Raw genomic sequence first — 55180 nt, 5'->3', positions numbered from 1 at the left:
TTGATGAAGTAGCGGCCTTCGGCGTTGATCAGCACGCTCAACGAGCGCGGTGGCTCATTGCTGGGCTGCTGGCTGGCCGTGGGCAGCTCCACCTGGAGTGTCGAGCGCGCATCGAAGGTAGTGGTGACCACGAAGAAGATGATCAACACCAGGATGACGTCGATCAGTGGCACCAGGTCGATATGCGGCTCATCCTGGGACCGGTCGTTGCCGATACGCATCGATCAGGCCTTCGCCATCGCCGCGCCGGCCGGGCGCGTGGCAGCGGCAGGGTTCATCACCCCGGGTCGGCCATCCAGCGTATCCAGCAGCGCGCTGGCTTCCTGCTCCATCTCCACCACGTAACCGTGGATGCGGCCCTTGAAGTAGCGGTGGAACATCAGCGCCGGAATGGCGACGATCATGCCGGTGGCGGTGCACACCAGCGCCTTGCCGATACCACCGGCCAGCTGGTTCACATCACCCACGCCGTGGTCGAGGATGCCCAGGAACATCTGGATCATGCCGATCACCGTGCCCAGCAGGCCCAGCAGCGGCCCGGCCGAAGCGATGGTGCCCAGCGCGTTGAGGAAACGCTCCATGCGGTGCACCAGGTGGCGGCCGGTGTCTTCGATGCGCTCGCGGATCTGGTCGCGCGGACGGTTGCGCGCTTCCAGCGCCGCGGCCAGCAGCGCGCCCAGCGGCGAGTTCGCGCGCAGGGTCTGCAGGTGGGCCGGGTCGAGCTTGCCGCGTGCCGCCCAGTTGCGCACTTCCTGGCCGAGGCCGGGCGGCAGCACTTCAGTACGCCGCAGGGACCAGAAACGCTCCAGGATGATCGCCAAAGCCAGTACGCCCACCAGCAGCAGCGGCACCATCGGCCAGCCACCGGCCTTGACCAGTTCCCACACGTTTCAACCCTCCGGCCCAACGGCCGCTTGTTCGATCGGCGATAGGATAGCAGCCGACCGCGCCCGCCCAGCGGCATCCCACCAGCGGGATGCGTGGATGCGCTGTTCACGCAGCTGCAGCCCTTGTGCGCCAAGCCATATGCGGATCGCCCCGGAATCGGCCGTGGCCAGTACCTCGGCCCCTTGCGCCCGCCAGCGCTGGACCACGTCCTGGCGAGGGTGCCCGAAGCGGTTGCGGTGCCCGGCCGAGACCACCGCCAGCCGTGGCGCCACGGCCTCAACCCACGGCGCGCTGGAGCTGCCGCCGCTGCCATGGTGGGGCACCAGGACCACATCCGCCTTCAGCGCTGCCGGAGACGCCTGCAGCAGCGTCCGCTCGGCCGGCCGGCCGATGTCACCCGGCAGCAGGACCGCGCCGTGGCGGCTGGCGATGCGCAGCACGCAGCTGTCTTCGTTCTCGGCCTGACGGCTGCCCGGCGCCGGGTGCAGGACCTGGAAATCTACCCCGTCCCACTGCCAGCGCAGCCCCTGCTGGCAGGGCGTGGCGCCAGCGATGGTGCTGCCCGGTGGCGCCAGCAGCTGCAGTCCGGGCAGCTGCCGTCGCAGGCTGGACAGGCTGCCGGTGTGATCAAGATGGTCATGGCTGAGCATCACCTGCCGGGGCGGCCCCTGGCCGAGCGCGCGCAGGGCCGGGACCAGAATCCGTTCGTTGCCTTCGCCGCCGGTCGGCGGCCCCACGTCGTACCAGAGCGCGTGCCGCGCCGTACGCACCAGCACCGCAGTGCCCTGCCCTACGTCATGCACCAGCAGCTCCAGTTCTCCTTCGGCCGGTGCATGCCGGGCGGGCCACAGCAGCGGCAGGCACAGCAGCAGGCCCGCCAGGCCACCGCCGGCGCCGCGTGGCAGCAGCCACCAGAACACCCCGGCCAGTGCCGCCGGTACCGCCCAGCGCGGCGCCTCGGCCAACCACCACATCGCCTGCGGGTGCAGCGCCAGTGGCTGCAGCGCCTGCCAACTCAGCTCGAACAGCCAGGCAGCGGCACGCCAGGCCCAGCGCCCGGCACCGTCGTGCAGCACCTGCAGCGCAGTACCCAGCAACGACAACGGCACCACCAGCAGGGTCCACCACGGAATGATCGGCAGGTTGACCAGCGGCCCCAAGCGCGCGGTGCCGCCGAACAGGGCCACGCACAGCGGCAACAGGCCGAGGCTGGCCACGCCCTGCGCGGCCAGGAAGCCACGCAGGCCCCCACCGGCGCCCTCCGGCCCGGTTCGCGGCAGGCACCACAGCAGCCACAGCACGCCGCCAAAGCTGAGCCAGAAGCCGGCCGACAGCACCGACAGCGGCGCCGGCAGCAGCATCACCATCGCGGCCAGGGCCAGCCCCTGCCCCGCACCCACCGGGCGACGTCCGGCACGGGCCAGTGCCACCAACCCGATCATCAGCGCCGCGCGCACCGTTGGCAGCGCGCCACCGGCTGCCACGGCATAGGCAGCTGCGGCCAGCGCCGCGCCCCATGCCGCCGCCTGCGGCCGTGGCCAGTACCGTCCCAGCAGCGGGCACAGCCACCACGACACGCGGCACAGCAGCACGCCGAAGCCCGCCACCACGCCCACGTGAAACCCGGAGATGGCGACCAGATGGGTCAGGCCCAGGGCGCGCAGGTGTTCCCAGTCGGCATCAGACAGCCCGCGGGTGTCGCCCAGGGCCAAGGCCTGCACGAACCGCGCGGCAGGATGTGCCACCTGCGTGGCGATGGCATCACTGCTGCGCTCGCGCCAGGCCGGCAGGCCCTGCGCAGGCGCGTGCTCACGGGCAGCGCCCGGGTCGCGCACCGTGCCATTGCCGGAGATACCACGCAGCAATGCATGGCGTTCGCCATCGAAGCCACCGGGATTGATCCGCGAGCGTGGCGCACGCACGCGCAACGACATCTGCCAATGCGCCCCGGCACGAACCGCATGGCGCCCGCCGGCCTCGTGCGCTGACGATCCGCGCCACGGGTCGTTCCAGGTGACCTGCAGGCGCTTGCCGCGCAGCACTGGCAGCGTATCGGCCTCCTTCACGTGCAGCACGAAACGCGTGTAACCGGGGCCTCTCTGCGGAAGATCGGCCACCCGCCCGCGCACCTGCACATCCTGCGGCGGCGCGTCGGGTGGAAGCTGGTCGTGCAGGGCCCACTGCCCGTGCACTGTTGCCCATGCCAGGCCGAGCATGACTGCAGCCCAGGTGCGGCCTCGCCAGCGCAGCAGCCAGCCCGCGCCACCGGCAACCGCCATCGGCACGCTCAGCCACAGCGGCAGCAGCGCCGGCATCTGCACGCAGGCCAGCGCGCCCAGCACCAGGCCGGCGGCGCAGCCGGGGCCGAACAGGGCCGGCGCGGAACGTTCGGAAACCATTCCAGCAGCCTGCCGCCGGGCGCGACAGGTTGCCTATCGGGGTTTTCCCCGCGCGGCTGTCAGCGCCGGACGGTGCCGCGGTGGAAATTGACCCGGAAGCTGGCACCACCGCCAGCGGCCTCGCCGACACTGACCGAGCCGCCGTGGTGCTGCACGATTTCCTTCACCAGATGCAGGCCCAGGCCACTGCCACTGCCCGCCGCGCGCAGGCGATGGAACGGCTCGAAGATCGCTTCACGATCGCTCACCGGAATACCGGCACCCTGATCGCTGACTTCCAGCAGGCCACGTGCATCCAGGCGCACGCAGATGGTGCCGCGTCCGCCGCCGTGGACAATGGCGTTGTGCACCAGGTTGGCGATCACCCGTCCCAACGCCAGGCTGTCGCCGTGGATCCACACCGGCATCTCAGGTGCATCCACTTCGAAGCCGTAGCCGGCACCGACCACCAGCGGCGCCAGATCGGCGGCCGCTTCACGCACCAGCAGCGCCAGATCCAGCCTCTGCAGTGCGCCGACATTGCGATCAAGTCGCTGCAGGTCAAGCAGGTGCTCGGCGACGTTGCCGAGCCGCGCCACGTCGGTCAGCAGCTGCGACTTCAGCTCGCCCTGCGGCAGCTGCGACAGACGCGCCTGCACCACCGCGATCGGCACACGCAGCTCGTGCGCGGCATCGGCAAGGAACTTGTCACGCGCAGCATAGCCCTGCTGCACCTTGTCGATCGCGTCGTTGAAGGCTTCGACCAACGGCGCGACCTCGGTCGACACCAGCTGCGCATCCAGCCGCGCACCCGGCTGGCCGATATCCAGCTCCTTGGCCTGTTGCGCGGAGCGGCGCACGCCACGCATCGCGCGGTGGATCACGGTCGGCATCACCAGCAGCGTGACCACGATCAGCGGCAGGAAGAACCACAGGCCGATCAGACGCAGCACCATCAGCGCGCCATCCAGCAGCCCGCCCTTCGGTGCCCCGCCCACCATCACCGTGATGCGCCGTCCATCCTCGTTGCGGATCATCACCCGCGCCACATCCAGGTAGGGCGGCACCAGCGAACCAAGTTCGGTCGCGCCCAGCGTCGGCAACCGCGCCAGCAGCGGCGCGTGGATCGCCGGAATCGTGCCGCGCTCCAACCAGACCCCCTTGTCGTCGACTGCCGCGAACCAGAGGTTGCCGCCGGCACTGGCATCGAGCTTTTCCCAGCGCGCCTGGTCCAGCACCAGCCGGCCACCATCGCTGTGCACCGCCTTGGCCACCGCCTCGGCCATGAACATGTCCATGCCCCAGGTGTCCTTGTCACCCCAGGTCAGGATCAACGCAACCACAGCGAACAGCACGGTGAAGGCCTGCGCCAGGAACAACCGCCAGGCCAGCCCAAGCGTGATGGAGCGGATAGGACGTGCCATCTCAGGCCTCCGCCAGCAGGTAGCCGACGCCGCGGATCACATGGATCTCCACGCCGGCCCCGGCCTGTTGCAGCGCCTTGCGCAGCTTGGAGATATGCGCGTCCAGTGCATTGGACTGGATCTCGTCATCGAAGCCGTACACTGCCGCCTCCAACGCGCTGCGGGTGACGGTGCGTCCCTGTCGCATCGCCAGCGCCTGCAGCACCAGCACCTGGCGCCGGGGCAGCGCCAACAGCTGGCCCTCCACCTGCGCCTGCAGCGATTCGAAGTCGAATTCCAGCCGGCCCAGATGCAGGCTTGGCGTCACCATCGCCGAGGGCCGGCGCGAGACCGCGCGGATCCGCGCCATCAGCTCTTCGATCGCCACCGGCTTCACCAGGTAGTCATCGGCACCGACATCCAGCCCCTCGACCTTGTCCGACAGCGTGCCCTTGGCGGTCAGCATGATCACCGCCAGGTTCGGGCGCAGCGCGCGCGCGGTGGCGACGAACGCCACGCCATCGCCATCGGGCAGCTGGCGGTCGAGCAGCATCAGCTGGTGCACCGGCTCGCGCAGCGCGATCGCGGCTTCGGCCAGGCTGCCGACCACGTCGGCGACCACGCCCTGCCGCTCCAGGCCCGATTGCAGGGCACGGGACAGATCGGGATCGTCTTCGACCAGGAGGATGCGCATCAGGGGCTCGGCTACCGGAAACGGTGCCGATCATAGTGCCTGGCGCCGGCTTTGGGCGCCTTCGCGTGCCGAATGCCAAGGCGCAATGTTCTGACAATGTTGTGGCCGCACCATGCACAGCCATCCCCCGCAAAGTGGCTGATCGATGCCGTCGCTGTCCCCGACCCTGCTGCGCCCGTTGCTGTTCTCCGCTGCCATCGGCCTCCCGTTGATCACCCACGCCGCCGACCGGAACCCGGGGGTGCAGGCCGGTATCAGTGCCGGCGCGACCTCAGGGGCCTACGCCCACTACGACGTCAAGCCGCTGGTCGTACCGTCCATTGCCTGGCAGGGCGAGCGCTTCTTCGCCAGCCCGGGCTCGCTGGGCATGTACCTTTACAAGCGCGAAGGCCTGCGCCTGTCGGCGGCGGTCACGCCCTACACGCTGCGCTTCAAGACCGACGACGTGAACGATCCTCAGCTGCGTCGCCTGCACAGCCGGCAGATGTCTGCCATGGCCGGCATCAATGGTGAATACAGCGCCGACTGGGGCATCGTCGAGGCCAGCGTGATGCGCGAGGTCACCGGCCACGGAGGTGGCATGGAATCGCGTCTGCACTACAGCTATCCGATCCAGGCCGGTCGCTTCACCTGGGTGCCCAAGGTCGGCGTGGTGCACTCCAGTGCGCGCCTGCTCGACTACTACTACGGCATCACCGACGAAGAAGCGCTGCGCTCGGGACTTGCCGCGTACAACCCGGGCAGCGCGACATCACCAAACCTGCAGATCGCGGTCAGCACGCCCCTGGGCACGAAGTGGCGCGCGACCGGCGTCGTCGCCAACCAGTGGTTCGGCGATGCCGTAAAGGACAGCCCGATGGCCCGTCGCGGTACGCAGACGTCGGCCTTCGTTTCCCTGATGCGCTCGTTCTGATCGAGCGCCCGCAACGGACAAGGACCCCCCCATGGCCTCCGTCTCCCCTGCTGCTGAAGCGCACGCGATCCTGCGTGCCCCGGACCTGGACAGCGCCGAGCGCGCCTACCTGGGGCTGCTGCCGGACCTGGAACACGTGAACGCGTTGACGCGCCGCGCACTTGGCCTTTCGCGTGCTGCCGATGCGGCACGCGGCTATGCGTTGTCGATGATGCTGGTGGGATTGCGCCTGCAGGAACTTGAGATGGGCGAAGCAACCGCAAAGGAACATCGCCAGGCCAACCTGCGCAGCCTGCGCCAGGCCTTCAGCGCCTGAGCGCAGGCCAGCAACGCTGCCGGCGCTGCAGGGCAGTGGGAAGACTCAGCGGAATGTGGTCCACGCCAGCACCGCCGCCAGCAGGGCCACCCAGATCACCGCCTTGAAGGTACCCTCCAGCATGTTGCCGCCGAACAGCAGCTCGAGGATGGGATTGGGTCGGGAAACCGGAACGTGATCGCTCATCGGTGTTTGATCCTGGTGGTGGTTGCGGGGTGCGCGTGCCTGACCGCGCAGGCACCACTCTAGTACACGCGGCGCCTCTGCGGACGTGCGGGCAACATCACCTTAACAACCCGCGCGCCCGTTCCGGTATGTTCGGCCCAACGCTGCGTTCAAGGATGATCGATGCCCAAGCGCGTCCTGTTCCCCGTTGTCGCCCTGCTGCTGTCCGCGCTGATCGTCGCGCTGGGATGGCAGAACCACCAGCTCCGGCAAATCAACGCGCAGATGGCTGCCCAACTGCAGAACATGCGGCTGGAAGCACATGGTCTCAGCCTGGGCAGTCGCCCGGAAGCACTGGCGCTGCGCACGACCCAGCACACTCACGTCAACATCGGCGGCGCGCGCGACGCACCTCAGATCCTCTACTTCTTCTCCACCACCTGCCGCTACTGCCTGGCCTCGATGCCACAGCTGCAACAGATCGCAGCAGCACGCGGCCGCAGTGAACTGATCGGTGTGGGACTCCCCCCTTACGACCAACTGGCCGACTACGCCGGACAGCATGTATTGCAGTTCCCGATCGCCATCGACAGTGAAGGCGATGCGTCCAAGCGCTACCGCGCCACGGTCACGCCGATGCTGATGGTGCTGGCCACCGATGGCAGCGTGACCTACAAGCATGTGGGCCAGCTTGATGAGCAGGTGGTGCGCGCCGCCATGAACTCGCTGACGCCAGCCCCTGCACTGCCCTGATTGCCGTGCGCCGCGTCGGCGCGCGTCATGGTTCACCGCATCCGCGCCACAACCGGCACCCCGGTGCCTTCGGCAACTGCAACACCACAACGCCAACCAAGGAGATACACATGATCGGAAAGAACGTACTTTCATCCGTCGCCGGTATCGTCGTTGTTGCGGCCCTGGCATTCGGTGCCAGCCAGGCCTTCGCCGTCGCCCCCAAAACCGGCTATGCGCCCGGGTGCGAGCCGCATCCGAGCTGCCCGTTCGGCAACTCGGGCAAGCCTGGCCAGCTGCTGTGCTGTGATCCGCTGTAATCGAAGCCGCACCGCAGGTCGGCCCCGCTGATCTGCTGCAGGTGCCGCAGCGCTGAGCCAGCCCTGCGGCGATGATCGGTGCCCACCCGCACATTGGGCACCGCGCCGGGCCGCCTCCAGGGGCGGCCCGGCACTTCCGGCCCCGGATTCATCCTTCCCCGGGCGCCTTGGCGCGCGCTTTACCGGCTTTCGTCGCATACCGGTTTCACACCGCAGGGGGCAGTGCCACGCTGGACTCCCTTCTCCGGAGCACCGTGCCATGCCGATGCTTGCCCTGCTGCTGTTGTGCGCTGGCCTGTTCGGTTGCGATACCGACGCAGGGGATCCTTCCCTGCGCAGCCAGATCCTGCAGGCCGACGCTGGGCAGGCAGAAACATCATCGATGCCGGATCGGAAAGCGGCCCCGGCCCCCCTGCAGCTGTACCGGCTGCGCCAGGATCGCGTACTGCGCGTGGGCAATCAGCCGCTGCAGGCCGACGCCCCACAGCGGCACGCCGGCTCGGCGCGATTCGCGCAGGTCTGGGAACGCGTGGACGGGCACTGGCGGCTGCAGCGCATGATCAGCATCGACGAATGGGTGGCCCAACGCTGATCGCTGGTTGCAACCCACCGGCGCAAACGAAAAAAGCCGGCCCAGGGCCGGCTTCCATCGTGATCCACCGCTGCACCGGCAATGCCGGGAGCCAGGTGGTGGGCGGTACAGGGTTCGAACCTGTGACCCCTACCATGTCAAGGTAGTGCTCTACCGCTGAGCTAACCGCCCATCTTGTTCTTGCCGCCCGAGAGCTGGCCTTGCTACGTAAAAACCCGGCGCCAGGGCCGGGCTTTGCAGTTCACGACAGCCTCCTTCCGGAGACTTCGTGGTGGGCGGTACAGGGTTCGAACCTGTGACCCCTACCATGTCAAGGTAGTGCTCTACCGCTGAGCTAACCGCCCGTTTTTGCTTCTGAACGTCCGCGATTGCGTCGGTGCAGGCCGCGTATATTACGGATGCCGGCCGTGAAGCGCAACACTTTTGTGAAGAAGATGCTGCACTGCCGCGTTCAGCCCAGACTCGCTTCCTTCAGCTGCCGGATCTGGTCACGCACGCGGGCGGCATCCTCGAATTCCAGGTCCTTGGCGTGCTGGTACATCTGCTGTTCCAGTGCCTTGAGACGGGACGCCAGCTGGGCCGGGCTGAGCGATCGATAGTCACTCCCCTCCTCGGCAACGCCGGGCCTGCCTTTGCCCTTGCCCTTCTTTGCTTCCTTCTCGGCGGCGTCCGAACGCGCCCCTTCCAGCACGTCGACGATCGGGCGCGCCACCGAGCGCGGCACGATGCCGTGCTCCTCGTTGTACTCGACCTGTTTGGCGCGACGACGGTCGGTCTCATCGATCGCGGCCTGCATCGAACGGGTGATCTTGTCCGCATACAGGATCGCCTTGCCGCGCACGTTGCGCGCGGCACGGCCGATGGTCTGGATCAGCGAGCCGGTCGAGCGCAGGAAGCCCTCCTTGTCGGCATCCAGGATCGCCACCAGCGACACTTCCGGCATGTCCAGGCCTTCGCGCAGCAGATTGATGCCCACCAGCACGTCGAACTTGCCCAGGCGCAGGTCGCGGATGATCTCCACACGCTCGACCGTGTCCACGTCCGAGTGCAGGTAGCGCACGCGTATCCCGTGCTCGGTCAGGTACTCGGTGAGGTTCTCGGCCATGCGCTTGGTCAGCGTCGTGACCAGCACCCGGTCACCGGCCTTGATGCGCGCGTTGGCTTCGCTCATCAGGTCGTCGACCTGGGTCCCCACCGGGCGGATCTCCACCACCGGGTCGATCAGGCCGGTGGGACGTACGACCAGCTCGGTGATCTCGTCACCGGCCTCGCGGTACTCGTAGGGGCCCGGCGTGGCCGACACATAGATGCTGCGCGGGCAGCGCTCCTCCCACTCCTCGAAGCGCAGCGGCCGGTTGTCCAGCGCCGAGGGCAGCCGGAACCCGAATTCGACCAGCGTCTCCTTGCGCGAACGGTCGCCCTTGAACATGGCACCGATCTGCGGAATGGTCACGTGGGATTCGTCGATCACCAGCAGCGCGTCGGCCGGCAGGTAGTCGAACAGGGTCGGCGGCGGTTCGCCGGCATTCTTGCCGGTCAGGTGCCGGGAATAGTTCTCGATGCCGTTGCAGAAGCCGACTTCGGCCATCATTTCCAGGTCGAACTGGGTGCGCTGCGCCAGGCGCTGCGCTTCGACCAGCTTGTTCTGCGCGTACAGCTGCTCCAGCCGCTCCTTCAACTCGACCTTGATCGTCTCGATCGCTGCCAGCACACGCTCGCGCGTGGTGGCGTAGTGGGTCTTCGGGTAGACCGTGAAGCGCTGCATGTTGCGCAGCGTCTCGCCGGTGAGCGGGTCGAACAGGGTGATCTTCTCGACCTCGCCATCGAACAGTTCCAGACGCAGCGCTTCGCTGTCCGACTCGGCTGGGAACACGTCGATCACTTCACCACGCACGCGGAACGTACCGCGCTGCAGCTCGTACTCGTTGCGCGTGTACTGCAGCTGGGTGAGGTGGTTGATCAGGTCGCGCTGGTCGATGCGCTCGCCCTTGGACAGGATCAGGCGCAACGACAGGTAGTCTTCCGGCGCGCCCAGGCCGTAGATCGCCGATACCGTCGCCACCACGATCGCGTCCGGGCGCGACAGCAGGGTCTTGGTCGCCGCCAGTCGCATCTGCTCGATGTGCTCGTTGATCGAACTGTCCTTCTCGATGAAGGTGTCCGACGACGGCACGTAGGCTTCCGGCTGGTAGTAGTCGTAATAGCTGACGAAATACTCCACCGCGTTGTGCGGGAAGAATGCCTTGAACTCGCCATACAGCTGCGCCGCCAGCGTCTTGTTCGGCGCCATGATCAGCGTCGGCTTCTGCACGTTCTGGATGACGTTGGCGATGGTGTAGGTCTTGCCCGAACCGGTGACGCCCAGCAGGGTCTGCTTGGCGATGCCCGCTTCGAAGTTGCTGGTCAGCTTTGCGATGGCATCAGGCTGGTCGCCCGCCGGCGAATACGGCGAGACGAGTTCAAAACGGTCGCTCATGGTGTTGCCAGTTCCCGGGAAGGGTGAGTATACGGGGCAAGCGGTGACGGCCAGCTGAGGGGTTTCCGGGCAGGCAGCCGCGGCGTTGGCCGATGGTGAATGCGCGAGCACGGAACGAGGCTGGAGGCATGTCCCTTCATCTTCGCCCTGCCCGGCTCCACCGCGGCCTCCATCTGATCGAGCTGCTGATCGCTGTCATGGTGCTGTCGGTCCTGCTGGCTTTGGCGTGGGGCCCCTGGCAACGCACGCTGCGGCACTTCCAGGCGGAAACGCTGCGCGCCGAACTGGTCGCCAGCCTGTCGATGGCACGCAACGCCGCCATCACCGAACGCCGCCGTGTGACGGTCTGCGGTTCGTCGGACGGCATGAGATGTGACCAGGCATGGAGCCAGGGCTGGCGGGTGCAGGTCGAACCGGCCAACAGCGCGACCGGCGCCGCAAGGGAACTCCGCGTGCACAGGGCACGCCGGCGTCATGTCGACCTGCGCACCAGCGATCATCGGCCCGACATCCGGTTCCGGCCCGACGGCCGCAATGCCGGCACCAACCAGTCCATCGTGCTGTGCATGAATGGACAGGAGCACAGCCGCGTCATCATCAGCGTCCCCGGGCGGGTCAGGAGCCAGCGCCCGAGCAGGCCGATCCCCTGCTGAAAACTGAAATGCCATCGCGGAAACGAAAAAAACCGCGATTTCTCGCGGCTTTTTCGAATCTGGCGCCCGAAGTTGGACTCGAACCAACGACCCCCTGATTAACAGTCAAGTGCTCTAACCGGCTGAGCTATTCGGGCGGGGTGCGCATTTTAGCCAGCGTTCGCAGGGGAGTGCAAGCCTTTTATGCGATGTGGCGAAACGGCCCGCCCTTCACCAGCATCCGGGCCCCTTGCTGGCATTCGGCGTCTTTCGTCCGGCCTGGTCTAGGGTCAGTGTGCCGCAGTCGTCCTTCTTCTGGATCTCGGTCGGTGCCGCCTGGAGGGTAAAGGAGGTGCCATTCGGCGTTCCCACGTAGGAAAGCGTGTATCTGGCGGCACCGTCCCGTGGCGATTGCGAGAACGGCAGCGTCATGCCCGCGTAGGTGTTCTCCACGGTATGCCGCCGCTCCAGCATCTGCGCCAGCTCGACCAGATCGGCCTTGGCCTGGGCACGATTGGCCTTGCGCACATAGGCCTGGTACGAAGGCAACGCGATGGCAGCAAGAATGGCGACCACGGCCACGGTGATCATCAGCTCGATCAGGGTGAAGCCGGCGGTGGTTCGACGCCTGCTGTACAGATGCATGGGCAACCTCGATATCGGATTCATCAACGGATCTGCCGCCACGATTGCCGCCCACAGGGCCGTGGCATGTAAAGCGGATCAGCGCCGGCCGCACGCAGCACGAACGTACACTGGCTGGCCTGCAGCATCTTGTCGACCGTGCACCCCGTGTCGCCAGGCTTGCAGGGCGTAAGCTTGGGCACAAAGATGTTGGTGTCCTTCACTGGCGGCCCTTGGCTGAGGTCACCTTTCTTGGTCAGGGCGACACCACCGCAGTTGCCGGTGCACAGCGCTTCTCCGCCGATGGTTGGGCTCAAGCCGGACATCTGGCCACCACCGGTCAGCAGATTGAGACCGTACAGCCAGTTCACGCCACCGCCGCTGCCGCAGATGGCGGTACCTGGCACATAGGACGTGAAGAACACGATGCCGTTCTGCACACGGGGGTTGCCGACGAAGCGTTCGCCTTCGACTGCCGATCCAGCCTGCAGGTCCACATACCAGCCGCGGGCCGAACCGTAGTTCACCGCATTGCGGGTGACATCACGCAATTGATAGCCGCTGGCCGATGTGCCGGTAGTGATCACCTGCTGTACCAGGTTGTCGCGCGTGCCAACCGCACTGGCAAGGTTATCCCAGATGCCATACAGCGACTGCACTGGCGAGGTGCTGCTCACCGCATTGTCATCGGCGGCGAAATACTGGCCGGTACCGAAGAACAGACTGATGCCGCCGCCCGGACCCGTGCTGATCTCGATGCCGCTCATGATCGGCTGCGGGCTGTTATTGCGCGTAGCGGTGAACAGCGGCGTTCCAGACAGGGCGATGTTCCAATCGGTCGGATCGGTGCTGGAAAGATCGAACTTCCAGATATTGCCCTGCATGTCACCGCCATACACAGTGTCGGTGATGCCATCATTGTTCTTCAACGCCACCGTGGCGATGTTGATCAGGCCATTGCGTGCCGCGTACTTGGCACCTACCGGCGAAAGCCGCTTGAGCACCTTGCCGGTCTGGATATCAACCACGAACAGCGCTGCCTTGCCGCTGGTGGAGTTGACGCCATTGCCGAAGATCGCAACGAAGCGTGGCGAAGCGTTGGCATCGGCGCCCTTTACCGCCACCACAGCCGGCTTGCCCAGCACAAACCCGAGATCCGACTCTGTCTTCCCCGAGACTTCCCACAACACACTCGATGCACCGAACGCGGTCGGATCGCTGACATTCAGCGCGAACACGGAGCCATTGCCTACGCTCGTCGCATTGGGCGCCTTGCTGGAACCACCACCACCCGTGGTGCCCACCAGCACCGTGTTCCAGGCATCCCCGTAGTAGACGTCGGACGACGTCAGTGGGCCATCCACGTAGTAGCGATGCCCATACTTGGGGTTGGCCAGCTCGGCAATGTGCTGCATGGCAGCTGACGGAATGAAGGCCAGTTCTTCGGTACCGCCGGATGCTCCATTCGAACCGTTGAAACCATGCACCATGCCGTCATTGGCGCCAACATAGATCATCGTCGGCGGCCCCGATGTCGCGCGCTTCGCTTTCAGGAAGACGTCATAAGACGTGCCCAGCGTCGCCTTCCACTTGACTGTCGACTGCCTCGCCCAGCCTGCATAGCCGAAGTCATCCGTTTTGGAGACGATCTCGGTGGTGGAATTGACGATGTCACCCAACGGCGAAGTACGCGAACGGAGCCCGCTCACCGCCGCGCCGCGCAGATAGTTGACCAGGGTGGTCGAGGTCTGATTCGCGAACCATGCAGGAATCGAGTCACTGAATCCCAATGCCGACAGCTTCGCCCGCTCATCATTGCCCGGCAGATTGGTGGCCAGGAACTCGTTCGCATTGACCGGGGTCACCGTGCCATCGGACGCGGTCTTGGTCGGGGACGTCGCCATGTAGATGCGGCGCGTGGCACTGCCGATGTTGCTGGACGCCTTCCACAGCACGGCTCCGTCCGCACCCTGGCCGTCGACCTGGGTGGCAATGACATCACCGGTCCAGTCCACAGTGCCAGAGGGCACGCTGTAATGGGACGATACGGTGAACGAGTTGGTCGAAATGCGCGCGCCACTGCCGCTACCGCCGACCGGCGCATCACCTTCCGCTGCGCTGTTGAAGATCGCCTCCAGCGCCTCCTTCAGTTTGGTCGGATTGCGTGCCAGGAAGTAGTTATCCGGCACCCCTGGCTTCTTGCTGTCCCACTTCTTACCGGCCGGGACACCGTACTTGGCGGCATACCACAGCGGGCTCTGCAGCTGGCCCGCCGCAGTGGTAGAGGCCTTGTACTTGATGACTACCGGCCTCTGCCAGTTGCTCGGGAAGTTGTTTGTGCTGGTCAGCACGGAGCCATTGCTATTGCCCGGACGCAGCGCCAGACGTTGCACGGTGCTGGAGGCATTTGACCCTGTGATCGTGTAGCCCGTCAGCATTGCGTTGCCAGCGTACGCCGACAGGTTCTCGATCCGGATGAGCACTTCATCCTCCTCGACCTTGCCGGCCAAAGTCGTGCCGATCCAATCCACCCCTTTGTTTGCAGTTGTGTAGTCGCACAGTCGCGTATTGCCCGCGGCACTGTTGCTCACTTTCGCATCAGCACGCCAGCAGATGTTGTTGAAGGTGCCGGTATCGTTGCACGCGGCGCCCACGCAGTAGCTCAGCATGGCAACGACGTCGTTGTCATGGTCATTGCCCCACAGCGAGTCTTCCCACACCAGCGAGAAGCTGCCGGACTTCGCATCTGTCCGGTAGGGACGGCCATAGACCAGCTTCCCGCCAGTGTCGTTGGCCTGCTTGGTGCCAATGCCGACCGAGCCCAGGAAGCAGCTGCGCCAGCCAGCACTTGTTGCCGTTGCGCCGCCGGTGTTGTTCGCCTGGCAGAGCGGGGCCAGTCCGATCTTACTGTTGCCCACCGCAATTTCGAACTGCGGGAGATTTTCCGCCATGGCAACGGCGTAGGTGGTGGCGGTGACCTTGTACGTGCTTGGCTTGTTCTGCACGTTGGGACGCAGATCGGTCTCCGCGGCCGCCTTGGCCAGCCCCGCCATCAGGAAGCTGCCTTCCATGGAGGGAATGTCCGGGCAGATGCCGCGCGCCTTGCTGAGGCTACCGATTGTCTGGCCCTGGCAGATATCACTGTGGGTATCAAGCGAAGCACCGCGCGGTGTATCACCCACGCGACCGATCATGTAGCTCTTGCCAGCGATTCCTTCGGCCGTGCCGACTGCATCCGTCGCGGACACCGCAGACGCAAGGCCGGTCACGGAACCGACGTTGTCGCTGTCAAAGGACGGCAGGCCCGACGATAGCACCAGGATATTGCAGGTCGCACAATAAGAGTTGCCACCTTCTGCGGGCAGGCGGTAGGGATCCTTCCAGCTGATATTGGTTGGCAGCCCACTGAGATCTCCGCTGTCACTATAGACCTTGGAACCCGCAGTGATGTAGCGCAGCGCCTCCGCATACATTTCCGCCAATGGATTGCCCCAGGCACTGCACTTCTGGCCTCCGGTCCCCGGATCGGTCAGATTGCCATTTCCCTTCTGGTCCTGGCGATTGAGAATGCCGTAGGTGTTGCAGTCATTCCAGTTGTTGGACCAGTTCCAGTTGTCCAGACGGAAGCTTGAAATCGCGTTGATCACGCCCTCATCGTCGGCCTTGGCGTTTCCCGTCAGATTCAGGTAGCAGAACTGCCCCGTAGACAGGTCGATTTCATCACCCACGCCGCAGAACTTCGTCCCGTTGCCCGCGATCTTGCCGATGTTCCGCCGCAGGACACCACCATCCCGCGGATTGGCGTAGGTTCCCGTCACGAGCCCAAAGCGCAATCGCCCGCTCTCACCGTAGGTCTGCAGCAGCCCGGCCGGCTTGAAACGGTCGGTGATGCCATCGTTGTATTTCCGGCAGAAACTCTCACGCACCGTTGAGCTGGCATCACACACTTCCACGCGCACGGTGTAGTCCGTGGCTGAGCGGGGAATGTCCGCGTAGCCATCGGCGTTGCTGGCTCGTCCGGTATCGCACTGGTTGCTGGCTGTCGAGGCCCACTCGCCCAGTGCACCTTCGGCCACGCGCATCAGCGGCGCCCCGGTTGCAGAACGGGTCACACTGCAGAAGCTGAAGGTTGTCCCGCTTCCAGCAAGGTTGGCGAACTCGCGAAGATCCGATCCACTGTAGACCTTGACCCACGCATGCAGATCGCTGGGGATCGGCGCCCGCTCCAACACCGTCTTTTCCTTCGTATCGGTGAAGCGCTGGCCGCCGTACAGCACGTAGCGCATCACATCCAGGCGACTCATCGTCACCCAGTTGAGGAAGTTGCCCGACCACGCGCCGCTGCAGCTGTGCTTGTTGGCGCCCTTTGCCTCTGCACTGGCCTTGAAGACACCGCTGTTGTACGAGTAACAGAGGTTGTAATCGAAGTAGCCTGAGTAATCGAACTTGTCCTGGTAGGTGGTGTCCAGCACCCCGTCCCCGTCCAGGTCGCTGTAATCGCTGTAGGCCTTGTTGAACAGCTGCTCGTCACGCGACATCACCATCATCATCAATGGCGGCTGGCTCTGCTTGCTGTACAGCGGCTCCTGCGCGATGTCGTAGTCACCAAGCGCAGCCTGCAGCGGAATGATCAACGCGGCAAGGCCGGCAAGCGCAGCAACACCCACACCGGCCCGCAGCCAGGTGGAGGAACGAAGTCGAAGGAAACGGCGCTCGCTGTTCATGGGATGAAGATCGTATCGATGACCGCACTGGCGGACGCATTGGAGGGATCGTCACTGGCAAGCGCCGTGACCTGGTAGATGTTCCCGGTTTCTTCGTTCTGTCGGCCGCCGGTGCGCCGGCTGGACGCTGCAAAGCACTTGTCGATGCGACGCGTATAGGTGGACTTGGTCTCACTGAGACCATCGGCCCACGTCTGCGGATCGTAGGAGGGACTGCATTCCTCCTGGCTGGCCTTGAAGATGCCCCCGTCAGCCAGCGCCTTCTCGATGGATTTTTCGGTCTGCCGGGCGTCGGCCTCAGCGTTCTGGAAGGCAACGTTGCTGCGCAGATAGTTGGCAGCCATCCGTTCCTGCATGCTTGTGACCTGCATGCCGGCGATGCCCAGCAGGGCCATCAGCACCAGCATGATCAGCACGACGTACAGCACCGCGCCGCGCTGGGAACGCGGTGAATGCAGAGAATGGCGGCGGGCGGGATGGGTACGCATGGTGGCCTCAGTTGCCATACAGGCGATTGCGCAGAGCGATCGTGCTCTGGTAGGCGGCGCGCATGCGGCCGTCAGAAGGCGCGGTGTAGGTCACGCCGAGCGCGGTCAGCGGCGTACTTGAACTGGCCTGGACAGATGCGGCCGGGTCTGGACTGGACACCACCAGCCCCAGTTGCACCGTGCCCACGCGCTGCCAGCCACGCGAGGCCGGCACGATGGAGGCCTGAACATCGGTCGCGGTACCCTGGCGATCAATGTAGCCGGTCGGCGACACCGTGCTCAGACCGTGATCCTGGCCATACAGCAATTGCATGTTCTCCACGCCCTCGACCAGCGCCTCTGCTGGTCCCGCGACCAAGGCAGCACCGGGCTTGGCGGTGAATCGAAGGCGATACAGCGACGATTGCTTGGTCGTAGCGTCGTAGCCCACGTACAGGATCGACGTCTCGGCGCGATACAGCACCGCCTGGCCGGGCTGGTAGTTGCGGGCGATGGCCACGTCGTTGTTGGGTGCGGTGCCCACCGTCACGGTGCCGGCCTTTGCATCGATCGCACGAGCCTGGAAGACCGTGGCGGAAATGCAGTCGGCCACACCGAACAGCCCCGGGTCGGTAACTCCGCTATCAAGCACGGCAAGACGTTTGGGATCAAAGCTGAAAACCGGCTGGGCAACCGTACCGGCTACCGCCGTGACCGGCACACCGGTGGGCACCAGATAGCGCAGAGCGACGATATCGCTGCCGTCGACCCGGTTCTTGATGGCCGCGGCGAACTCACTCGGCAACGCCGGGGAGTACTTGTCGCCCCCCGTTGACGGCGTTGCCGCCAACGTCACCGCGTCGCCCGGCTTGGTATTCGTTGCTTCGTAGCCCTGGATCGACCGCGCAAAGTCCAGCGCGGGGTGGCCTCCCGCAGCGAAGGTGGTTGCCAAGGTGCCCTGCGGATCATGCGCCTGATCGTTCACGCAGCCGAAGTGTCCCGCCATGCGCAGTTCGCGTTGCAGGGAATCCATCGCGAAACGGCTGTTCTCCTGGACCCGCGCCAGCCCTTCAGACAGCTGGTAGGCCGTGCGTGAAGCGGCGAACACCTGGACCACGCCCAGCATGATGATCAGGCCGATGGTCAGGGCGATCATCAACTCGATCAGCGACAGGCCACTCATCGTTTGGCGGGAGCGCATTCTGGTCATCACAGCAGGCTCTCCGCAGCAAAGGTGGTGTCAGCCTTCGAATCGGGATTCCAACGCTCATCGCCCCAACTGACCGACACCCGTACCCGGCCGTCATTGACGGTTACCGTTCCGGATGCCGAGTCACCCAGTGCGCGGCCCAGGCGGCAGCGCCAGTCGCGGGTGAAGTCATCCTTGCCGATATCCTTGCCAATGGACGGCGCGCAGTCACCCTTGCCGGTGGTAGCAGCATAGGTACCGGCATAGCTGAGCGCGTTGATCCGGTTAGCCCGGATCTGATCAAGCAGTTCGTACCCCAGGTTGGTGGCCTGGGTGCGGTAGTTCGCGCTCTGGACGAACCGCACATTCATCGTCTGCAGCAGCGCGAAGCCCAGCAGGCCGATACCCATCACCAGGATCGCGATCATGACCTCGATCAGGGTGAAACCGCCCTGCGCCGTACGGTGCGGCTGGAAGCCGATCTTTCTCATGAGCAACTCTCCTTCAACAGCCTCACCTGTCCCGTAGGCGATATGCGCAGCGTTCGCTGCAGGGGCTGGTCGCCACACTTTTCAGGGCGCAGTGTCACATCCACTTCCGCGTTGGCGCGATTGCGGCCACGGCCATCGAAGCCGATGGTCAACGTTTCGGCTGCGGACTTCATCGTTGGGCGACCTTCGCTGTAGCGCAGCACGTTCTCACCGGAATCAAGCGACCCGTTCCCGTTGCGATCCTCCCAGACCATCCAGCCGTCGGCCCAGCTGCTGCCATCACATTCTTTGCCCGCTGTGGATGCGCATACAGCCCCGCCACGCGTGTTCTTTATTGCCTCGGAACGGGCAAGTGCCAGCGACGCGATCAGTTCGTTGGTCGTCGTGGCCACACGATTTGAGCGGATCGTACTTTGGAAGCTGGGATACGCGATGGTGCTCAGGATCGCCAGGACGGCAACTGTGACCATCAACTCAACCAGCGTAAAGCCGTTTTGCCGGCGCAAAGACATTGGACGCTCCCCAGCGTGTTGATGGCCACGATGGGCCATCGCCCTGCCACCGGCAAGCGGCGGCAGGATGAACGGTCATTCCGGGGCGACGGGCGTCAAGGCCTTGACGACCCGCCCTCCCCTGCCTGTACCGGCGCGATCCCCATCGCGCCGGCGCAGACTCAGGCCAGCACCTGATAGCAGGGCTGGTATTCGCCGGAGATCTTCATCCGGCGCTGTTCGACGAAGGCACGCAGCAGCGCGTCCAGGGCCTGCATCATGTCCGGGTCGCCATGGATCTGGAACGGCCCGAACTGCTCGATGCGGCGCATGCCGTCTTCCTTCACGTTGCCGGCCACGATGCCCGAGAACGCCCGGCGCAGGTCGGCCGCCAGCGCGTGCGGGGCACGCCCGTGGTGCAGGTCCAGCGCGGCCATCGCCTCGTGGGTCGGCACGAACGGCTGCTGGTACTCCCACGGAATCTCGATCGACCAGTTGAAGAAGAACGAGTCCTTCTGCGCCAGGCGGTGCTCGCGCACGCGCTTGATGCCGTTGGCCATTTTCTTTGCCACCGCCACCGGGTCGCCGATGACGATCTCGTAGCGCTCGGCGGCCGCATCACCCAGGGTCAGGCGGATGAACCGGTCGATCTGCTCGAAGTACGGCGCCGCCACCGTCGGGCCGGTCAGGATCAGCGGGAACGGCAGGTCCTTGTTTTCCTCGCGCAGCAGGATGCCGAGCAGGTACAGGATTTCCTCGGCGGTGCCGACACCACCGGCGAACACGATGATGCCGTGGCCGATGCGGACGAAGGCCTCCAGGCGCTTCTCGATGTCCGGCATGATCACCAGGTGGTTGACGATCGGATTCGGCGACTCGGCCGCGATGATGCCCGGCTCGGTCAGGCCGATGTAACGCGTCACGGTACGGCGCTGCTTGGCATGGGCAATGGTGGCGCCCTTCATCGGGCCCTTCATCGCGCCCGGACCGCAGCCGGTGCAGATGTCCAGGCCGCGCAGGCCCAGCTCATAGCCCACCTGCTTGGTGTACAGGTACTCGTCGCGCGAGATCGAGTGGCCGCCCCAGCAGACGACCAGATTCGGGTCACCCGGGTTCAGGATGCGCGCGTTGCGCAGCAGGCCGAACACCGCATTGGTGATGCCCTCGGACGACTCCAGCTCGGCCGCGTAGGCCGGGCCCATCTCGATGGCCATGTAGGCCAGGTCACGCACCACCGCGAACAACAGTTCGGCGACGCCGCGGATGATCTCGCCGTCGACGAAAGCCATCGCCGGTGCATTGACCAGGTCGATGCGCACGCCGCGATCCTGCTGCGCCACCTGGATGTCGAAATCGGGATACAGATCGCGCGCCGCGCGCGGATCGTCAGAAGCACTGCCGCTGGTCAGCACGGCCAGTGCGCAGCGGCGCAGCAGCTCGTGCATGCCGCCGGCAGACGCATCGCGCAGCCGGGCCACTTCGGCCCGCGACAGCACATCCAGCCCACCGCGCGGGTAGATCCGCGCGTCCTGCACCGGCAGTGCACGGGCTGATTTTTCGTTCGTGGTCATGTCCAATTTTTCGCTTCCTTCAAGGTTTCCGACTGTACTGCCGCCCCCTTAAAAAGCAAAACGGCCGGGAAGCCCGACCGTTGGATGTGTGCTTCCCGCGTTCGCCTTTCCGGGACCGCATCGGCGGCGTTGGCACCGCGCACATTTCTGGATGCTACGCCGATGCCAAGTGACCTGCAAGGACTTTCGCCTGAACGGAAAACGGCCGGGTTTCCCCGGCCGTTTTCACTTACTGCTTCAAGCTCTGATGGATCAGAACTTGTACTTCACGGTCAGCTGCATCGACCAGCGCGACACGGCGGTGTTGCCCTTGTCGTTGTTGTTTTCCTGGACCGAGGAATCGTCCGCACCGGTGAACGAGTACACGTACTTGCCGGTGGCCGGATCGATACCCGCGAAGTTGCCCACGCGACGGGTGGCGTAGAAGCCGTAGTCGTCGATCAGGCCCCACTTCTTGTTGAGCAGGTTGCCGACATTCATGATGTCCAGCGCGATCTCACCCTTGTGGGTCTTCGCGAAGCCCGGGAACTCCTGGCTGATGCGGACATCGAAGCTGTTGACCCACTTGGCGCGGTGCTGGTTGGCCGGCACCGTGCTGCCACGATAGGCATCGAGTTCCGGGTTCTGCGCCAGCCAGTCGAAGAACTTCTTCTCCATGTCCACGCCGCCAACGAACAGCACGTCACCCGGGCCCTTCGGCACGTAGAACAGGTCGTTGCCGATTGCGCTGTCGCCGTTGGCATCGTTGTAGAACACGTAGCTGTACGGACGGCCCGAACGGCCTTCATAGAACAGGCCGACGCGGGTGGCGTTGTCACCGAAGAAGTTGTGCTTCCACTCCAGAGTACCGGTGATACGGTCCTTGATCGCATAGCGCGAGTTGTACGCGATGTTCTCGTTGGCGTTCAGGATCTGGGTGTTGTTCCAGTTCGAGGTGTTCTGCGAGCTGGTCAGCGGACTCACTTCCTTCGACTGGGTGTAGGTGTAACCCAGCGACCAGCCCCAGTTCTCGGTCAGCGGCTTGGCCAGCGAGAAGGTCGCCTGGCTGCCACGGCCCTTGTTGGTGTTGCGCAGGAGCAGCACGTCGCCGATGTTGTTCGGGCGGTAGTTGCGGTTCAGCACGCCATTGGTGCCGTTCTCCATGCCCAGATTGTCACCGGTGCGGTTGTCGATCTTGCTGTTGGCCTGGTTCAGGCCCTTGTCGTTCCAGTAGATCTCACGACCGTCCTGTGCGGACACGTAGGTCGGGCCATTGCCCTTGCCATCGGTCAGGTCCAGACGCTCGAAGTACAGGCCATCCTTGACCTTGGTGAACAGCAGTTCGGCCGACGCCACGATGCCGTACCACGGCAGCTCGTGATCGAACGCCAGGTTGGCCTTCCACACCGACGGCAGGCGGGTGCCCGGGTTGATGATGTCGACGTTCTGGCGCGCGATGATCTTCGACGGATCCGGGATGAACGGATTGTCGGCATCGACGCTGAAGCCGCCCGGGTTGCCGCTGACGTTGTACTCAACGTAGTTCAGGCCGGTGTTCTGGTACGCACCTGCCAGCCACACGTTCGGGGCAGCACCGCCGAACAGGCCCACGCCGCCGCGCAGCTGGGTCGGGCGATCGCTGTCGAAGGTGTAGTTGAAGCCAACGCGCGGCTGGATCAGGCTCTTGTCCACCAGCTTGGTGTTGTCATAGCCGTAACGGGACTGGATGTCCGCGTTGTACTTGGTCTGGCTGGTGAAATCCGGGATGTCCACGCGGACGCCGAACATCAGGCTCAGGTTGTAGTTGATCGCCCAGGTGTCCTGGATGAACAGACCGGTGTTCTTCAGGTGGAACTTGGCCGGAATGTCATCCAGGCTGCCGCCCGGACGCGGAACGCGCAGCTGGTAGCCGTTCGCGGTGCCCTTCAGGAACGAGGCCAGGTCACGGAAGTCATACGCGCCGTACAGGTTGCGGCCGTAGAAGTTCATCAGGTCGTTGTCGGTGTAATCGAAACCGAACTTGATGGTGTGGTCACCGACGTACCAGGTACCGGCACCGAAGGCACTCAGCTCCTTCGACTCGACCAGGTTGGTGTGGGTATTCTGCTCGGTACCCAGGTACAGCGAATTGCTGCCGAAGCGGACGCGCATCTGCGGCAGATGCGAAGCCGCGACGCGGTTGGACGAGTAGTCCTTGTGCGAAACCTTGAACTCGGTCGAGAAGTTCTCGGACCAGTCGCTGAACAGTTCACCCATCCAGGTTTCGTATTCGGTCGGCTGGGTGTACCAGAAGTCGCTCAGCGACAGCGCGCTGCTGCTGACCTGCGGGAAGCGGACGACGTCCTGCTTCATCTTGTTGTAGCGCAGGGCTGCACGATGGTTCTCGTTGATGTTCCAGTCCAGCTTGACCGCGTACTCTTCGATCTCGGTCTTGTTGTTCAGGTCGCTGACGCTACCGACCGGATGACCCAGTTCCGCCATGCGCTTCTGCACGGCCGAGATGTCGGCGTCGCTGATGCCACCCTTCGCCGGATCCTTGTTGTACGGGCTTTCGCTCAGGCTGACGCCGCCGCCGCTGCGCTCATACTTTTCGTAGTTGGTGAAGAAGAACAGCTTGTCCTTGACGATCGGGCCGCCGAAGGTCATGCCGTAGGTCTTCTCGTCCTTGAAGCCGTTGAAGTCCGTACGATCACCTTCCAGGCGCGAGCGGACCATGTCCTTGTCGCGGTACGAACCGTACACGGTGCCGTGGAATTCGTTGGTACCCGACTTGGTCACGGCGTTGATCACCGCACCGGTGCCACCGGCGATGGTGGTGTCGTAGTTGGCCAGGTCGATGTTGATTTCCTGGATGGCGTCCATCGACACCGGCTGACGCTCGGTCGGCAGGTTGTTGGAGCCCAGGCCGAACGGGTCGGAGGCACTGATGCCGTCGATGCGGATGGCGTTGTAACGGGTGTTCTGGCCACCGGCCGAGATCGCACCGTCAGCCTTGCTGACCTGCGAGATGCGCGGGTCCAGGCGGATGTAGTCCTGGATGTTGCGGTTGGCCGACGGCAGCGCGTCCATCGTTTCGCGGGTCACGTTGGTGCCGGTACCCATCTTGGTGGCGCTGAACAGGTCCAGGCCGCCGGCGGTGGCGACAACGTTCACGGCGTCCAGGTTGGTGGCAGCCAGGTCACCGCCCAGGTTGGCATTGACCGTGTTGACCTGGTTCAGGTTCAGGTAGACACCTTCTTCGGTCTTGGTGCCTTCACCGGACTTGGTGATGGTGATGGTGTACGGGCCACCCACGCGCAGGCCGCGCGCGTTGTAGCGACCCGACGCATCGGTGGTGGCACGCGAAACGGTGCCCGACTCGGTGTGGGTGATGGTGACTTCAGCACCAGCAACAGGCTGGCCTGCGGCGGACATCACCTGGCCGCCGACACCGGCAGAGGTGCTCTGGGCGAAGGCGGGAGCGGCGGCGAGCGCAGCCACGAGACCAAGGGTGAGCTTGGACATCCGGAGTGGGTGGGTCATTTTTCGGTAGCCTCGATGCGAGTTGGCGATGGCGGAAAAAAAGCGCATCCAAACAGCCCTGCGGGTGGCTGGTCGGACATTTATCTGGGGTTCCCTACCGCTTGGCTGAAGGAAGCCACAACGGTTAACACTAGATTAACACGCTACGCCATCAATGTGACGGTTGTGCGACAAACGGCACCGGATCGCAACGCAATCGTGACGGGTTCTTCACTCCGCCTTTCCCCGGGATCTACTCGCCGGGGGGCGCCTCGCTGGCATCGAGAATCTGGCCGCGCCAGGTAGCGCCAGCACCGGACAACAGGGTCACGGCCGCGGCGGCGGCGGCCTCCGGGCCTTGCGCGGCCGGGTCCTGGTCTACGGAATAGGCCCGGGCCCGCAAGGCCGTGCGCAGCGGGCCGGGGTACAGGCCACTCACCCTTACCGGGCTGCGGCCGAGCTCGTCGTGCAGGCTGGCGATCAGGCCACGCAGGCCGTGCTGGGCCACACCGTAACCGCCCCAGTAGGCCTGACCGACCCGCTCGGGGGCATCGACCGCAAACACCAGCGCCGCATCTTCGCGCTGCCGCAGCAGCGGCAGGCAGGCCTGGGCCAGCCAGGCGGGCGCAGTCAGGGTGACGTGCACCGCGCGGGCGAAACTCGCTGGGTCTGCCAGCTCAAACGGGGTCAGGCCCGGGAAGTGAGCGGCACAGACCAGCAGGCCATCCAGGCGCCCCAGCTCGCGCTGCAGGGCCTGGGCCAGCTCGGCATAGTCGTCGGGGCCCGCGCCTTCCAGGTCCAGCGGATACAGCAGCGGCTCCGGGCCGACCGCCTGCACCTGGGCGTAGACACGGTCCAGGCGGCGAGGCTTGCGGCCCAGCAGAACCACGGTGGCCCCGGCGGCCGCAGCAGCCACTGCCGCCGCACAACCCAACCCGCCACCGGCACCGGCGACCAGCACCACGCGATCCTGCAACGGGCGGCCATCGAGCGCCCCGTCGGTCGGTGACGTCGATGGCCAGGCACTCATCCCTGGGTCGCCTCTTCGACGATGCGCTTGAGCTCGCCGGCTTCGAACAGCTCCAGCACGATGTCACAGCCGCCAATCAACTCACCGTTGATGAACAGCTGCGGGAAAGTCGGCAGGTTGGAAAAACGCGGCAGGTTGGCGCGGATCTCGGGCTCTTCCAGCACGTTGACGGTGCGCAGGATGACTGCGCCGGCCGCCATCAACGCCTGTACGGCGCGGCTGGAGAAGCCGCACATCGGGTATTGCGGGGTGCCCTTCATGAACAGCACGAGCGGGTAACGATCGACCTCGGCCTGGATTTGCTGCATTACCGCCACAACCACACTCCTTGCTTCGCCGGACAAACCGACCGTGATGGTCGGCTAGACTGCCCACGGTAGCCGCCATTGTAAGCGGATGGAACCGGCTGCCGCCGCCCCCTGGCCACGAACCTGTCCATGCCTGTCGAATTGCCCGCCCTGCCCTATCTTCCCGGCTCCCTGCAGCCGCACCTGTCCGCACAGACCGTGGAACTGCATCACGGCCGCCACCATCGCGCCTATGTGGATGCCGTCAACGCCGGCATTCTCGGCACCGAGTGGGAGGAAGCGTCGCTGGAGGAGATCGTCCGCCACGCCCAGGGCACGCTGTTCGATGCCGCCGCCCAGGCCTGGAACCATGCCTTCTACTGGCAGTGCCTGCGCCCGCGCGGCGGCGGTGAGCCGCAGGGGCGACTGGGCGAACTGGTCAAGCGCCAGTACGGCGACGTGCAGCGCCTGCGCGAGGAATTCAACCGCACCGCGCTGGGCCTGTTCGGCTCCGGCTGGGTCTGGCTGGTGCAGCATCCGGGCGGGCAGCTGGGCCTGCAGGCCACCCGCAATGCAGGCACGCCATTGACCGGTGAAAGCACCCCGCTGCTGTGCTGCGACGTCTGGGAGCACGCTTACTACACCGACTACCAGAACGATCGCGCGCGGTATCTGGACGCGTTCTGGCAGATGGTCAACTGGGAATTTGCCGAAAGCCAGCTGCGCTGACCCCTGTAGAGCCGAGCCCACGCCCGGCTGCTGTCCGGCCAGCCGAGCATGGGCTCGGCTCTACAGATCAGGCATCACGCGCTCTCGTGCGCGGCCACGGCGTCCATCACCCGCGCCGAGTACACCAGCGCCGCACCGGCGTTCAGCGACACCGCCACACCGAGCGCCTCGGCGATCTCCTCGCGGCTGGCGCCGTGCTTCAGCGCGGCATCCACGTGCACGGTGATGCAGCCGTCGCAGCGGGTGGTCACGGCCACCGCCAGCGCGATCAGCTCGCGGGTCTTGGCATCGAGGTGGTTGGTCTGGGCACCGGCGTTGGCCAGCGTGGCATAGCCCTTGACCGTGTCCGGCGAGAGCTTGCCGATCTCGCCGATACGACCCTTAAGCTCCTTGCGGTAGGCATTCCAGTCGAGCATGGGGATGACTCCTGTGAAAGGAGCTCCACGCTACCACCGGGAATGTTGCGCCGATGCCTGCACCGGCGCGTCACAGCGTTGCACTGCCGGCCAACGGCCGGCACTACCGGGCTCAGCGATTGCGCAGCGCGTGTACCGCCGGCGCCACCTGGGCCTGGCGGTCCAGCTCCAGGCCGACCTGGTCCAGCGCATCGGCCAATGCAGCGGCATCATCGTCGCGCAACGTGGCGTGGCCGACCTTGCGACCTTCGCGCGGCTCCTTGCCGTAGTCATGCCAATGGCCACTGGCCTGAGCCAGCACCGGCGCCGGGTCGGGCATCGCGCCCAACCAGTTCAGCATGCAGGCATGGCCGAGCATGCGGGTGCTGCCCAGCGGCAGGCCCAGCACCGCACGCAGATGGTTCTCGAACTGCGAGGTCTCGCTGCCTTCGATGGTCCAGTGGCCGGAGTTGTGCACGCGCGGTGCCATCTCGTTGGCCAGCAGTTCGCCGTCACGACAGAACAGCTCCAGTGCGAACACGCCCACATACTGCAGGTGCTCGGCGACGCGGCGGGCATAGCCGATCGCGGCCTGCTGATCGGCATCGGACAGCACGGCCGGGGCCACGCTGGCCGACAGCACGCCGTCGACATGCCAGTTGCCGGTGACCGGCCAGGCCTCGAAGCCGCCATCGCGGCCACGCACAGCGACCACACTGACCTCGCGCTGGAAGGCAACGAAGCCTTCCAGGATCAGCCCGGTGCGCTCGACCTGTGCGCCAAGCGCGTCCCATGCAGCGTCGATGTCGGCTTCGCTGCGCAGGCGGAACTGGCCCTTGCCGTCGTAACCGAGGCGGCGGGTCTTGAGGATGCACGGCAGGCCGAACTCGGCGGCCTTCGCGACCAACTCGTCACGGCTGCGGATATCGGCAAAGGCGGGCAGCGGAATGCCCAACTGCTGGAACAGGGTCTTCTCGCTCAACCGGTCCTGGGCCACCGCCAGCGCAGCCGGCGGCGGGTAGACCGGCACGCGGTCGGCCAGGAACTGCGCGCTGTCGGCAGGCACGTTCTCGAAATCGAAGGTGACCACGTCCACCTTGGCGGCGAAATCCGCCAACGCCTGGCGGTCATCGAAGGCACCGACGGTGAGCGGCGCCAGCGGGCCGCTGCAGGCGTCGGCTGCCGGGTCGTACAGTTCGAAGCGCAATCCCAGCGGCGCACCGGCCAGGACCATCATGCGGGCGAGCTGACCGCCGCCCAGGATGCCGACGGTCAGGCTCATTGGCGCGGATCGTCGTGGGCCATCACGTCTTCGGTCTGGCGTGCACGGAAGGCGTCGAGCGCCTGGCCGATCGCCGGCTGGTCGCTGGCCAGCATCGCGGCGGCGAACAGCGCGGCGTTGGAGGCGCCGGCATTGCCGATGGCGAAGGTGGCGACCGGAATGCCGGCCGGCATCTGCACGATCGACAGCAGCGAATCCATGCCGTTGAGGGCCTTGGACTGGACCGGCACGCCCAGCACCGGCACGGCGGTCTTGGCGGCGATCATGCCCGGCAGGTGCGCGGCCCCGCCGGCTCCGGCGATGATCGCGCGCAGGCCACGCGGGCCCGCCTGCTCGGCGTAGCTGAACAACACATCCGGCGTCCGATGCGCGGACACCACCTTCACTTCGAACGGAACACCCAGGGCTTCAAGCTTCTGGGCGGCGTGCTGCATGGTTTCCCAGTCGGAACGGGAACCCATGACGATGCCGACAAGCGGCGCGATCGGGTTGGGGGTCATTGGCCGTCACCTGCCTTAAAGACGTATTCTAGCCATCTTCCACGCAAGACGAAGAACCATGGATCGCAAGCTGCTCGACCTGCTGGTGTCGCCGGACACCCGCCAGCCCCTGTCCCTGCTGGATGGCAAGGGCTTGGAAGCCCTCAACAAGGCCATTTCCGCCGGCGCGGTGAACAAGGCCGATGGCAACCCGCTGGCGCAGCCGCTGCGCGAAGCGCTGGTCACCCGCGACCGCAAGCAGGTCTTCCGCGTTGACGACGGCATCCCGGTGCTGCTGGCCGAGGAAGCCATCTCCACCGCCCAGATCGCCGACTTCCCGGCCGCATGAGCGCGCTGCCGACGCCGGATGCGGCCGTTGTCGCCGCCGATGTCGCGCGTGCGCTGGCCGAGGACCTGGGCAGCGGCGACGTCACCGCTGCGCTGTTGCCCGACCAGGCTGACAGCGCGTACCTGCTGTGCAAGCAGGACGGGGTGATCGCCGGTCGCCCCTGGTTCGACGCCACCCACCGCGCGCTCGACCCGGATGTGCGCATTGAATGGCGTGTCTCCGAAGGTGACGCGGTCACTGCCGGCACCGTGCTGGCCCTGCTGCATGGGCGCAGCCGCAGCCTGGTGAGCGCCGAGCGCACCTCGCTGAACTTCCTGCAGACGCTGTCCGGCACCGCCACGACCACCGCGCGTTACGTGGCGGCGGTGGCCGGCACCGGCACGCGCATTCTCGATACCCGCAAGACCCTGCCCGGCCTGCGCCTGGCGCAGAAGTACGCAGTGCGCTGTGGCGGCGGCGAGAACCACCGCTTCGGTCTGTACGACACAGTGATGCTGAAGGAAAACCACATCCGTGCTGCCGGTTCGCTGCCCGCAGCCGTGGCTGCCGCGCGCCGGCAATGGCCCGCGCTGCCGCTGGTGGTCGAGGTGGAGGATCTGGCGCAGCTGCGCCAGGCGCTGGAAACCGGTTGCGAACGCATCCTGCTGGATGACTTCAGCCCGGACCTGCGCCGCGAGGCCGTGCGCATCACGGCGGGCCGCATTGCGCTGGAAGTGTCCGGCAGCGTGGGCCTGGGTGGCCTGCGTTCGATCGCGGAGGACGGCGTGGACTGCATCTCCATTGGTGGCCTGACCAAGCACGTGCAGGCGATTGACCTGTCGTTGAAGCTGGGCCCGCCGCCGGGTTGAGGCCTACGGGACCTTGTAGCGCCGAGCCCACGCTCGGCTGCTTCTCGATCTGCGGCGCGCCCTGCACGCGCTTCGCGCGATAAGCCGGGCATGGGCTCGGCTCTACACGATCCGGGACGCCTTCACGGCTCGGCCACGCCTGCCTCTGCGACGCTGCCGGCATCCCCCACAGGAGCCGCGCATGCGCCGGATGCTCTTGCCTGCCTGTCTGCTGCTCGCGGCAGCCCCCTTGTCCGCAGCGGCCGCCGAAGCCTGCGATGTGCCACCGCGCTTCGGCCTGAGTCCGCTGGCGGTGGCCATCCGCAACACTGCCTGCAACGAGCACCGGCTCTGGTACCGGCCCTTCATCGACCGCGATGGCCGCGCCGCCAGCCTCAGCGTCACCGAAGCCGAACGTGATCACCTGGCCGACAACGGCCTGATCGCCTGGCAGCGCGTAGCCGGTTACTGGCGCGACAGCGGCACGCTCAACGCAATGGGCAGCATCACCGGCGCCAGCAGCTGCCTGGCGCCGCTGGGCACGCGCTACACCGACAGCGACTGCCGCGCGTTCCTGATCGACAACCCGTGGTCAGCCGCCTTCATTTCGTGGGTGATGGTGCGTGCCGGCGTGCCCGGCTTCAACACCTCGCCGCGCCATATCGACTACATCCGCGCCGCGTACCAGGGTGGGCCTTCGGGCGTGCCCTACCGGCTGGTCGACCCGGCCACCGCCAAGCCCGCGCCCGGCGACCTGCTGTGCTTCCTGCGCGACCGCAGCACCACGCTCAGCTACAGCGGGCTGGTGCAGGCGCTGGGCAACGGTTCGGTGGGCCACTGGAAATCGCATTGCGAAGTGGTGGTGGCTGCCAACCTGGGGGGCGACCAGATCCTGTACCTGGTCGGTGGCAACGTCATGAACACCGTGGCGATGCGGTTGCTGCAGCTGGACCGCACCGGGCTGATCAAGTTGCCTCCGGCACGCGAACGCGACAGTACCGGCATCGACCCCAGCTGCACGCCCGGCCGCGAGGACGAATGCAGCTTCAACCGCCAGGACTGGGCAGCGCTGCTGCAGTTGACCGCCACATCACCGCTGGTGATGCCGTCGCCAACTGCGACGCCAATGCAGCCCGCGCCACCGCAGCCGGTCGTCATACCGCCTCAACCAGTCTCTGCTGGTCCACAACCGACGCGGTGATGCGAGGCGCTTGATCCAGCGCGCGTTCGCCGCCATCTTTGCGGGATCGACCTCTGACGGCTGAAGCCATGCCCACCCTGCTGCTGCTGATTGCCGGCGGAATCATCTATTTCTTCTGGAATGCCGCACGTTCGGCCGCCGAGCGCGCGGTCGAACTGGGGCGCAATGCCTGCCGCGCCGCCGATGTGCAATGGTTGGACCAGGCGGTGCACGCCACCGGCCTGCGCCTGTCGCGCGGCGAGGATGGCCGACTCGGCTTCGAGCGCACCTTCAAGTTCGAGTATTCCTACGATGGCATCGATCGCCATGTAGGCCGCATGGTGCTGCGCGGCGATCAGCTGATCTCATTCACTGGCCCGGGCGCGGCGCGGATCAGCCAGATCCGCGCAGATGTGGACGATGCCGAGGATGTGTAGGACCTGAAGGTGTGCCGACCAACGGTCGGCACCCACACAATTCCGGCACCCGCCGATAAATCCTGCAAAGGAAAACGCCGCCCATCGGGGCGGCGTCGGAAACATTACTTGACCACGCGCAGGTTCGGGCGCCCCTTCGGCGGCGGACTGGCCGGCGGCGTATCGTCCGGCGGCGTGCCTTCCTCGTGCAGCAGCTCGTCGCTGGTCGGCGCGGTTTCGTTGCCCGGAATGTCATCCGGCAATGCCATGCCCTGCCCGGTCTCGCGGGCGTAGACGGCCAGCACGGCGCTGATCGGTACCTGCACCGGGTAGCTGGTGCCGGAGAAGCGCGCCGAGAAGCTCACCATCTCGTTGTCGATCATCAGCCGCACGACGGCACGTTCGGCGATGTTGAGCACGACCCGGCCATCCTTGACCGCCGAAGGCGGGACCTGCACGCCGGGAACGCCGGCGTCGACCAGGATGTGCGGGGTCAGCTGGTTGTCGTTGATCCATTCCACCAGCGCCCGCAGCAGGTACGGGCGGTGGCTGGTCATGTGGAAGAAGTCTTCGGTCATGCGTGAAGTGTACGCGCCCGGCGCCCTGCCGGGGCGGATCGCCTGCACGCCGGTCGGCGTGCAGACGGGTAACGCATGCCCGGATCAGACCGGCAGATCGCGCAGCTTGTTTTCCTGGTCGGTCAGGCTGCGGACGAAACCGGGATGGCGGAAGATGCGGTTGCCGTAGTCTTCGATCGCCTTGCCGTCCTTCGGCAGCGGTACGTCCAGCGACTGCAGGCGCCAGATGATCGGCGCCATCGCGCAGTCGGCCAGGCTCATTTCCGGGTTGAGGAAGAACTTGCTGGCCTTGAACAGCGGCAGCGAGGCGGTCAGCAACTCCTTCAGGCGCTTGCGGCCGGCCTCGGCCTGGGTCTTGTTGCCCAGCTGGATGGCCTGCACCTGCGGCACCCAGTCGTGCTCGATGCGCAGCATGGCCAGGCGGATGCGCGCACGCGACAGCGGGTCGACCGGCATCAGCGGCGGATGCGGGTAGCGCTCGTCCAGGTACTCGCTGACCACCGACGCGGCGTAAAGCACCAGTTCGCGTTCGACCAGCGTCGGCACCGAGTGGTACGGATTGAGGTCGATCAGGTCTTCAGGCGGGTTCTGTGGATCGACCGGAACGAAGTCGAAGGTCACACCCTTGGCCGCCAGGACCAGGCGTACACGGTGGCACAGTACATCGTCGTTCGAGGAAAACAGCGTCAGTGTATTGCGCATGCGTACGCTCGCCGCCATCAAAGGCTCTCCCACGACAGGAGACCGCCTGCCGCATCGGCGCCGCCGGCACCGTGCCAGCGATCGACTCCTCCCCGAGTGTGCAACCGACCATCACAAAAGCCAATAGGCCCGTGCGATGGCCGGCGGCAGATTCAGTGAACGTCCTTCCAGTATTCCTTCTTCAACAGATACAGCAGGAAGGTCAGCAGGGCCAGGAACAGGATCACCCACACGCCCAGCTGCTGGCGCTTGAGCGCGGCCGGTTCGCCGGCATATTCGAGGAAGTTGGTGATGTCCCGCACGGCCTGGTCGTACTGCCCGGCATCGACCGAACCCGGCGTTTCAATCTTCAGGCCGGTCACCGGCGGGTCCATGCCCGGCGCTTCGGGCTTGCCATGCACGGCATGCTGCAGGCCCTGCATTTCCCACAGCGGGTTGGGCATGGACGCGTTGGCGAACAGCGCGTTGTTCCAGCCCAGCGGCCGGCTGCTGTCCAGGTAGAACGACTTGAGATAGGTGTAGACCCAGTCACTGCCCCGCACGCGCGAGATCAGGCTGAGGTCCGGCGGCATCTTGCCGAACCACTTCTCGGCATTCTCCTTGGACATCGCCACCGGGATCGGATCGCCGATCGCCGAGCCGGTGAAGTTGAGGTTGTTCATCACCTCCTCTTCGGTCAGGCCCAGGTCCTGCGCCATCCGCGAATAGCGCAGGTACTTCAGCGCGTGGCAGCCGGAGCAGTAGTTCATGTACAGCTGCGCGCCGCGCTGCAGCGAGGCGCGGTCACCGAGGTCGTTGCCGGCCTGCAGCAGCTTGGTGCCGCCTTCGGCGGCGGAGGCCAGGAAACTGCCCAGCATCAGGGCGGCCGTCAGGGCCAGCCGGACCATCCAGCGATCAGTCATGGGTGGTCACCCTCTCCGGTACCGGCTTGGTCCTGTCCAACCGTGTCCATAGCGGCATGGTGATGAAGAACGCGAAGTACAGGAAGGTCAGCACCCGCCCGATGTAGGTCTCGTGCACGTCGGTGCCCGGGCCGGAACCAATCACGCCCAGCCAGACGAAGCACACCGCCAGCACGCCCAGCATCACCTTCGAGATCCAGCCGCGGTAGCGCACCGACTTCACCCTGGCCTTGTCCAGCCACGGCACCAGGAACAGGATCGCAATGGCCGAGAACATCACCAGCACGCCGCCCAGCTTGTTCGGCACCACGCGCAACATCGCGTAGTAGGGCGTGTAGTACCAGACCGGCTTGATGTGCTCCGGGGTGACCAGGCGGTTGGCCTCGGTGAAGTTGTCGTGCTCCAGGAACAGGCCGCCGAAACCAGGCGCGAAGAAGATGATGAAGGCGGCGATGATCAGCAGGAAGCCGGCGCCGACACCATCCTTGAGCGTGTAGTACGGGTGGAACGGAATACCGTCGGCCGGAGCGTTCGGCGACCAGCGGTTGCCCTTCGGCCCCTTCTTGATCTCCACGCCATCGGGGTTGTTCGACCCCACTTCGTGCAGCGCGCCCAGGTGCAGCACCACCAGCAGCAACAGCACCAGCGGCAGGGCGATGACGTGCAGTGCGAAGAAGCGGTTGAGCGTGGCGTCACTGGGCAGGTAGTCGCCCATGATCCACTCGGTCAGGCCGTTGCCGATCACCGGTATCGCGCCGAACAGCGAGATGATCACCTTGGCGCCCCAGAACGACATCTGGCCCCACGGCAACACGTAGCCCATGAACGCTTCGGCCATCAGCACCAGGTAGATCAGCATGCCCAGGATCCACACCAGTTCGCGCGGCTTCTGGTAGCTGCCGTACAGCAGGCCGCGGAACATGTGCAGGTAGACCACGATGAAGAACAGCGAGGCCCCGGTGGAGTGCATGTAGCGGATCAGCCAGCCCCACTCCACATCACGCATGATGTATTCAATGGAGCCGAACGCCTCGGCGGCGTTGGTCTTGTAGTGCATCGTCAGGAAGATGCCGGTGACGATCTGGTTGACCAGCACCAGCAGCGCCAGCGAACCGAAGTAGTACCAGATGTTGAAGTTCTTCGGCGCGTAGTACTCGCTGACGTGCTTGCGGTACACCGGCATCAGGCCCGGTGCGCGGGCATTGACCCAGTCGGCCACGCCGCTGGCGGTACGGCTGAGGATATTGGCCATCAGGCAGCCCCCTGCGGATCGACACCGATGATGATGGTGTTGTCGTCCTGGTAGTGGTGCGCGGGCACCTTCAGGTTGATCGGCGCCGGCACGTCCTTGAAGACACGACCGGACATGTCGAAGCGCGACTTGTGGCAGGGGCAGAAGTAGCCGCCCTTCCACTGCGGGTCGTAGGGCTCAGGGCGGATCTCGGCGACCATTTCCGGCGAGCAGCCCAGGTGCGTGCACAGGCCGACCAGCACGGAAATATCCGGCTTGATCGAGCGCAGCTCGGGGTTCTGCTTCAGCACGTATTCCGGCTGCTGGTCCTTCTCGCCGGACTCGGGGTCCTTGAGACGGCCGTCCAGCCCGTGCAGCGCATCGAGGATCGCCTTGGACCGCTTGACGATCCAGATCGGCTGGCCACGCCATTCCACGATCAGGCGTTGGCCTTCCTGCAGGGCGCTGATGTCGGCCACCACCGGTGCGCCGGCAAGCTTGGCGCGGGCACTGGGGTTCCAGGATTTGATGAAAGGAACTGCGGTGAATCCGACGCCGACGGCGCCCACCACGGCTGTGGTGGCAGAAAGAAAACGCCGACGTCCGGTGTTGACTGGATCGTGTACCCCATCGTTGGCCATCCGGCACTCCGATATTGATTAGGTAGCTTTAAGGCTGCCAGCGGATCCGGTGGGGGCCAGAGCCGCATTGAATCACGGTTGAGTGTAGCGGAACCGTCGCGCGCCACACAACGCTCTTTGCAAGGAGTGCCGACCAACAGTCGGCACCTACCTGTTCAACGGTGTGCCGACTGACAGTCGGCACCCACCAGTCTGCGGTACCTACTGGTGGCTCAGGGCGGTGCGGTAACGCTCGGCCAGCTGCCCGACCCGGCGCACGTAGTACTGGGTTTCGCTGTAGGGCGGTACGCCGCCATGGCGGTCGACCGCGCCTTCGCCAGCGTTGTAGCCGGCTGCGGCAAGGGTCAGGTCGCCATTGAAGCGCTTCAGCAACCACGCAAGATACTGCACGCCGCCGCGGATGTTCTGCCCGGCATCGTAGGAGTCACTGACCCCGAAGCGCGCGGCGGTTGGCGGCATCAGCTGCATCAGGCCCTGCGCACCGGCACGGCTGAGCGCGGTCGGGTTGTAGGCCGACTCGGCATGGATGATGGCCCGCACCACCGCCTCTTCCACGCCGAACTCGCGCGCGGCCGAGGTGATCTCGGTCTGGAAGGCCGAGGTGTTCAGGCGCACGCTGCCGAAGTCCACGCGTGGATTGACCCCGCACGCGTAGCAGCGCTCCATGAAGCTGTAGCGGATGGTCCGCACCGGGCCGAGGTTGGCGACCTGGGTCGGGCGCGCACTGGTGTAGTGGCGCACGCCGTCCTTCATGAAGGAATAGACCTGACCGCTGACCATGCGCCCGGCACGCGAGGCGGCCGGCTGTGCCGGAGCAGCTGCGGGCGCGGATGCAGGTGCCGGCGCAACCGTTGCCGGCGCTGCGGCGCTGGCGGCAACGGCAACCGGGTTGCGTTCGATGCTGGCCACCGTGGTCGGCGCCGGCCTGGATGCGGCCACCACCGGGCGCGGCGCAGGACGGGTGTCGCGGCTGTAGCTGATGGTGCTGCAGCGCGCACCTGCCACCCGCTTGCTTACATAACTGGTGACGCCGTCAGGGCCCTGGCACTTGTACAGGGTGCCAGCGCTGGCCGGCGCAGCGGTCAGCGCAGCGATGATGATCGCCGTTGTCCCCAGTATCCCCTTCATGGCGGCGAGTGTCCCAGCTTCGCCGGAGCTTGCCAAGCGATGTGGCTCAGCCTGTGACCGGCGGCACGGCCAGCACCTGGCCCAGCCCGGCCAGGCGCTGGGCCAGTTCGTCGCGCAGGCCCGGCGGCGTGGTCCACAGCGCCACCGGCACGCGGTCCAGGCTGAGGATCTGCGCCAGCATCATGCCCCGGCTCTCGGCCCCCATGCGCAGCAGACAGTGCTCGGCACCATCCGCCTCCAGCACCCCGCACCAGGGAGGAATGCGGCCTTCCAGCTCGGCGCGGCTGCCGGCCAGGCGGACGATGGCCTGCAGCGCGAACGGGGCCTGGCTGACCGCCTGCCGCACCATCACGTCCGGGGGTGCCGGCGTGCGCCGATGCAGGCCGGGCTCGGTGCATTCGCGCACCGCGCCCATCCGGTCCACACGCAGGGTGCGCCAGTCCTGCCGGCCCAGATCCCAGGCCAACAGGTACCAGCGCCGGCCGTAATTGACCAGGTGCTGTGCCTCGACTTCGCGCTGGGTAACAGCCTCATGCGCGCTGCGGTATTCGAAGGCCAGCCGTGACGCCTGCCGGCAGTACTGGGCCAGCCGTCCGAGCAGGCGTGCGTCGGTGGACGGAAGATCGGACAGGGTGGCCGTCGCTGCATGCACCTCGCCGGCCTGCTGGCGGCGACGGGTCGGCACCAGCGGGTCGAGCTTGGACAGCAGGCCACGCGCGGTGTCGTCGATGCCGGCGACGGTGGCCGAGGCCGCGCGCAGGGCGATGGCCAGGGTGGTTGCCTCCTCCTCGTCCAGCAGCATCGGCAGTACCGGCGCCCCGGCCCCCAGCTGATAGCCGCCGCCGACCCCGGCCGAGGCCTGCACCGGGTAGCCCAGCTCGCGCAGGCGCTCGATATCGCGGCGGATGCTGCGCCGGTCCACACCCATGCGCTCGGCGAGCTCGGCCCCGGACCACTGGCGGCGGGCCTGCAACAGGGCGATCAGGCGCAGCAGTCGGTGGGCGGTATGGCGCATGAAGGATCGAGGACAGAAGTCGTCCGCAATAATGCCCCAGGATGGCCTCCAGTTCACCACCCACCGCAAGGAGCAATGCCATGAATTCACGCCGGATCACCCTGTACCACGCCGCCCGTTCCCGCTCGAGCGGCGCCGTGGCCCTGCTCGAAGCGCTGGGTGCCGACTACCGCATGCAGGTGCTGGACCTGAAGGCCGGCGCCAACCTGGCCCCGGCCTACCTGGCCATCAACCCGATGGGCAAGGTGCCGGCCATCGTCCACAACGGCGCACTGGTAACCGAACAGGTGGCCATTTATCTGTACCTGGCCGACCTGTATCCGGAAGCCGGGCTGGCCCCGCCGATCGGCGACGCCCTGCGCGGGCCCTACCTGCGCTGGATGGCCTTCTATGGCGCCTGTTTCGAGCCGGCGATGATCGACAAGGCGATGCATCGCGAGCCGCCGCCGCGCCTGATGTCGCCGTACAACGACGCCGAGACCGTGCTGCAGGTGGTCGAGGCCCAGCTGGCGCAGGGCCCGTACCTGCTCGGCGAGACGATGAGCGCCGCCGATGTGCTGTGGGGCAATGCGCTGGCCTGGACCACCGCCTTTGGCCTCGTACAGCCGGCGCCGGCAACAGCCGACTACATCGCCCGGATGAGCGCGATGACCGCCTTCGACCGGTCGCGGCGGATCGATGCGGAGCTGGTGGCGGCGTAATCAGCGCCCCCTTGTAGAGCCGAGCCCACGCTCGGCTGCTCCTCCGCCTTGCACAAGGCAGCCGAGCGTGGGCTCGGCTCTACAGTGATGACCACGCCGGGCTTGGGCTTGGCCGCATGAACGCGGCGGCTGGCGCGGGATGCGGGTAGAATTGCCCGCTTTCCCGCCACCCGAATGGATTAAGCGCCATGACCGGGACGCCAGACGTCTTTCCGCCCGCCACGCCGGGCGGTACCCCGCTCGTTGCCCTGCCCGCTGGTCCGCGCAAGCCCGACCAGGTCAAGGGCAAGCTGTACATCAAGACCCACGGTTGCCAGATGAACGAGTACGACTCGGCCAAGATGGCCGACGTGCTTGCCGCCAGCGATGGCCTGGAACTGACCGATACCCCGGACGACGCTGACGTCATCCTGGTCAACACCTGCTCCATCCGCGAGAAGGCGCAGGAGAAGGTATTCAGCCAGCTGGGCGTGTGGAAGGGCCTGAAGAACAAGGGCCGCGAGGTCATCATCGGCGTCGGCGGCTGCGTCGCCTCGCAGGAAGGCGAAGCGATCATCAAGCGCGCGCCGTTCGTCGACCTGGTGTTCGGACCGCAGACCCTGCACCGCCTGCCGGAACTGATCCGCGCGCGGCGCGAACAGAAGCGCCCGCAGGTGGACATCAGCTTCCCCGAGATCGAGAAGTTCGACCGCCTGCCGGAGCCGCGTGCCGATGGCGCCTCGGCGTTCGTGTCGATCATGGAAGGCTGCTCGAAGTACTGCTCGTTCTGCGTGGTGCCCTACACCCGCGGCACGGAGGTCAGCCGCCCGTTCGAGGACGTGGTGGTGGAAGTGGCCCAGCTGGCCGCGCAGGGCGTGCGCGAGATCAACCTGCTCGGCCAGAACGTCAACGCCTACCGTGGCCCGTATGGCGATGGTGAGTTCGCCGACCTGGGCCTGCTGATCCGCACCATCGCCGAGATCGATGGCGTTGGCCGCATCCGCTTCACCACCTCGCACCCACTGGAGTTCAGCGATTCGCTGGTCGATGCGTTCCGCGACGTACCGCAGCTGGCCAACTTCCTGCACCTGCCGGTGCAGGCCGGCAGCGACCGCGTGCTGTCGGCGATGAAGCGCGGCTACACCGCACTGGAATTCAAGTCGAAGATCCGCAAGCTGCGCGCGGTGCGCCCGGACATCTCGATCAGCTCGGACTTCATCGTCGGCTTCCCCGGCGAGACCGATGCCGATTTCGAGAAGACCATGAAGCTGATCGAAGACATCGGCTTCGACCACAGCTTCTCCTTCATCTATTCGCGCCGCCCGGGCACGCCAGCGGCCGACCTGGAGGACACGATCAGCGATGCCGAAAAGCACGCGCGCCTGTCGCGCCTGCAGGAGCGCATCAATGCGCACGCGGCCAGCATCTCCCAGAAGATGGTGGGCACGGTGCAGACCGTGCTGGTGGAAGGTCCGTCGCGCAAGAATCCGAACGAGCTGACCGGCAAGACCGAGAACATGCGCTCGGTGAACTTCCCGGCGCCGGCACGGCTGATCGGCCAGTTCGTGGATGTGGTGATCACCGAAGCGCTGACCAATTCGCTGCGCGCGCGGGTGGTGGCGGAGTAAGGTCTGGGTGTGCCGACCAACGGTCGGCACCCACCGGAAATGATGCCGGCCAGCGGCCGGCACTACCGAATGACAGGCCTTAATCCAATCGCTTGCGGAAGCGCAGGATCGCCAGCGTCATCATCACCACGATGAAGGCCAGCAGCGCCAGCGCGTCGTGCCACAGCTCCCACAGCGAGGCGCCGCGCAGCATGATGCCGCGCACCAGCCGCAGGAAGTGGGTCAGCGGCAGCACTTCCGCCAGCCATTGCACCGGCCGCGGCATGCCCGCAAACGGGAACATGAAGCCCGACAGCAGGATCGACGGCAGGAACAGGAACAACGTCATCTGCATCGCCTGGAACTGCGAGCGCGCGCGCGTGGAAATCAGCAGGCCCAGTGCGAGGTTGGCCAGCACCAGCAGTACTGCGGCCAGGTAGATGTCCAGCAGGCTGCCGCGGATCGGCACCTGGAACAGCCAGGTGCCCAGCATCAGCACCAGCGTGGTCTGCAGCAGGCCAATCGCTGCATAAGGCAGCACCTTGCCCACCATCAGTTCGCTGCGCGACACCGGCGTGGCGATCAGCAGCTCCATGTTGCCGCGCTCGCGTTCGCGCACCACCGCCACGGCCGTGAACATCACCAGGGTCATGGTCAGGATCACCCCGATCAGGCCCGGCACGATGTTCACCGCCGAGCGCCGCTGCGGGTTGTAGAAGCTGGTCACGCTGATAGGACCACTGGCGATGCTGCCTTCGCGCAGGGGACGCGTGTTGCTGGTCGGACGCGTGTCCAGCGGCACCTGCGCCAGCTGGATCGCTGCGCTCTGCACCACGGTGTCGCTGCCATCGACCAGCACCTGCACTGCTTCGCGACCGTCGAAGCGGCGACGCTCGAAGTCGGCCGGCACCACGATGCCGACACTGATCTCGCCACGGCGCAGCGCCTGCATCAGCTGGTCGGGCGTGTACGCCTCGCTGCGCGGCGTGATCACGCCGGTGGCGACCATGTCCTGCACCAGCGCGCGCGAGGCGGCACTGTTGGCCTGATCGGCGACACCGGCGTCGAGGTGACGCAGGTTGAGATTGATCGCATAGCCGAACAGCAGCAGCTGCATCACCGGAATGCCGACGATCATCGCCAGCGTGATGCGGTCGCGCCGTAGCTGCCGCAGTTCCTTGAGCATGATCGCCCACAGCCGGCGCAGGTTCATTCCGCCGGCTCCCGGCCACGACCACGGGTGGCGGCCACGAACACGTCTTCCAGGTTCGGTGCCACCTTCTCGATGCTGGCCTGCGGGTCAGCACTGGCCAGCGCACGGCCCAGCACTGCGATGTCCGCCGCTCCCTCATTGCACAGCACGCGCAGATGGGTGCCGATCTGCGCCACGCTGAGCACGCCGGGCAGATCGGCCAGTGCGCGGCTGGCCAGGCGCGGCTGCGACGCGGTGACCTGCAGCGTGCGCCCTTCCAGCCGTGCGCACAGTTCGGCCGGCGTGCCGTCGGCCACCAGCGCGCCACGATCAAGGATCGCCAGGCGGTGGCAGCGCTCGGCCTCGTCCATGTAGTGGGTCGAGACCAGCACGGTGGTGCCCGCATCGGCCAGTTCGAACAGGGCCTCCCAGAAATCGCGGCGCGATTCCGGATCGACTGCGCTGGTCGGCTCGTCCAGGAACAGCAGCTCCGGAGCGTGCACGACGGCACCGGCCAACGCCAGGCGTTGCTTCTGGCCACCACTGAGGGTGCCGGCCAGCTGCGGCTGCCTGTCCAGAAGACGATACTGCTGCAGCAGTTCGTCGACCCGCTGCCGGGCCTGCGCGCGTGGCAGATCCTGGATGGCGGCGAGGAATTCCAGGTTCTCGCGTACCGAAAGATCTTCATACAACGAGAAGCGCTGGGTCATGTAGCCGATGCGCCGGCGCAGTGCTTCGGCCTGCTCGGGAACCGCCAGGCCCAGCACCTCGATCTGCCCGGCACTCGGTTCCAGCAGGCCGCACAGCATGCGGATGGTGGTCGACTTGCCCGATCCGTTCGGCCCCAGGAAGCCATAGACCTGGCCACGCGGCACGGTCAGGTCGACATTGTCCACGGCCAGCAGATCGCCGAAGCGGCGGGTCAGGCCCTGCGCGTGCACCGCGATGTCCGCACCGGTGTTCAGAAGCGCACCTGTACCGGAAGGCCCGCTGGCAGCTTCTGCATGTCGCTGTTCCCGTCCACTTCGATCTCGGCCAGATAGCTCAGGCGCTCGACGTCATCACCGGTCAGTGCGTAGTACGGCGTGAACGACGGCTCACTGCGGATCGCACGCACGTGCCCCGTCAGCACCGTGCTGCCTCCCTCCAGCTGTATCTGCGCGGCCTGTCCGACCTTGACCTGCAGGCGCAGCGGTTGCGGCAGGTAGACGCGTGCATAGGGGCGCTCGCCGACCAGCATCACCGCCAGCGGCGCGCCGACCGGCGCCTGGTCCCCCTGCCGGTAAGGCAAGGCATCGACCACGCCGTCGCGCGGTGCGCGCAGCTGCAGCTTCTGCAGGTTGACGCCCTGCACCACCTGCTGTGCCTGTGCGGCATCCGCGGCCGCCTGGCCCTGGGCGATATCCTGCACACGGCTGCCGTGCACCCGCTCCAGCCAGGCCTGCTCGGCAGCACGCGCGCTGGCCTCGGCATTGCCGGCAGCGGCGCGTGCACGATCCAGTTCAGCGGCGGCAATCAGGCGCTGCCGTGCCAACGGCTGGACACGTCGGTAATAGGCAGTTGCTTCGGCAGCCTGTGCGCGCAACGCGGCCAGTTGCGCCTGGGCCTGCGCGATCTGCTCCTGGCGTGGACCGATCTGCAGTTCTTCCAGCTGGGCCTGCGCACGCGCCGCATCAGCCTGAGCCGCGGCGAACTGCGCGTCTCCCCGCGCCGGGTCCAGGCGCATCAGCACGGCCCCGGCCTTGACCTGCTGTCCCTCGCGCACCTCCACCGTGGCGATGACTTCGGCCGCCGGCGCCGGCACCGTGATCCGGTCCCATTCCAGCGTGCCCAGTGCAGTCGGCGTTGACTGCCCACACCCCGCCAGCAGGCCGATGCCCGCCAGTCCGATTCCACGCATCCCGTTGCCGATGCCCATGCCATCCCCTCCTGCGACGGCGACACGGTGCCATGTGCCCCGTGCACCCTCAATGATTCCGATCAGCCCTGACGGTTTTTTCACCACACGTGGGCAAGCCTTTTGCCGCAAGGCTCCGCACCACCTATCCACAGGTTGATTCGGCATCATTCCACAACCGCTGTGGAAATCCGCAGGGACGTGGCTTTGTTGCTCGCCCGGCAACGAAACCTGCACTGCCATCACGATGAATGACCCCGTACAGGCCACCCGTGGCAGTGCTGCCGCAGCGACGAACGGCCATGACGCTTTTTTCACCAGGACCTCATGGGCCTTGTGGCACAAGCATCGCAGAGGTCTATCCACAGGTTTCCGCGTGCCCCGTCCACACCGGGTGTGGAAAACGCTGTATCGACCGTCTGCTGGCCGTGTGCCCCGCACGCGCGCTACCCTTGTCCTCCCTGAATACACTGCGGTGGAAGGCGTCGGCCCCACCCCAAGCAATGAAAAGCATCGATCATCGAGACTTCACCCTGTCGCCGGAAGACAACGAGCGACTGGCCAACCTGTGCGGCCCCTTCGACGGGCACCTGCGCCAGATCGAGCTGAAGCTCGGCGTGGAGATCGCAAATCGTGGCTTCGTGTTCCGCATCAGCGGGCCCAAAGAAGCCATCGTCGAGGCGCAGAAGCTGGTTGAAGCGCTGTACGCCGAAGCCGGCGAAACCACCTTCGACAACCACGCCATCCACCTGCGCCTGGCGCAGGCCAATGTCGAGCAGATCGCCGAGCGCTCCTATGAAGCGCAGGACGTGACGATCAAGGTCAAGCGCGGCACGGTGCGCGGCCGCGGCGCAAACCAGGGCCGCTACCTGCACCAGATCGCCACCCACGACATCAACTTCGGCATCGGCCCGGCCGGAACCGGCAAAACCTTCCTGGCCGTGGCCAGCGCGGTCGAAGCACTGAATGAATCGCGGGTGCAGCGCCTGATCCTGGTGCGCCCGGCGGTGGAGGCCGGCGAGAAGCTGGGCTTCCTGCCCGGCGACCTGAGCCAGAAGGTCGACCCCTACCTGCGACCGCTGTACGACGCCCTGTACGAGATGATGGGCGTGGAGAAGGTGGTCAAGCTGCTGGAGAAGAACGTCATCGAGATCGCACCGCTGGCCTACATGCGCGGCCGCACGCTCAACGATGCGTTCGTGATCCTGGACGAAGCACAGAACACCACCATCGAGCAGATGAAGATGTTCCTGACCCGCCTGGGTTACGGCTCCACTGCGGTGGTCACCGGTGACCTGACCCAGACCGACCTGCCCAAGCATGTGAAGTCCGGCCTGCGCGACGCCATCGACGTGCTGCGTGAGGTCGAGGGCGTGAGCTTCACCTTCTTCGAATCCCGTGACGTGGTCCGCCACCCGCTGGTCGCACGCATCGTCAGCGCCTACGACCGCCGCGACCTGCATCAGATCCAACCTGGAGCAACTCCATGACCCGTGGTCCCGTGCGACTGGACGTCGCCGTCAGTTATGCCCTGCCGCGTGCCGGCCTGCCGGCGGCAGTGAGCTTCCGCAAGTGGGTGGCCGCCGCGTTGAAGGGCCGCATCCGCGAGGCCGATCTGGCCATCCGCGTGGTCGATGCCAAGGAAGGACAGTCGTTGAACCGCCACTACCGCGGCAAGGACTACGCCACCAACGTGCTCAGCTTCCCGGCCGAAGTACCCGAAGGCCTGCCCAAGGGCGTCAAGTTCCCGCTGCTCGGTGACCTGGTGATCTGTGCACCGGTCGTGGCACGCGAGGCCGACGAACAGGGCAAGGCGCTCAATGCCCACTACGCGCACCTGACCGTGCACGGCGTGCTGCACCTGCTCGGCTGGGACCACGAGGACGACAAGGAAGCCGAGGCGATGGAGCAGCTGGAACGGGAGATCCTGGCCGAGCTGGGCATCGACGACCCATACGCGGGCGAGCGCTGAGCGGGCCACCGCCCGTCGCCACGACTACAAGGGGATCAAGGATGACTCCGGGAAACAGCTTCACGACGTTTGCGATGAGCGCGGGCCTGTTCGCCGGCCTGCTGATGCTGGGCGCGTACACCGTGCGTCGCCTCAGCGCTCGTGAACCCGCCGGCAGGCATTGGCTGCTGGGCAGCCTGGCCCTGCTCTCGCCTTTGTGCCTGCTGGCTGGGCTGGCGACCGGCATGATCGGCCCCCACCTCACGGGTAGAGCGGAACCCGCCCACCTGCCCGGGCTGTGGGAAACATCGATGGTGCTGATACTGGTCGGTGCCCTGACCCTGCCGGTGCTGTGGCGAACGCTGCTGCAGCAGCGGCTTGGCACGCCGGTCAACGCACTCCCGTTCTTCCATGCCAGCCGCACCTCGTTGCTGGTGCTGTTCGTGCTGGCCGTGATCTACATGAAAGTGGCCAGGACAGCCGCATCGGAACTGATGCCCTGGCTGACCAGCCCGGGCCTGTGGCCGGCAGTGGCGCGCATCGCGGGGCAATCGATGCAGATCGCCATGCTTGCGGTCGTGCTGACCCTCTCACTGATGGTCGCGCGACGGGCGATGACCGGATTCCTGCGCCTTCTCACCGGGCTGTTCAGGCGCTCACCGGAGCTATGATGGCGGCCCTTCGCCTGCGGAAACCGCCCGTGTCACTGCGCTGCTGCCTGCCTTTGCTGTGTGCCCTTGCGGTCCCATCCGCCTTCGCTTCCAGCCTGGACCTGCCGGCGCTGATCGAATGCCGCCAAGGCGTGGCCGATCAGGCCGCGCTGGCGCCGTTGCTGGCCGACCCGCTGAAGGCCGTGGCCCAGGGCCTGCAGCCGCTGCCACAGGGCAACCAGTTCATGAGTGAGTTCCGCCTGGCCCAACCGATCAGCGTGTTCGGCATGAGCACCGAGCGGGTGGCCGTGGCCGGCGCCAGCATCATGGCGGTGCTCGACCAGGCCGACCCACGCCCGCTGGCCAAGCGCCTGGCGCTGGAGACCGGCTACGACCAGGACGGCAAGTTCATGGCCGGCCGCGAGCTGGTCAGCCGCGACGTGACCGACCCGAAGACCGGCGAGGCCCAGATCGAGTCGATCATCCTCAGCGTCTCCACCGTGGCCTCCCACCCGGGCAAGACCCTGGCCGGCTGCACCTACAGCCTGGACCTGCCCGAGGAGGAGCCGGCCCCGGCCGCCCCTGCCCCGGCCACCGGCAGTCACTGACAGGCCGTCACATCCTGCTAGACTTGGGCCAACGCCCGGCCTGCCGGGTGCCTTTTTTCCAGAGATGTCAGAAGACGACAGTAGTAGCTCCCCTGCGGAGCACAGTGAAAAGAAGCGCGGCTGGCTTGAACGCCTGACCTCCGCCTTCTCCGGCGAACCCCATACCCGCGACGAGCTGGTCGCTGTCCTGCACACCGCGCAGGAAGAGGGTCTGATCGCCGCCGATACCCTGAAGATGATGGAAGGCGCCATTTCGGTCGCCGAGCTGACCGTGGGCGACGTGATGATTTCGCGCTCGCAGATGGTCTCGCTGCCGGTTGAGGCGCCCTTCCTGGAACTGATGAAGCAGGTGGTCGAATCCGGTCATTCACGCTTCCCGGTGCACGGCGAGAACAAGGACGACATCCTTGGCATCCTGCTGGCCAAGGACCTGCTGCGCGGCGTGGTTGCCGACAACGGCCCGGCCAACGTGCGCGAGCTGCTGCGCCCGGCGGTGCTGATCCCGGAGGCGAAGAAGCTCAATGTGCTGCTGAAGGAATTCCGCCTGTCGCGCAACCACATGGCCATCGTGGTGGACGAGTACGGCGGTGTCGCCGGCCTGGTCACCATCGAGGACGTGCTGGAACAGATCGTCGGCGAGATCGACGACGAGCATGACGAAGCTGAAGATCCCTCGGCGCAGATCGCGATCCAGTCCGACGGCCAGTACGTGGTCGACGCGCTGACCCCGATCGGCGACTTCAACGAGCGATTCGGCGCGACGTTCTCCGACGAGGACTACGACACCATCGGTGGCCTGGTCACCGAGGCCGTGGGCCATCTGCCGGAAGTCGGTGACGAGTTGGCGCTGGACCGTTTCATGTTCCGCGTGGCCCGCGCCGACGCGCGCCGGGTACAGGCCTTCCACGTGACCGTGCTGCCGCCGGACGCGCAGGACGACGCTTGAAGCGCCGCGGCCTGATCCTCATGGTGTGGCTGGCACTGTGCGTGCTGACCATGGCCCTGCCGCTGGCCGCGTTCGCGCAGCCGGCGGCGGCCCCGCCTGCCGCTACGGCGCCCGCCAGTACTGAAGCCCCCGCCCCGCGCATCGGCGTGGTCACCATGCAGCCGGGCACGGTGTTCTTCGAACGCTTCGGCCATGACGCCATCGTGGTGCTTGATCCGGTCAGCGGTGAGGCGACCTCGTACAACTTCGGCTACTTCGACCCGTCCGAGGACGATTTCATCAGCCGCTTCGCACGCGGCGACATGATGTATTACCTGGTGGCGCTACCGCTGCAGCAGGATCTGTCCTACTACGACGAGACCGGCCGTGGCGCCAGCGTGCAGTGGCTGGACCTGCGCCCCGACCAGGCACGTACGCTCGCTGCCGATCTGGCCGAACGGGCCAAGCCGGAAAACGCGCGTTACCACTACGACTACTACACCGCCAACTGCGCCACGATGGTGCGCGACACGGTGGACAAGGCACTCGGCGGCGGCCTGCAGTCGCAGCTGTCGGGGCGCTCGCGCGGCAACACCTACCGCAGTGAATCGGTGCGCCTGGCCTCGCCGGCACCCTGGATGTGGCTGGGCTTCGATGTAGGCCTGGGGCCGTTCGCCGACCAGCCGCTGTCGCGCTGGCAGGAAGCCTTCGTACCGATGCGCCTGGCCGATGCGCTGCGCCAGGCACGTAACAGCGATGGCCGTCCGCTGGTGCAGTCCGAACAGGAACTGCTGCCGCACCGTATCGATCCGGAGCCGAAGGAATTCGCGCGCCGCTGGTGGCCGTGGCTGCTGCTCGGGCTGATCGTGGCCGGCGGCGTGCTGGCGCTGCGCCGCCGTCCGCGCCTGCTGGCCGGGCTGGCGCTGCCGTTCTGGCTGCTGTGTGCCCTGTTCGGCGGCGTGCTGGTGTTCCTGTGGGGCTTCAGCATCCACTACGCCGCGTGGGCCAATCGCAACCTGCTGTTGCTTTCGCCGCTGGCGGTGCTGCTGCTGCCCGGGGCGATCAGCCTGCTGCGCCGGCGCGTGCCGGGCCGCATGTTCAGGATCGTACTGTGGCTGCTGGCGGTACAGGCGGTGGCCGCGCTGGTGCTGCACTGGCTGAGCCTGCAGGCGCAGTACAACGTGCAGTGGATCGTGCTGCTGCTGCCCGTCCACGTCGCGCTGGCATGGGTGCTGGGGCGTACTCCTCACTTGTCCAAAACACAGCCCTGACGCACGATGGCGGGCATGTCATTGCCCGCCTCCGCTGCCGCGCCCGCCTCGGCCAACCCCGCCTGCGTCATCAACTGCGTCCACTACGATGACGAGGGCAAACGCCACGACATCACCCTGGACGCCATCAGCGATGTCATTGCCGGTGGCAATGGCTTCGTCTGGGTCGGCCTGTACGACCCCAATGACGATGTGCTGTTGAAATTGCAGGAAGAGTTCTGCCTGCACGACCTGGCCATCGAGGATGCGCGCAATGCGCACCAGCGGCCCAAGGTCGAGACCTACGGCAATTCGATGTTCGTGGTGGTGACGACCGCGCAGATGGTCGACGAGCGCATCCAGTACGGCGAAACCCACGCCTTCCTCGGCCCACGCTTTCTGGTGACGGTGCGCCATGGCGCTTCGCTGTCCTACGCCCCGGTACGCGCGCGGGTCGAGCGCGAGCCCCAGCTGCTGAAAATGGGCCCGTCGTACTGCCTGTATGCGGTGACCGACTTCGTGGTCGACAACTACCTGCCCATCGTGCACCGCTTCCGCGACACCCTGGACCTGCTCGAAAAGGACATCTTCGCCGACACCTACAAGCGCAGCACCGTGGTGCGGCTGTACGAGCTCAAGCGCGAACTGAACAAGATGCGCATGGCGGTGGCGCCGCTGCAGGACGTGCTGGCACAGCTGCGTCGCTATCAGGGCGAACTGATCCCCGACGAGGTGAAGCTGTACATCCGCGACGTGCACGACCACGCGGTACGCATCAGCGATGTGATCGACACCCTTCGCGAGATGCTGGGCACCGCACTGAGCGTGAACCTGTCGCTGGTGACGCTGGCGCAGGGCGAGACGGTCAAGCGGCTGGGTGCATGGGCGGCGCTGCTGGCGGCGCCGACGCTGATCACCAGCTGGTACGGCATGAACTTCAGCCACATGCCCGAGCTGAGTGAACCGTGGTCGTACCCGCTGATGATCGTTGGCGTGGGCGGTGTGTGCGTGGGCTTGTACCGGCTGTTCAAGCGCGCGAAGTGGTTGTAGATCGTATCGACCAACGGTCGATACCCATCAGGCCGGTAGGCCACGACCGTTGGTCGTGGCGCATTGGATGGTCCATCAAGCCACGTAGACAGTCTTGATGTTCATGAACTCATGGATGCCATGGTCGGCCAGTTCGCGACCGAAACCGGACTGCTTGCTGCCACCGAACGGCAACCGCGCGTCGCTCTTGACGATGGCGTTGACGAACGCCGCACCGCATTCCATCCGCTGGGCAAAGCCTTCGCCGCGCACCGCGTCGCGCGTCCACACGCTGCCGCCCAGGCCGAAACGGGTGTCGTTGGCAACGCGCAGCGCCTCAGCTTCATCCTTGACCCGGATCACCGCCGCCACCGGCCCGAACAGTTCCTCATCGTATGCCGGCATGCCAGGACCCACCTGGTCGAGCACGGTGGCCGGATAGCCGGCATGCGTGCCGGCAATCGGCTCGCCACCGATCAGCACGCGCGCGCCCTTGGCGACGCTGGCCTGCACCTGCTTGTGCAGTTCGTCGCGCAGGTCGGCGCGCGCCATCGGCGCCAGCGTGGTGCCGCGCTCGTCAGGGTCGCCATACTGGCGCTCGCCCGCCGCTTCCACGAAGCGACGGGTGAATTCATCGGCCACCGCATCGACCACGATGAAGCGCTTGGCCGCGATGCAGGTCTGGCCGCTGTTGTCGAAGCGTGACTTCACTGCCGCGGCCACGGTCTTGTCGAGGTCGGCATCATCGAGCACCACGAAGGCATCGCTGCCGCCGAGCTCCATCACCGACTTCTTCAGCTGGCTGCCGGCATTGGAAGCGATCGAGCGCCCTGCCCGCTCGCTGCCGGTCAGCGTCACCGCCTTCACCCGCGCGTCGCGCAGCACCTCGGCGGCCTGGTCGTTGTCGATGTGCAGTACATCGAACACGCCATCGGGCAGGCCGCCGTCACGGCACACCGCCAGGATCAGGTCGGCGCACTGCGGCACGTTGCTGGCGTGCTTGAGCAGGGCCACGTTGCCAGCCATGAACGCCGGGGCCAGGAAACGGAACACTTGCCAGATCGGGAAATTCCACGGCATCACCGCGAACACGCAGCCGATCGGCTCGTAGCGCACGTAGCTGCGCTGGGCTTCGGTGTCGATCAACTGCGGCTCGAGATAGTCTGCCGCGTGGTCGGCGTAGTACTCGCAGGCGGCAGCGCACTTGTCGACCTCGGCCAGCGCCTCGGCCTTGAGCTTGCCCATCTCGTGGGTCATCGCCTGCTGCAGGTCATCGCGACGGGCGCGCAGCTGCGCGGCAATCTGGCGGAGAATGGCGCCGCGGTCCTGGAGCGAGTGATCAACCCAGCCGGGGAAGGCATCGGCAGCGGCCTGCAGGCGCTGCTCGATGTCGGCTGCACCCATCAGTTCATGGCGGTAGGTCACCTGGCCGGTGGCCGGGTTGATGATCTCGACGGTCATGGGGGATCTCCATCTGGAAGACTCCCATTGTGCGCCGCCGGCCGTGAGCCGGGTGTTGCCGGATCAGCCGTTGTCCTGCCGCGCCAGCTGCAGATCGCGCTGGCGCCGCTTCTCCGCACGCGCATTGATGTACCAGCCGATCACCGCGGCGATCGACACCGCCGACACCAGCAGCGTGGCCAGTGCGTTGATCTTCGGGCTGATGCCCATGCGCACCGAAGCGAACACCTTCATCGGCAGCGTGGTCGAGCCCGGCGTGGCGACGAAGCTGGCCACGACCACGTCATCCAGCGACAGGGTGAAGGCCAGCAGCCAGCCCGCCACCAGCGCCGGCGCGATGATCGGCAGGGTGATGCGGCCGAACACGGTCAATCGGCTTGCGCCCAGATCCATCGCCGCTTCTTCCAGCGACAGGTCCATTTCCTGCAGGCGCGAGGACACCACCACGGTGACAAAGCACAGGGTGAAGGTGACGTGCGCGATCCAGATCGTGGTCAGGCCACGCGCCGGGAACCCGGGAATCGCCCCCATCGAGGCCAGCAGCGCCATCAGCGAGAAGCCCAGGATCACATCCGGCATCACCAGCGGTGCGGTCACCAGTGCACCGAACAGTGGCTTGCCACGGAAGCGCTTGAAGCGGGTCATCACCATCGCCGCCAGCGTGCCGAGCACGGTAGCCGTGCAGGCGGTCCAGAACGCGACCACCAGGCTGGTCCACATCGCATCCATCAGCGCGCGGTCGGCGAACAGGTCACTGTAGGCGCGGGTGGAGAACCCGGCCCAGACCATCGCCAGCCGCGAGCTGTTGAACGAATAGAACATCAACAGCAGGATCGGCAGGTACAGGAAGGCGAAGCCGAGCAGCAGCACGCCCAGCCCCAGGCCCTTGGCGGTACGCGGGCTCATGCCTGCTTCCCTTCCAGCAGGCGCTGCTGGGAACGGTTGAACAGCAGGATCGGGACCAGCAGCAACAGGATCATTGCCACCGCCATCGCCGAGGCGCCCGGCCAGTTACGGTTGTTGAAGAACTCGTTCCACAGCTGGCGGCCGACCATCAGCGTCTCCGAGCCGCCCAACATTTCCGGGATCACGAATTCACCGATCGCCGGAATCATCACCAGCATGCAGCCAGCGATGATGCCCGCCTTCGACAACGGCAGGGTGATGCGCAGGAACGCCTGCCACGGCTTGGCACCCAGGTCGTAGGCCGCTTCCAGCAGCCGGTGGTCATGCTTGACCAGGTTGGCGTACAACGGCAGCACCATGAACGGCAGGTAGCAGTAGACGATGCCGATGTAGGCGGCAGTCGGCGTATCGATCAGCTGCAGCTTGGGCAGGCCGAGGCTGGTCATCAGCGACTGCAGGCCGGTGAACTGCAGGAACTGGTCGAGCAGGCCGTTGCGGTCCAGGATCGCCTTCCACGCGTACACGCGGATCAGGAACGAGGTCCACGACGGCAGCACCACCAGCATCATCGCCACGTTGCGTGCGGCCGGTGACAGGCGGGCGATGGCATAGGCCATCGGGTAGCCGATCAGCAGGGTCAGGAAGGTGGAGATCGCCGCGATCTTGATCGAGCTCAGGAAGGCCTGCGCATAGATCGAATCGCGGAACAGCGCCAGGTAGTTTTCCAGGTTCAGCTTCAGCGAGAAGCCGCCATCCACGTACTGCAGCAGCCAAGTGTACGGCGGCGAGCCGACCCGGCTGAGCGAGAAGCTGATCATCAGCACGATCAGGAACGGCACTGCGAAGAACAGCAGCAGCCACAGGTACGGAATGCCGATCACCGTGGCACGCAGCCCCGGCAGCCAGCGCTTCAGGCCGGCCGTGCTCATGAGGTCAGCACCACGCCGTCGTTGTCGCGCCAGTGCACCCACACACTGTCGCCCCAGGTCAGGCCATCGCTGGCCCAGCGCTGCGAGTTGGCGAAGTTGGCCAGCACCTTGGCACCGCTGGGCAGGCGCACGTGGTAGACCGAATGGCTGCCGAAGTAGGCGATGTCCTCGATCACACCCTGGGCCTTGTTGGTGTGCCCTTCCGGCTCGTCCTTGCCGATCATCACCTTCTCCGGGCGCAGCGCGAACGCGACCGGCTGCCCTTCATAGCCGGTGATGCCATGGGCGATGTAGATCGGCGCCGGGAACAGCGGCGAGCGCACGGTGACGTACTCGGGCAGGTCCTCGTCGATCACCCCGTCGAACAGGTTGACCGAACCGATGAACTCGGCGACAAAGCGGTTGGCCGGCTGCTCGTAGACCTCGTCCGGCTTGCCGACCTGCTGGATCCAGCCGGCATCCATCACCGCGATGCGGGTGGCCATGGTCATCGCTTCTTCCTGGTCGTGGGTGACCATCACGCAGGTCACGCCCGACGATTCGATGATGCTGACCAGTTCCAGCTGCATCTGCGAGCGCAGCTTCTTGTCCAGCGCGCCCATCGGCTCGTCCAGCAGCAGCAGCTTCGGCCCCTTGGCCAGCGACCGCGCCAGCGCCACGCGCTGCTGCTGGCCGCCGGAGAGCTGGTGCGGCTTGCGCTTGCCCAGGTGGCCCATCTGCACCAGGTCGAGCATCTCGCCGACGCGCTTGCTGATCGCGTCCTTGCCCAGGCCATCCTGTTTCAGGCCGAAGGCGATGTTCTGCTCGACCGTCATGTGCGGGAACAGGGCGTAGGACTGGAACATCATGTTGACCGGCCGCTGGTACGGCGGCAGCGCGTCCAGGCGCTGGCCATCGAGGGTGATGCTGCCCTTGGTGGGCGTCTCGAAGCCGCCGAGGCAGCGCAGCAGGGTCGATTTGCCACTGCCGGAGCCACCGAGCAGGGCGAAGATCTCGCCCTTGCGCACGTCCAGATTGACGTCGTCGACGGCGACGAAACCGTCGAATTCCTTGCGCAAATCACGAATGGAGAGATAGCCGGGCGCACCGGTCGTGTCGACGACGGCGGCTACCGGCTGGGCTTCAACGGGCATGGGGGCTCCGGGAGCGGGCGGTGGACAGCGGCCGCCATTCTACCGGCCGGGGGCTGCAGGGGATATGACGGGAGCAGGTGGAAGCGGCCGCTGGCCGGCCTCGGGGCCTCGAGGGGTGTCGGTTTTCCCCCGCCATGCTGGCCTGTCCGCCGGAAGGCCCGGGCTCTCTTCGACGCCCGGGCGGCCGTCCCGACCAGACACCACGGGCGGCAGCCCGATCTGCAACATTTTTCAGAACGGGATCCGTTGAAAGCCAAGGACATTCCCCGCGCAATGCCTCGGATCAAGGCCTTGCATGGACCCACACTGGTGATTCCCCCGGACAGCCCCTCCCCCTCCCCCTTCCCGCCCCGCCTGCCGGGCTCCCTGCCCGCAAGGCTGCCACTGGTCATCATCGGCGCCGGCCAGGCCGGGTTGTCGCTCAGCGCGCTCCTGCAGGAGGCCGGCGTCGAGCATCGCGTGCTGGAGGCCGAAACCGTGGGCGCCAGCTGGCAACGGCGCTGGGAGTCGTTCCAGACAAACACCGCCAACGCGACGATGGCCCTGCACGGTCATGCCTATGCCGGCGATGACCCGGAAGGCTTCATGGGCGCCCCGGAGGTGATCCGGCACCTCCGCGAGTATGCCCACGAGCGTTCCCTGCCGATCAGCGAGGGGTGCGTGGTCCACCGGGTCGGGCCCGAGTCCGGTGGCTATGCCATCGACAGCAGCGAGGGGCCGATCCACGCCCAGACGGTGGTGGTCGCCACCGGTGAATACCGTCGCGCGCGGATGCCCCGGGTCCCATTCGCGCCCGCACCAGGCCTCACCGTGCTGCACTCCAGCGACTACCGCAGTCCCGGCCTGCTACCCGAGGGCGCGGTGTTGGTCATCGGCGGCGGCCAGTCCGGCGCGCAGATCGCCCAGGACCTGCGCGACAGCGGTCGCAGCGTGTACTGGTCACTGGCCCAGCGTCACTCGCACACCCGCCGGCTGCGCGGCAAGGACTCGATGACCTGGTGGGACATGGCCGGGCGCATCCACCAGCATGTGAGTGAAGCGGCCGCCGTACTGGCCGGAGAACCGGATGCGCTGCGCAGGGCCCGCACTGCGGAGTTTCCGCTGATCTCGGGCAAGGGAAGCGGCGGCCGGGGCAGCTCGATCAGCCTGCTGGCGATGCACCGCGCAGGTATCAGGTTGCTGGGCCGGTTGCAGGAATTCAGTGGAAACACCGCCCGCTTTGCCGATGTCCGCCCGCAGCTGCGC

55 protein-coding genes and 3 tRNA genes (2 of these 58 running past the window's edge) are annotated in these 55180 nt (G+C 66.1%); 21 read left to right on the top strand and 37 right to left on the bottom strand.

Annotation, left to right across the window (positions count from 1 at the left end; genetic code table 11):
• The 5 genes in view from AC5QAH_RS09695 to AC5QAH_RS09675 are tightly spaced (at most 59 nt apart) and all read right to left on the bottom strand, a layout consistent with a single transcriptional unit that may run on beyond the window.
• On the bottom strand, nt 1–221 hold the 5' portion of the coding sequence (locus AC5QAH_RS09695) for an ExbD/TolR family protein (protein WP_010486080.1). It extends 202 nt beyond the left edge of the window; only the first 221 of its 423 coding nucleotides appear in the window; the start codon lies at nt 219–221; its stop codon lies off the left edge, out of view.
• A 3-nt stretch (nt 222–224) separates the two neighbouring features.
• A complete protein-coding gene (locus AC5QAH_RS09690) occupies nt 225–887 on the bottom strand; it encodes a MotA/TolQ/ExbB proton channel family protein (RefSeq protein WP_191851020.1) in 663 nt (220 codons plus the stop codon).
• Between the two features lie 3 nt (nt 888–890).
• A complete protein-coding gene (locus AC5QAH_RS09685; RefSeq protein WP_241872547.1) occupies nt 891–3287 on the bottom strand; it encodes a DNA internalization-related competence protein ComEC/Rec2 in 2397 nt (798 codons plus the stop codon).
• Nucleotides 3288–3346: 59 nt separating this feature from the next.
• On the bottom strand, nt 3347–4690 hold the full coding sequence (locus AC5QAH_RS09680; protein WP_010486083.1) for a sensor histidine kinase: 1344 nt from the start codon (nt 4688–4690) through the stop codon (nt 3347–3349).
• A gap of 1 nt (nt 4691) precedes the next feature.
• On the bottom strand, nt 4692–5363 hold the full coding sequence (locus AC5QAH_RS09675) for a response regulator transcription factor (protein WP_010486084.1): 672 nt from the start codon (nt 5361–5363) through the stop codon (nt 4692–4694).
• A 145-nt stretch (nt 5364–5508) separates the two neighbouring features.
• On the opposite strand from AC5QAH_RS09675, the gene AC5QAH_RS09670 reads away from it, so the two are divergent.
• Both AC5QAH_RS09670 and AC5QAH_RS09665 read left to right on the top strand, forming a co-directional pair.
• Nucleotides 5509–6276 carry a MipA/OmpV family protein gene (locus AC5QAH_RS09670; RefSeq protein WP_019337171.1) on the top strand — a complete coding sequence of 256 codons (768 nt, stop codon included), beginning with the start codon at nt 5509–5511 and terminating at the stop codon, nt 6274–6276.
• Nucleotides 6277–6307: 31 nt separating this feature from the next.
• Nucleotides 6308–6592, top strand: a complete 285-nt coding sequence (locus tag AC5QAH_RS09665; RefSeq protein WP_053442781.1) for a hypothetical protein — start codon at nt 6308–6310, stop codon at nt 6590–6592.
• 45 nt (nt 6593–6637) lie between these two features.
• Here AC5QAH_RS09665 and AC5QAH_RS09660 read toward each other — a convergent pair whose 3' ends face one another.
• Entirely contained in the window at nt 6638–6778 is a 141-nt protein-coding gene (locus tag AC5QAH_RS09660; protein ID WP_010486087.1) for a hypothetical protein, read from the bottom strand.
• A gap of 162 nt (nt 6779–6940) precedes the next feature.
• Here AC5QAH_RS09660 and AC5QAH_RS09655 point away from each other — a divergent pair, with 162 nt between their 5' ends.
• The 3 genes from AC5QAH_RS09655 to AC5QAH_RS09645 all read left to right on the top strand — a co-directional run bounded on the left by AC5QAH_RS09655 (nt 6941) and on the right by AC5QAH_RS09645 (nt 8401).
• Nucleotides 6941–7510 carry a TlpA family protein disulfide reductase gene (locus tag AC5QAH_RS09655; protein WP_043402987.1) on the top strand — a complete coding sequence of 190 codons (570 nt, stop codon included), beginning with the start codon at nt 6941–6943 and terminating at the stop codon, nt 7508–7510.
• A 110-nt stretch (nt 7511–7620) separates the two neighbouring features.
• A complete protein-coding gene (locus AC5QAH_RS09650) occupies nt 7621–7809 on the top strand; it encodes a hypothetical protein (RefSeq protein ID WP_019337168.1) in 189 nt (62 codons plus the stop codon).
• Nucleotides 7810–8068: 259 nt separating this feature from the next.
• The gene (locus AC5QAH_RS09645) at nt 8069–8401 is read left to right on the top strand and encodes a hypothetical protein (protein ID WP_019337167.1); all 333 of its coding nucleotides are present in this window, start codon (nt 8069–8071) and stop codon (nt 8399–8401) included.
• Nucleotides 8402–8497: 96 nt separating this feature from the next.
• Here AC5QAH_RS09645 and AC5QAH_RS09640 read toward each other — a convergent pair.
• From AC5QAH_RS09640 to uvrB, 3 genes are all read right to left on the bottom strand, one after another.
• Nucleotides 8498–8572, bottom strand: a tRNA-Val gene (locus AC5QAH_RS09640).
• A 98-nt stretch (nt 8573–8670) separates the two neighbouring features.
• Nucleotides 8671–8745, bottom strand: a tRNA-Val gene (locus AC5QAH_RS09635).
• A gap of 107 nt (nt 8746–8852) precedes the next feature.
• Nucleotides 8853–10877 (bottom strand): excinuclease ABC subunit UvrB, encoded by a 2025-nt coding sequence (gene uvrB, locus AC5QAH_RS09630; protein WP_019337166.1) that lies wholly within the window; start codon nt 10875–10877, stop codon nt 8853–8855.
• A gap of 128 nt (nt 10878–11005) precedes the next feature.
• On the opposite strand from uvrB, the gene AC5QAH_RS09625 reads away from it, so the two are divergent.
• A complete protein-coding gene (locus AC5QAH_RS09625) occupies nt 11006–11530 on the top strand; it encodes a GspH/FimT family pseudopilin (protein WP_010486091.1) in 525 nt (174 codons plus the stop codon).
• Between the two features lie 60 nt (nt 11531–11590).
• Here AC5QAH_RS09625 and AC5QAH_RS09620 read toward each other — a convergent pair.
• From AC5QAH_RS09620 to grxD, 11 genes are all read right to left on the bottom strand, one after another.
• Nucleotides 11591–11667 (bottom strand) — tRNA-Asn (locus AC5QAH_RS09620).
• 73 nt (nt 11668–11740) lie between these two features.
• Nucleotides 11741–12154, bottom strand: coding sequence for a type IV pilin protein (locus AC5QAH_RS09615; RefSeq protein WP_043400488.1), 414 nt, complete (start codon nt 12152–12154; stop codon nt 11741–11743).
• A gap of 23 nt (nt 12155–12177) precedes the next feature.
• Entirely contained in the window at nt 12178–16857 is a 4680-nt protein-coding gene (locus AC5QAH_RS09610) for a pilus assembly protein (RefSeq protein ID WP_100051432.1), read from the bottom strand.
• Nucleotides 16854–17345: a pilus assembly PilX family protein gene (locus tag AC5QAH_RS09605; RefSeq protein WP_043400485.1), complete on the bottom strand. Its 492-nt coding sequence runs from the start codon at nt 17343–17345 to the stop codon at nt 16854–16856. Before AC5QAH_RS09605 ends, AC5QAH_RS09610 begins: the two co-directional genes overlap by 4 nt.
• Nucleotides 17346–17352: 7 nt before the next feature.
• Nucleotides 17353–18525, bottom strand: a complete 1173-nt coding sequence (locus tag AC5QAH_RS09600; protein ID WP_308822315.1) for a PilW family protein — start codon at nt 18523–18525, stop codon at nt 17353–17355.
• A gap of 8 nt (nt 18526–18533) precedes the next feature.
• Nucleotides 18534–19004, bottom strand: coding sequence for a type IV pilus modification protein PilV (pilV, locus tag AC5QAH_RS09595; protein ID WP_043400479.1), 471 nt, complete (start codon nt 19002–19004; stop codon nt 18534–18536).
• Nucleotides 19001–19516, bottom strand: a complete 516-nt coding sequence (locus AC5QAH_RS09590) for a GspH/FimT family pseudopilin (RefSeq protein ID WP_495232278.1) — start codon at nt 19514–19516, stop codon at nt 19001–19003. The genes pilV and AC5QAH_RS09590 overlap by 4 nt, the downstream gene beginning before the upstream one ends.
• A gap of 161 nt (nt 19517–19677) precedes the next feature.
• Entirely contained in the window at nt 19678–21066 is a 1389-nt protein-coding gene (gene ppnN / locus AC5QAH_RS09585) for a nucleotide 5'-monophosphate nucleosidase PpnN (protein WP_010486098.1), read from the bottom strand.
• Between the two features lie 252 nt (nt 21067–21318).
• Nucleotides 21319–24567, bottom strand: coding sequence for a TonB-dependent receptor (locus AC5QAH_RS09580; RefSeq protein ID WP_019337158.1), 3249 nt, complete (start codon nt 24565–24567; stop codon nt 21319–21321).
• Between the two features lie 232 nt (nt 24568–24799).
• Nucleotides 24800–25576 (bottom strand): SDR family NAD(P)-dependent oxidoreductase, encoded by a 777-nt coding sequence (locus tag AC5QAH_RS09575; RefSeq protein ID WP_010486100.1) that lies wholly within the window; start codon nt 25574–25576, stop codon nt 24800–24802.
• The gene (grxD, locus tag AC5QAH_RS09570) at nt 25573–25893 is read right to left on the bottom strand and encodes a Grx4 family monothiol glutaredoxin (protein WP_241873834.1); all 321 of its coding nucleotides are present in this window, start codon (nt 25891–25893) and stop codon (nt 25573–25575) included. Before grxD ends, AC5QAH_RS09575 begins: the two co-directional genes overlap by 4 nt.
• A gap of 120 nt (nt 25894–26013) precedes the next feature.
• On the opposite strand from grxD, the gene AC5QAH_RS09565 reads away from it, so the two are divergent.
• On the top strand, nt 26014–26592 hold the full coding sequence (locus AC5QAH_RS09565) for a superoxide dismutase (protein ID WP_099559618.1): 579 nt from the start codon (nt 26014–26016) through the stop codon (nt 26590–26592).
• A 74-nt stretch (nt 26593–26666) separates the two neighbouring features.
• Here the strand turns inward: AC5QAH_RS09565 and AC5QAH_RS09560 are convergent, their stop codons facing one another.
• The 3 genes from AC5QAH_RS09560 to purE all read right to left on the bottom strand — a co-directional run bounded on the left by AC5QAH_RS09560 (nt 26667) and on the right by purE (nt 28769).
• Nucleotides 26667–27008, bottom strand: coding sequence for a carboxymuconolactone decarboxylase family protein (locus AC5QAH_RS09560; protein WP_004152082.1), 342 nt, complete (start codon nt 27006–27008; stop codon nt 26667–26669).
• Nucleotides 27009–27120: 112 nt separating this feature from the next.
• Nucleotides 27121–28269, bottom strand: coding sequence for a 5-(carboxyamino)imidazole ribonucleotide synthase (locus AC5QAH_RS09555; RefSeq protein WP_049455525.1), 1149 nt, complete (start codon nt 28267–28269; stop codon nt 27121–27123).
• Nucleotides 28266–28769: a 5-(carboxyamino)imidazole ribonucleotide mutase gene (purE, locus tag AC5QAH_RS09550; RefSeq protein ID WP_005412808.1), complete on the bottom strand. Its 504-nt coding sequence runs from the start codon at nt 28767–28769 to the stop codon at nt 28266–28268. Before purE ends, AC5QAH_RS09555 begins: the two co-directional genes overlap by 4 nt.
• A gap of 58 nt (nt 28770–28827) precedes the next feature.
• Between purE and AC5QAH_RS09545 the strand changes: the two genes are divergently transcribed.
• The 4 genes from AC5QAH_RS09545 to AC5QAH_RS09530 all read left to right on the top strand — a co-directional run bounded on the left by AC5QAH_RS09545 (nt 28828) and on the right by AC5QAH_RS09530 (nt 31541).
• Nucleotides 28828–29097: a Trm112 family protein gene (locus tag AC5QAH_RS09545; protein WP_049455526.1), complete on the top strand. Its 270-nt coding sequence runs from the start codon at nt 28828–28830 to the stop codon at nt 29095–29097.
• Nucleotides 29094–29945, top strand: coding sequence for a carboxylating nicotinate-nucleotide diphosphorylase (nadC, locus tag AC5QAH_RS09540; protein ID WP_049455527.1), 852 nt, complete (start codon nt 29094–29096; stop codon nt 29943–29945). Before AC5QAH_RS09545 ends, nadC begins: the two co-directional genes overlap by 4 nt.
• 181 nt (nt 29946–30126) lie before the next feature.
• On the top strand, nt 30127–31125 hold the full coding sequence (locus AC5QAH_RS09535; protein ID WP_049455528.1) for a DUF2272 domain-containing protein: 999 nt from the start codon (nt 30127–30129) through the stop codon (nt 31123–31125).
• A 68-nt stretch (nt 31126–31193) separates the two neighbouring features.
• Complete coding sequence (locus tag AC5QAH_RS09530; RefSeq protein ID WP_495232277.1) at nt 31194–31541, top strand: DUF3301 domain-containing protein; 348 nt, start codon at nt 31194–31196, stop codon at nt 31539–31541.
• Nucleotides 31542–31645: 104 nt separating this feature from the next.
• Here AC5QAH_RS09530 and AC5QAH_RS09525 read toward each other — a convergent pair whose 3' ends face one another.
• The 7 genes from AC5QAH_RS09525 to AC5QAH_RS09495 form a co-directional block, all read right to left on the bottom strand.
• Complete coding sequence (locus AC5QAH_RS09525; protein ID WP_005412806.1) at nt 31646–32098, bottom strand: ClpXP protease specificity-enhancing factor; 453 nt, start codon at nt 32096–32098, stop codon at nt 31646–31648.
• 84 nt (nt 32099–32182) lie between these two features.
• Nucleotides 32183–32818 carry a glutathione S-transferase N-terminal domain-containing protein gene (locus AC5QAH_RS09520; protein WP_495232276.1) on the bottom strand — a complete coding sequence of 212 codons (636 nt, stop codon included), beginning with the start codon at nt 32816–32818 and terminating at the stop codon, nt 32183–32185.
• Between the two features lie 134 nt (nt 32819–32952).
• Nucleotides 32953–33702, bottom strand: coding sequence for a cytochrome c1 (locus AC5QAH_RS09515; RefSeq protein WP_043400455.1), 750 nt, complete (start codon nt 33700–33702; stop codon nt 32953–32955).
• Nucleotides 33695–34954, bottom strand: coding sequence for a cytochrome b (locus AC5QAH_RS09510; RefSeq protein WP_019337153.1), 1260 nt, complete (start codon nt 34952–34954; stop codon nt 33695–33697). Before AC5QAH_RS09510 ends, AC5QAH_RS09515 begins: the two co-directional genes overlap by 8 nt.
• Nucleotides 34954–35574, bottom strand: a complete 621-nt coding sequence (gene petA, locus AC5QAH_RS09505; RefSeq protein WP_010486121.1) for a ubiquinol-cytochrome c reductase iron-sulfur subunit — start codon at nt 35572–35574, stop codon at nt 34954–34956. The genes AC5QAH_RS09510 and petA overlap by 1 nt, the downstream gene beginning before the upstream one ends.
• Before the next feature lie 201 nt (nt 35575–35775).
• Nucleotides 35776–36702 (bottom strand): lytic transglycosylase domain-containing protein, encoded by a 927-nt coding sequence (locus AC5QAH_RS09500; RefSeq protein ID WP_019337152.1) that lies wholly within the window; start codon nt 36700–36702, stop codon nt 35776–35778.
• A gap of 46 nt (nt 36703–36748) precedes the next feature.
• Entirely contained in the window at nt 36749–37717 is a 969-nt protein-coding gene (locus AC5QAH_RS09495) for a helix-turn-helix transcriptional regulator (RefSeq protein WP_495232275.1), read from the bottom strand.
• Between the two features lie 80 nt (nt 37718–37797).
• Between AC5QAH_RS09495 and AC5QAH_RS09490 the strand changes: the two genes are divergently transcribed.
• Nucleotides 37798–38418 carry a glutathione S-transferase family protein gene (locus AC5QAH_RS09490; protein ID WP_010486127.1) on the top strand — a complete coding sequence of 207 codons (621 nt, stop codon included), beginning with the start codon at nt 37798–37800 and terminating at the stop codon, nt 38416–38418.
• Between the two features lie 188 nt (nt 38419–38606).
• Nucleotides 38607–40025, top strand: coding sequence for a tRNA (N6-isopentenyl adenosine(37)-C2)-methylthiotransferase MiaB (miaB, locus tag AC5QAH_RS09485; protein WP_010486129.1), 1419 nt, complete (start codon nt 38607–38609; stop codon nt 40023–40025).
• 79 nt (nt 40026–40104) lie between these two features.
• On the opposite strand, the gene AC5QAH_RS09480 is transcribed toward miaB, so the two are convergent.
• Genes AC5QAH_RS09480 through AC5QAH_RS09470 form a run of 3 tightly spaced genes read right to left on the bottom strand, consistent with a single transcriptional unit; the run spans nt 40105 to nt 43114 of the window.
• Nucleotides 40105–41217: an ABC transporter permease gene (locus AC5QAH_RS09480; protein WP_049455530.1), complete on the bottom strand. Its 1113-nt coding sequence runs from the start codon at nt 41215–41217 to the stop codon at nt 40105–40107.
• Nucleotides 41214–42137, bottom strand: a complete 924-nt coding sequence (locus AC5QAH_RS09475; RefSeq protein ID WP_010486131.1) for an ABC transporter ATP-binding protein — start codon at nt 42135–42137, stop codon at nt 41214–41216. The genes AC5QAH_RS09480 and AC5QAH_RS09475 overlap by 4 nt, the downstream gene beginning before the upstream one ends.
• Before the next feature lie 20 nt (nt 42138–42157).
• The gene (locus tag AC5QAH_RS09470; protein ID WP_019337149.1) at nt 42158–43114 is read right to left on the bottom strand and encodes an HlyD family secretion protein; all 957 of its coding nucleotides are present in this window, start codon (nt 43112–43114) and stop codon (nt 42158–42160) included.
• A gap of 482 nt (nt 43115–43596) precedes the next feature.
• Here AC5QAH_RS09470 and AC5QAH_RS09465 point away from each other — a divergent pair, with 482 nt between their 5' ends.
• The 7 genes from AC5QAH_RS09465 to AC5QAH_RS09435 all read left to right on the top strand — a co-directional run bounded on the left by AC5QAH_RS09465 (nt 43597) and on the right by AC5QAH_RS09435 (nt 49527).
• Nucleotides 43597–44583 carry a PhoH family protein gene (locus tag AC5QAH_RS09465; RefSeq protein WP_049455531.1) on the top strand — a complete coding sequence of 329 codons (987 nt, stop codon included), beginning with the start codon at nt 43597–43599 and terminating at the stop codon, nt 44581–44583.
• Nucleotides 44580–45065, top strand: a complete 486-nt coding sequence (gene ybeY / locus AC5QAH_RS09460) for an rRNA maturation RNase YbeY (RefSeq protein ID WP_005408831.1) — start codon at nt 44580–44582, stop codon at nt 45063–45065. The genes AC5QAH_RS09465 and ybeY overlap by 4 nt, the downstream gene beginning before the upstream one ends.
• Nucleotides 45066–45106: 41 nt before the next feature.
• The gene (locus tag AC5QAH_RS09455; protein WP_043400438.1) at nt 45107–45715 is read left to right on the top strand and encodes a membrane protein; all 609 of its coding nucleotides are present in this window, start codon (nt 45107–45109) and stop codon (nt 45713–45715) included.
• Nucleotides 45715–46302 carry a hypothetical protein gene (locus AC5QAH_RS09450; RefSeq protein WP_043400435.1) on the top strand — a complete coding sequence of 196 codons (588 nt, stop codon included), beginning with the start codon at nt 45715–45717 and terminating at the stop codon, nt 46300–46302. The genes AC5QAH_RS09455 and AC5QAH_RS09450 overlap by 1 nt, the downstream gene beginning before the upstream one ends.
• 64 nt (nt 46303–46366) lie before the next feature.
• The gene (locus AC5QAH_RS09445; RefSeq protein WP_005408827.1) at nt 46367–47248 is read left to right on the top strand and encodes a CorC family transporter; all 882 of its coding nucleotides are present in this window, start codon (nt 46367–46369) and stop codon (nt 47246–47248) included.
• On the top strand, nt 47245–48498 hold the full coding sequence (locus tag AC5QAH_RS09440; protein ID WP_495232274.1) for a lipoprotein N-acyltransferase Lnb domain-containing protein: 1254 nt from the start codon (nt 47245–47247) through the stop codon (nt 48496–48498). Before AC5QAH_RS09445 ends, AC5QAH_RS09440 begins: the two co-directional genes overlap by 4 nt.
• A 6-nt stretch (nt 48499–48504) precedes the next feature.
• Nucleotides 48505–49527 carry a magnesium and cobalt transport protein CorA gene (locus tag AC5QAH_RS09435; RefSeq protein WP_019337144.1) on the top strand — a complete coding sequence of 341 codons (1023 nt, stop codon included), beginning with the start codon at nt 48505–48507 and terminating at the stop codon, nt 49525–49527.
• Between the two features lie 75 nt (nt 49528–49602).
• On the opposite strand, the gene AC5QAH_RS09430 is transcribed toward AC5QAH_RS09435, so the two are convergent.
• The 4 genes from AC5QAH_RS09430 to AC5QAH_RS09415 form a co-directional block, all read right to left on the bottom strand.
• Nucleotides 49603–50967, bottom strand: a complete 1365-nt coding sequence (locus tag AC5QAH_RS09430; protein ID WP_495232273.1) for an NAD-dependent succinate-semialdehyde dehydrogenase — start codon at nt 50965–50967, stop codon at nt 49603–49605.
• A gap of 63 nt (nt 50968–51030) precedes the next feature.
• The gene (locus AC5QAH_RS09425; RefSeq protein ID WP_004151945.1) at nt 51031–51873 is read right to left on the bottom strand and encodes an ABC transporter permease subunit; all 843 of its coding nucleotides are present in this window, start codon (nt 51871–51873) and stop codon (nt 51031–51033) included.
• A complete protein-coding gene (locus AC5QAH_RS09420) occupies nt 51870–52802 on the bottom strand; it encodes an ABC transporter permease subunit (protein ID WP_049431291.1) in 933 nt (310 codons plus the stop codon). Before AC5QAH_RS09420 ends, AC5QAH_RS09425 begins: the two co-directional genes overlap by 4 nt.
• Nucleotides 52799–53935 carry an ABC transporter ATP-binding protein gene (locus tag AC5QAH_RS09415; protein ID WP_010486163.1) on the bottom strand — a complete coding sequence of 379 codons (1137 nt, stop codon included), beginning with the start codon at nt 53933–53935 and terminating at the stop codon, nt 52799–52801. Before AC5QAH_RS09415 ends, AC5QAH_RS09420 begins: the two co-directional genes overlap by 4 nt.
• A 273-nt stretch (nt 53936–54208) precedes the next feature.
• On the opposite strand from AC5QAH_RS09415, the gene AC5QAH_RS09410 reads away from it, so the two are divergent.
• Nucleotides 54209–55180: the 5' portion of a flavin-containing monooxygenase gene (locus AC5QAH_RS09410; RefSeq protein ID WP_043400424.1), read on the top strand. It continues 453 nt past the right edge of the window; only the first 972 of its 1425 coding nucleotides appear in the window; it begins with the start codon at nt 54209–54211; its stop codon lies off the right edge, out of view.

The sequence above is a fragment of the Stenotrophomonas sp. YJH_SMC_43 genome (genome assembly GCF_059372535.1).
Note: the sequence above shows the minus strand (reverse complement) of the source record. Positions and strands in the feature narration are given on the sequence as shown.

Excerpts from the sequence above, each read along its gene's own strand:
- AC5QAH_RS09685 (WP_241872547.1), bottom strand. The coding sequence starts at position 3,287 with ATGGTTTCCGAACGTTCCGCGCCGGCCCTGTTCGGCCCCGGCTGCGCC.
- AC5QAH_RS09680 (WP_010486083.1), bottom strand. The coding sequence starts at position 4,690 with ATGGCACGTCCTATCCGCTCCATCACGCTTGGGCTGGCCTGGCGGTTG.
- AC5QAH_RS09675 (WP_010486084.1), bottom strand. The coding sequence starts at position 5,363 with ATGCGCATCCTCCTGGTCGAAGACGATCCCGATCTGTCCCGTGCCCTG.
- AC5QAH_RS09670 (WP_019337171.1), top strand. The coding sequence starts at position 5,509 with ATGCCGTCGCTGTCCCCGACCCTGCTGCGCCCGTTGCTGTTCTCCGCT.
- AC5QAH_RS09665 (WP_053442781.1), top strand. The coding sequence starts at position 6,308 with ATGGCCTCCGTCTCCCCTGCTGCTGAAGCGCACGCGATCCTGCGTGCC.
- AC5QAH_RS09660 (WP_010486087.1), bottom strand. The coding sequence starts at position 6,778 with ATGAGCGATCACGTTCCGGTTTCCCGACCCAATCCCATCCTCGAGCTG.
- AC5QAH_RS09655 (WP_043402987.1), top strand. The coding sequence starts at position 6,941 with ATGCCCAAGCGCGTCCTGTTCCCCGTTGTCGCCCTGCTGCTGTCCGCG.
- AC5QAH_RS09650 (WP_019337168.1), top strand. The coding sequence starts at position 7,621 with ATGATCGGAAAGAACGTACTTTCATCCGTCGCCGGTATCGTCGTTGTT.
- AC5QAH_RS09645 (WP_019337167.1), top strand. The coding sequence starts at position 8,069 with ATGCCGATGCTTGCCCTGCTGCTGTTGTGCGCTGGCCTGTTCGGTTGC.
- uvrB (WP_019337166.1), bottom strand. The coding sequence starts at position 10,877 with ATGAGCGACCGTTTTGAACTCGTCTCGCCGTATTCGCCGGCGGGCGAC.
- AC5QAH_RS09625 (WP_010486091.1), top strand. The coding sequence starts at position 11,006 with ATGTCCCTTCATCTTCGCCCTGCCCGGCTCCACCGCGGCCTCCATCTG.
- AC5QAH_RS09615 (WP_043400488.1), bottom strand. The coding sequence starts at position 12,154 with ATGCATCTGTACAGCAGGCGTCGAACCACCGCCGGCTTCACCCTGATC.
- AC5QAH_RS09610 (WP_100051432.1), bottom strand. The coding sequence starts at position 16,857 with ATGAACAGCGAGCGCCGTTTCCTTCGACTTCGTTCCTCCACCTGGCTG.
- AC5QAH_RS09605 (WP_043400485.1), bottom strand. The coding sequence starts at position 17,345 with ATGCGTACCCATCCCGCCCGCCGCCATTCTCTGCATTCACCGCGTTCC.
- AC5QAH_RS09600 (WP_308822315.1), bottom strand. The coding sequence starts at position 18,525 with ATGCGCTCCCGCCAAACGATGAGTGGCCTGTCGCTGATCGAGTTGATG.
- pilV (WP_043400479.1), bottom strand. The coding sequence starts at position 19,004 with ATGAGAAAGATCGGCTTCCAGCCGCACCGTACGGCGCAGGGCGGTTTC.
- AC5QAH_RS09590 (WP_495232278.1), bottom strand. The coding sequence starts at position 19,516 with ATGTCTTTGCGCCGGCAAAACGGCTTTACGCTGGTTGAGTTGATGGTC.
- ppnN (WP_010486098.1), bottom strand. The coding sequence starts at position 21,066 with ATGACCACGAACGAAAAATCAGCCCGTGCACTGCCGGTGCAGGACGCG.
- AC5QAH_RS09580 (WP_019337158.1), bottom strand. The coding sequence starts at position 24,567 with ATGACCCACCCACTCCGGATGTCCAAGCTCACCCTTGGTCTCGTGGCT.
- AC5QAH_RS09575 (WP_010486100.1), bottom strand. The coding sequence starts at position 25,576 with ATGAGTGCCTGGCCATCGACGTCACCGACCGACGGGGCGCTCGATGGC.
- AC5QAH_RS09565 (WP_099559618.1), top strand. The coding sequence starts at position 26,014 with ATGCCTGTCGAATTGCCCGCCCTGCCCTATCTTCCCGGCTCCCTGCAG.
- AC5QAH_RS09560 (WP_004152082.1), bottom strand. The coding sequence starts at position 27,008 with ATGCTCGACTGGAATGCCTACCGCAAGGAGCTTAAGGGTCGTATCGGC.
- AC5QAH_RS09555 (WP_049455525.1), bottom strand. The coding sequence starts at position 28,269 with ATGAGCCTGACCGTCGGCATCCTGGGCGGCGGTCAGCTCGCCCGCATG.
- purE (WP_005412808.1), bottom strand. The coding sequence starts at position 28,769 with ATGACCCCCAACCCGATCGCGCCGCTTGTCGGCATCGTCATGGGTTCC.
- AC5QAH_RS09545 (WP_049455526.1), top strand. The coding sequence starts at position 28,828 with ATGGATCGCAAGCTGCTCGACCTGCTGGTGTCGCCGGACACCCGCCAG.
- nadC (WP_049455527.1), top strand. The coding sequence starts at position 29,094 with ATGAGCGCGCTGCCGACGCCGGATGCGGCCGTTGTCGCCGCCGATGTC.
- AC5QAH_RS09535 (WP_049455528.1), top strand. The coding sequence starts at position 30,127 with ATGCGCCGGATGCTCTTGCCTGCCTGTCTGCTGCTCGCGGCAGCCCCC.
- AC5QAH_RS09530 (WP_495232277.1), top strand. The coding sequence starts at position 31,194 with ATGCCCACCCTGCTGCTGCTGATTGCCGGCGGAATCATCTATTTCTTC.
- AC5QAH_RS09525 (WP_005412806.1), bottom strand. The coding sequence starts at position 32,098 with ATGACCGAAGACTTCTTCCACATGACCAGCCACCGCCCGTACCTGCTG.
- AC5QAH_RS09520 (WP_495232276.1), bottom strand. The coding sequence starts at position 32,818 with ATGGCGGCGAGCGTACGCATGCGCAATACACTGACGCTGTTTTCCTCG.
- AC5QAH_RS09515 (WP_043400455.1), bottom strand. The coding sequence starts at position 33,702 with ATGACTGATCGCTGGATGGTCCGGCTGGCCCTGACGGCCGCCCTGATG.
- AC5QAH_RS09510 (WP_019337153.1), bottom strand. The coding sequence starts at position 34,954 with ATGGCCAATATCCTCAGCCGTACCGCCAGCGGCGTGGCCGACTGGGTC.
- petA (WP_010486121.1), bottom strand. The coding sequence starts at position 35,574 with ATGGCCAACGATGGGGTACACGATCCAGTCAACACCGGACGTCGGCGT.
- AC5QAH_RS09500 (WP_019337152.1), bottom strand. The coding sequence starts at position 36,702 with ATGAAGGGGATACTGGGGACAACGGCGATCATCATCGCTGCGCTGACC.
- AC5QAH_RS09495 (WP_495232275.1), bottom strand. The coding sequence starts at position 37,717 with ATGCGCCATACCGCCCACCGACTGCTGCGCCTGATCGCCCTGTTGCAG.
- AC5QAH_RS09490 (WP_010486127.1), top strand. The coding sequence starts at position 37,798 with ATGAATTCACGCCGGATCACCCTGTACCACGCCGCCCGTTCCCGCTCG.
- miaB (WP_010486129.1), top strand. The coding sequence starts at position 38,607 with ATGACCGGGACGCCAGACGTCTTTCCGCCCGCCACGCCGGGCGGTACC.
- AC5QAH_RS09480 (WP_049455530.1), bottom strand. The coding sequence starts at position 41,217 with ATGAACCTGCGCCGGCTGTGGGCGATCATGCTCAAGGAACTGCGGCAG.
- AC5QAH_RS09470 (WP_019337149.1), bottom strand. The coding sequence starts at position 43,114 with ATGGGCATCGGCAACGGGATGCGTGGAATCGGACTGGCGGGCATCGGC.
- AC5QAH_RS09465 (WP_049455531.1), top strand. The coding sequence starts at position 43,597 with ATGAAAAGCATCGATCATCGAGACTTCACCCTGTCGCCGGAAGACAAC.
- ybeY (WP_005408831.1), top strand. The coding sequence starts at position 44,580 with ATGACCCGTGGTCCCGTGCGACTGGACGTCGCCGTCAGTTATGCCCTG.
- AC5QAH_RS09455 (WP_043400438.1), top strand. The coding sequence starts at position 45,107 with ATGACTCCGGGAAACAGCTTCACGACGTTTGCGATGAGCGCGGGCCTG.
- AC5QAH_RS09450 (WP_043400435.1), top strand. The coding sequence starts at position 45,715 with ATGGCGGCCCTTCGCCTGCGGAAACCGCCCGTGTCACTGCGCTGCTGC.
- AC5QAH_RS09445 (WP_005408827.1), top strand. The coding sequence starts at position 46,367 with ATGTCAGAAGACGACAGTAGTAGCTCCCCTGCGGAGCACAGTGAAAAG.
- AC5QAH_RS09435 (WP_019337144.1), top strand. The coding sequence starts at position 48,505 with ATGGCGGGCATGTCATTGCCCGCCTCCGCTGCCGCGCCCGCCTCGGCC.
- AC5QAH_RS09430 (WP_495232273.1), bottom strand. The coding sequence starts at position 50,967 with ATGACCGTCGAGATCATCAACCCGGCCACCGGCCAGGTGACCTACCGC.
- AC5QAH_RS09425 (WP_004151945.1), bottom strand. The coding sequence starts at position 51,873 with ATGAGCCCGCGTACCGCCAAGGGCCTGGGGCTGGGCGTGCTGCTGCTC.
- AC5QAH_RS09420 (WP_049431291.1), bottom strand. The coding sequence starts at position 52,802 with ATGAGCACGGCCGGCCTGAAGCGCTGGCTGCCGGGGCTGCGTGCCACG.
- AC5QAH_RS09415 (WP_010486163.1), bottom strand. The coding sequence starts at position 53,935 with ATGCCCGTTGAAGCCCAGCCGGTAGCCGCCGTCGTCGACACGACCGGT.